This window comes from Clostridium sediminicola, from assembly GCF_050402865.1.
GTDB lineage: Bacteria > Bacillota > Clostridia > Clostridiales > Clostridiaceae > Clostridium_AF > Clostridium_AF sediminicola.
Map to the genome: position 1 here is coordinate 115,343 of NZ_BAABMF010000007.1, position 57,671 is coordinate 173,013.

General features: G+C 31.0%; 59 protein-coding genes (2 of these 59 running past the window's edge). 9 read left to right on the top strand and 50 right to left on the bottom strand.

The window, feature by feature from the left end:
• From ACQ3F0_RS13360 to ACQ3F0_RS13375, 4 genes are all read right to left on the bottom strand, one after another.
• Positions 1-35 carry the beginning of a NifB/NifX family molybdenum-iron cluster-binding protein gene (locus tag ACQ3F0_RS13360; RefSeq protein ID WP_428865790.1) on the bottom strand. 322 nt of this gene lie to the left of the window's left edge, so 35 of the gene's 357 nt are visible here — the first part of the coding sequence; its start codon is at positions 33-35; its stop codon lies beyond the left edge, outside the window.
• A 184-nt stretch (positions 36-219) separates the two neighbouring features.
• Positions 220-975, bottom strand: coding sequence for an energy-coupling factor ABC transporter ATP-binding protein (locus ACQ3F0_RS13365; RefSeq protein ID WP_428865791.1), 756 nt, complete (start codon positions 973-975; stop codon positions 220-222).
• A complete protein-coding gene (cbiQ, locus tag ACQ3F0_RS13370) occupies positions 975-1,784 on the bottom strand; it encodes a cobalt ECF transporter T component CbiQ (RefSeq protein ID WP_428865792.1) in 810 nt (269 codons plus the stop codon). The genes ACQ3F0_RS13365 and cbiQ overlap by 1 nt, the downstream gene beginning before the upstream one ends.
• 26 nt (positions 1,785-1,810) lie before the next feature.
• The gene (locus ACQ3F0_RS13375; protein WP_428865793.1) at positions 1,811-2,863 is read right to left on the bottom strand and encodes an energy-coupling factor ABC transporter permease; all 1,053 of its coding nucleotides are present in this window, start codon (positions 2,861-2,863) and stop codon (positions 1,811-1,813) included.
• A gap of 338 nt (positions 2,864-3,201) precedes the next feature.
• Between ACQ3F0_RS13375 and ACQ3F0_RS13380 the strand changes: the two genes are divergently transcribed.
• From ACQ3F0_RS13380 to ACQ3F0_RS13390, 3 genes are read left to right on the top strand one after another with little or no spacing between them, the layout of a single operon-like run.
• On the top strand, positions 3,202-4,119 hold the full coding sequence (locus ACQ3F0_RS13380) for an AAA family ATPase (protein ID WP_428865894.1): 918 nt from the start codon (positions 3,202-3,204) through the stop codon (positions 4,117-4,119).
• A gap of 12 nt (positions 4,120-4,131) precedes the next feature.
• Complete coding sequence (locus tag ACQ3F0_RS13385; protein WP_428865794.1) at positions 4,132-5,283, top strand: DUF58 domain-containing protein; 1,152 nt, start codon at positions 4,132-4,134, stop codon at positions 5,281-5,283.
• Between the two features lie 9 nt (positions 5,284-5,292).
• Positions 5,293-6,651 (top strand): hypothetical protein, encoded by a 1,359-nt coding sequence (locus ACQ3F0_RS13390; protein ID WP_428865795.1) that lies wholly within the window; start codon positions 5,293-5,295, stop codon positions 6,649-6,651.
• A 60-nt stretch (positions 6,652-6,711) separates the two neighbouring features.
• Here the strand turns inward: ACQ3F0_RS13390 and eutC (ACQ3F0_RS13395) are convergent, their stop codons facing one another.
• The 42 genes from eutC (ACQ3F0_RS13395) to ACQ3F0_RS13600 form a co-directional block, all read right to left on the bottom strand.
• Positions 6,712-7,593: an ethanolamine ammonia-lyase subunit EutC gene (gene eutC / locus ACQ3F0_RS13395; protein WP_428865895.1), complete on the bottom strand. Its 882-nt coding sequence runs from the start codon at positions 7,591-7,593 to the stop codon at positions 6,712-6,714.
• 15 nt (positions 7,594-7,608) lie between these two features.
• The gene (locus ACQ3F0_RS13400; RefSeq protein ID WP_428865796.1) at positions 7,609-8,982 is read right to left on the bottom strand and encodes an ethanolamine ammonia-lyase subunit EutB; all 1,374 of its coding nucleotides are present in this window, start codon (positions 8,980-8,982) and stop codon (positions 7,609-7,611) included.
• A gap of 111 nt (positions 8,983-9,093) precedes the next feature.
• Positions 9,094-9,540, bottom strand: coding sequence for a cupin domain-containing protein (locus ACQ3F0_RS13405; protein WP_428865797.1), 447 nt, complete (start codon positions 9,538-9,540; stop codon positions 9,094-9,096).
• 30 nt (positions 9,541-9,570) lie between these two features.
• Positions 9,571-10,680: an ethanolamine utilization protein EutH gene (eutH, locus tag ACQ3F0_RS13410; RefSeq protein ID WP_428865798.1), complete on the bottom strand. Its 1,110-nt coding sequence runs from the start codon at positions 10,678-10,680 to the stop codon at positions 9,571-9,573.
• A gap of 62 nt (positions 10,681-10,742) precedes the next feature.
• Positions 10,743-11,288 carry a BMC domain-containing protein gene (locus tag ACQ3F0_RS13415; RefSeq protein WP_428865799.1) on the bottom strand — a complete coding sequence of 182 codons (546 nt, stop codon included), beginning with the start codon at positions 11,286-11,288 and terminating at the stop codon, positions 10,743-10,745.
• Between the two features lie 20 nt (positions 11,289-11,308).
• Entirely contained in the window at positions 11,309-11,596 is a 288-nt protein-coding gene (locus tag ACQ3F0_RS13420) for a EutN/CcmL family microcompartment protein (RefSeq protein ID WP_428865800.1), read from the bottom strand.
• 22 nt (positions 11,597-11,618) lie between these two features.
• On the bottom strand, positions 11,619-12,353 hold the full coding sequence (locus ACQ3F0_RS13425) for a hypothetical protein (RefSeq protein ID WP_428865801.1): 735 nt from the start codon (positions 12,351-12,353) through the stop codon (positions 11,619-11,621).
• Positions 12,354-12,370: 17 nt separating this feature from the next.
• Positions 12,371-13,195 (bottom strand): ethanolamine utilization protein EutJ, encoded by an 825-nt coding sequence (eutJ, locus tag ACQ3F0_RS13430; RefSeq protein ID WP_428865802.1) that lies wholly within the window; start codon positions 13,193-13,195, stop codon positions 12,371-12,373.
• On the bottom strand, positions 13,179-13,865 hold the full coding sequence (pduL, locus tag ACQ3F0_RS13435) for a phosphate propanoyltransferase (RefSeq protein ID WP_428865803.1): 687 nt from the start codon (positions 13,863-13,865) through the stop codon (positions 13,179-13,181). Before pduL ends, eutJ begins: the two co-directional genes overlap by 17 nt.
• A gap of 10 nt (positions 13,866-13,875) precedes the next feature.
• On the bottom strand, positions 13,876-14,634 hold the full coding sequence (locus ACQ3F0_RS13440) for a cobalamin adenosyltransferase (RefSeq protein ID WP_428865804.1): 759 nt from the start codon (positions 14,632-14,634) through the stop codon (positions 13,876-13,878).
• An 85-nt stretch (positions 14,635-14,719) separates the two neighbouring features.
• On the bottom strand, positions 14,720-15,004 hold the full coding sequence (locus ACQ3F0_RS13445) for a BMC domain-containing protein (protein ID WP_428865805.1): 285 nt from the start codon (positions 15,002-15,004) through the stop codon (positions 14,720-14,722).
• A 47-nt stretch (positions 15,005-15,051) separates the two neighbouring features.
• Positions 15,052-16,509 carry an acetaldehyde dehydrogenase (acetylating) gene (locus tag ACQ3F0_RS13450; RefSeq protein WP_428865806.1) on the bottom strand — a complete coding sequence of 486 codons (1,458 nt, stop codon included), beginning with the start codon at positions 16,507-16,509 and terminating at the stop codon, positions 15,052-15,054.
• Complete coding sequence (locus ACQ3F0_RS13455; RefSeq protein WP_428865807.1) at positions 16,510-17,100, bottom strand: BMC domain-containing protein; 591 nt, start codon at positions 17,098-17,100, stop codon at positions 16,510-16,512.
• 15 nt (positions 17,101-17,115) lie between these two features.
• Positions 17,116-17,772, bottom strand: coding sequence for an ethanolamine utilization microcompartment protein EutL (gene eutL, locus ACQ3F0_RS13460; RefSeq protein WP_428865808.1), 657 nt, complete (start codon positions 17,770-17,772; stop codon positions 17,116-17,118).
• 18 nt (positions 17,773-17,790) lie between these two features.
• Positions 17,791-18,672, bottom strand: coding sequence for an ethanolamine ammonia-lyase subunit EutC (eutC, locus tag ACQ3F0_RS13465; RefSeq protein ID WP_428865809.1), 882 nt, complete (start codon positions 18,670-18,672; stop codon positions 17,791-17,793).
• Positions 18,673-18,688: 16 nt separating this feature from the next.
• A complete protein-coding gene (locus tag ACQ3F0_RS13470) occupies positions 18,689-20,053 on the bottom strand; it encodes an ethanolamine ammonia-lyase subunit EutB (protein WP_428865810.1) in 1,365 nt (454 codons plus the stop codon).
• Positions 20,054-20,118: 65 nt separating this feature from the next.
• Positions 20,119-21,552: an ethanolamine ammonia-lyase reactivating factor EutA gene (gene eutA, locus ACQ3F0_RS13475; protein WP_428865811.1), complete on the bottom strand. Its 1,434-nt coding sequence runs from the start codon at positions 21,550-21,552 to the stop codon at positions 20,119-20,121.
• A 157-nt stretch (positions 21,553-21,709) separates the two neighbouring features.
• Positions 21,710-23,110, bottom strand: coding sequence for a sensor histidine kinase (locus ACQ3F0_RS13480; RefSeq protein ID WP_428865812.1), 1,401 nt, complete (start codon positions 23,108-23,110; stop codon positions 21,710-21,712).
• 11 nt (positions 23,111-23,121) lie between these two features.
• Positions 23,122-23,703 (bottom strand): ANTAR domain-containing response regulator, encoded by a 582-nt coding sequence (locus ACQ3F0_RS13485; protein ID WP_428865813.1) that lies wholly within the window; start codon positions 23,701-23,703, stop codon positions 23,122-23,124.
• A 132-nt stretch (positions 23,704-23,835) separates the two neighbouring features.
• Positions 23,836-24,267: a EutP/PduV family microcompartment system protein gene (locus ACQ3F0_RS13490; RefSeq protein WP_428865814.1), complete on the bottom strand. Its 432-nt coding sequence runs from the start codon at positions 24,265-24,267 to the stop codon at positions 23,836-23,838.
• An 11-nt stretch (positions 24,268-24,278) separates the two neighbouring features.
• A complete protein-coding gene (gene eutS / locus ACQ3F0_RS13495; RefSeq protein ID WP_428865815.1) occupies positions 24,279-24,623 on the bottom strand; it encodes an ethanolamine utilization microcompartment protein EutS in 345 nt (114 codons plus the stop codon).
• 293 nt (positions 24,624-24,916) lie between these two features.
• Entirely contained in the window at positions 24,917-25,462 is a 546-nt protein-coding gene (locus tag ACQ3F0_RS13500) for a BMC domain-containing protein (protein ID WP_428865816.1), read from the bottom strand.
• On the bottom strand, positions 25,459-26,805 hold the full coding sequence (locus tag ACQ3F0_RS13505) for a 4Fe-4S dicluster domain-containing protein (protein ID WP_428865818.1): 1,347 nt from the start codon (positions 26,803-26,805) through the stop codon (positions 25,459-25,461). The genes ACQ3F0_RS13500 and ACQ3F0_RS13505 overlap by 4 nt, the downstream gene beginning before the upstream one ends.
• A gap of 256 nt (positions 26,806-27,061) precedes the next feature.
• The gene (locus ACQ3F0_RS13510; RefSeq protein WP_428865819.1) at positions 27,062-28,171 is read right to left on the bottom strand and encodes a DEAD/DEAH box helicase; all 1,110 of its coding nucleotides are present in this window, start codon (positions 28,169-28,171) and stop codon (positions 27,062-27,064) included.
• 153 nt (positions 28,172-28,324) lie between these two features.
• Positions 28,325-29,332, bottom strand: coding sequence for a spore photoproduct lyase (gene splB / locus ACQ3F0_RS13515; protein ID WP_428865820.1), 1,008 nt, complete (start codon positions 29,330-29,332; stop codon positions 28,325-28,327).
• Between the two features lie 84 nt (positions 29,333-29,416).
• A complete protein-coding gene (locus ACQ3F0_RS13520) occupies positions 29,417-30,478 on the bottom strand; it encodes a uroporphyrinogen decarboxylase family protein (RefSeq protein WP_428865821.1) in 1,062 nt (353 codons plus the stop codon).
• 35 nt (positions 30,479-30,513) lie between these two features.
• Complete coding sequence (locus ACQ3F0_RS13525; RefSeq protein ID WP_428865823.1) at positions 30,514-31,674, bottom strand: uroporphyrinogen decarboxylase family protein; 1,161 nt, start codon at positions 31,672-31,674, stop codon at positions 30,514-30,516.
• Positions 31,675-31,719: 45 nt separating this feature from the next.
• Complete coding sequence (locus tag ACQ3F0_RS13530) at positions 31,720-32,172, bottom strand: NanQ anomerase/TabA/YiaL family protein (protein ID WP_428865824.1); 453 nt, start codon at positions 32,170-32,172, stop codon at positions 31,720-31,722.
• Positions 32,173-32,195: 23 nt separating this feature from the next.
• Positions 32,196-33,209, bottom strand: a complete 1,014-nt coding sequence (locus ACQ3F0_RS13535) for an SGNH/GDSL hydrolase family protein (RefSeq protein ID WP_428865825.1) — start codon at positions 33,207-33,209, stop codon at positions 32,196-32,198.
• Positions 33,210-33,293: 84 nt separating this feature from the next.
• The gene (locus ACQ3F0_RS13540; RefSeq protein ID WP_428865826.1) at positions 33,294-34,316 is read right to left on the bottom strand and encodes an SGNH/GDSL hydrolase family protein; all 1,023 of its coding nucleotides are present in this window, start codon (positions 34,314-34,316) and stop codon (positions 33,294-33,296) included.
• A 21-nt stretch (positions 34,317-34,337) separates the two neighbouring features.
• Positions 34,338-35,270 (bottom strand): ROK family protein, encoded by a 933-nt coding sequence (locus ACQ3F0_RS13545; protein ID WP_428865827.1) that lies wholly within the window; start codon positions 35,268-35,270, stop codon positions 34,338-34,340.
• Between the two features lie 17 nt (positions 35,271-35,287).
• A complete protein-coding gene (locus ACQ3F0_RS13550; RefSeq protein ID WP_428865828.1) occupies positions 35,288-35,995 on the bottom strand; it encodes an N-acetylmannosamine-6-phosphate 2-epimerase in 708 nt (235 codons plus the stop codon).
• Between the two features lie 58 nt (positions 35,996-36,053).
• Complete coding sequence (locus tag ACQ3F0_RS13555; RefSeq protein WP_428865829.1) at positions 36,054-37,517, bottom strand: sulfatase-like hydrolase/transferase; 1,464 nt, start codon at positions 37,515-37,517, stop codon at positions 36,054-36,056.
• A gap of 56 nt (positions 37,518-37,573) precedes the next feature.
• Positions 37,574-39,265 carry a sulfatase family protein gene (locus ACQ3F0_RS13560; RefSeq protein WP_428865830.1) on the bottom strand — a complete coding sequence of 564 codons (1,692 nt, stop codon included), beginning with the start codon at positions 39,263-39,265 and terminating at the stop codon, positions 37,574-37,576.
• A 33-nt stretch (positions 39,266-39,298) separates the two neighbouring features.
• Positions 39,299-40,963: an FAD-binding protein gene (locus ACQ3F0_RS13565; protein ID WP_428865831.1), complete on the bottom strand. Its 1,665-nt coding sequence runs from the start codon at positions 40,961-40,963 to the stop codon at positions 39,299-39,301.
• A 4-nt stretch (positions 40,964-40,967) separates the two neighbouring features.
• Positions 40,968-41,894: a dihydrodipicolinate synthase family protein gene (locus ACQ3F0_RS13570; RefSeq protein ID WP_428865832.1), complete on the bottom strand. Its 927-nt coding sequence runs from the start codon at positions 41,892-41,894 to the stop codon at positions 40,968-40,970.
• Between the two features lie 53 nt (positions 41,895-41,947).
• Entirely contained in the window at positions 41,948-42,949 is a 1,002-nt protein-coding gene (locus ACQ3F0_RS13575; protein ID WP_428865833.1) for an ABC transporter ATP-binding protein, read from the bottom strand.
• Complete coding sequence (locus ACQ3F0_RS13580; RefSeq protein WP_428865834.1) at positions 42,942-43,946, bottom strand: ABC transporter ATP-binding protein; 1,005 nt, start codon at positions 43,944-43,946, stop codon at positions 42,942-42,944. Before ACQ3F0_RS13580 ends, ACQ3F0_RS13575 begins: the two co-directional genes overlap by 8 nt.
• A 39-nt stretch (positions 43,947-43,985) precedes the next feature.
• Positions 43,986-44,909: an ABC transporter permease gene (locus ACQ3F0_RS13585; RefSeq protein ID WP_428865835.1), complete on the bottom strand. Its 924-nt coding sequence runs from the start codon at positions 44,907-44,909 to the stop codon at positions 43,986-43,988.
• Positions 44,910-44,918: 9 nt separating this feature from the next.
• Positions 44,919-45,878, bottom strand: a complete 960-nt coding sequence (locus tag ACQ3F0_RS13590; RefSeq protein ID WP_428865837.1) for an ABC transporter permease — start codon at positions 45,876-45,878, stop codon at positions 44,919-44,921.
• 88 nt (positions 45,879-45,966) lie between these two features.
• A complete protein-coding gene (locus tag ACQ3F0_RS13595; protein ID WP_428865838.1) occupies positions 45,967-47,649 on the bottom strand; it encodes an ABC transporter substrate-binding protein in 1,683 nt (560 codons plus the stop codon).
• Positions 47,650-47,909: 260 nt separating this feature from the next.
• Positions 47,910-48,593 (bottom strand): FadR/GntR family transcriptional regulator, encoded by a 684-nt coding sequence (locus ACQ3F0_RS13600; RefSeq protein ID WP_428865839.1) that lies wholly within the window; start codon positions 48,591-48,593, stop codon positions 47,910-47,912.
• 449 nt (positions 48,594-49,042) lie between these two features.
• On the opposite strand from ACQ3F0_RS13600, the gene ACQ3F0_RS13605 reads away from it, so the two are divergent.
• The 5 genes from ACQ3F0_RS13605 (at position 49,043) to ACQ3F0_RS13625 (ending at position 54,079) form a co-directional block, all read left to right on the top strand.
• On the top strand, positions 49,043-50,305 hold the full coding sequence (locus ACQ3F0_RS13605) for a DEAD/DEAH box helicase (RefSeq protein WP_428865840.1): 1,263 nt from the start codon (positions 49,043-49,045) through the stop codon (positions 50,303-50,305).
• Positions 50,306-50,369: 64 nt separating this feature from the next.
• Positions 50,370-51,044 carry a uracil-DNA glycosylase gene (locus tag ACQ3F0_RS13610; RefSeq protein WP_428865841.1) on the top strand — a complete coding sequence of 225 codons (675 nt, stop codon included), beginning with the start codon at positions 50,370-50,372 and terminating at the stop codon, positions 51,042-51,044.
• A 58-nt stretch (positions 51,045-51,102) separates the two neighbouring features.
• Positions 51,103-51,729, top strand: a complete 627-nt coding sequence (locus ACQ3F0_RS13615) for a hypothetical protein (RefSeq protein WP_428865842.1) — start codon at positions 51,103-51,105, stop codon at positions 51,727-51,729.
• Between the two features lie 201 nt (positions 51,730-51,930).
• Positions 51,931-52,734, top strand: a complete 804-nt coding sequence (locus tag ACQ3F0_RS13620) for a TrmB family transcriptional regulator (protein ID WP_428865843.1) — start codon at positions 51,931-51,933, stop codon at positions 52,732-52,734.
• The gene (locus tag ACQ3F0_RS13625) at positions 52,718-54,079 is read left to right on the top strand and encodes an MATE family efflux transporter (protein ID WP_428865845.1); all 1,362 of its coding nucleotides are present in this window, start codon (positions 52,718-52,720) and stop codon (positions 54,077-54,079) included. Before ACQ3F0_RS13620 ends, ACQ3F0_RS13625 begins: the two co-directional genes overlap by 17 nt.
• A 14-nt stretch (positions 54,080-54,093) precedes the next feature.
• On the opposite strand, the gene ACQ3F0_RS13630 is transcribed toward ACQ3F0_RS13625, so the two are convergent.
• From ACQ3F0_RS13630 to yedE, 3 genes are read right to left on the bottom strand one after another with little or no spacing between them, the layout of a single operon-like run.
• On the bottom strand, positions 54,094-54,330 hold the full coding sequence (locus ACQ3F0_RS13630) for a putative Se/S carrier protein (protein ID WP_428865846.1): 237 nt from the start codon (positions 54,328-54,330) through the stop codon (positions 54,094-54,096).
• A gap of 2 nt (positions 54,331-54,332) precedes the next feature.
• The gene (locus tag ACQ3F0_RS13635) at positions 54,333-54,539 is read right to left on the bottom strand and encodes a sulfurtransferase TusA family protein (RefSeq protein ID WP_428865847.1); all 207 of its coding nucleotides are present in this window, start codon (positions 54,537-54,539) and stop codon (positions 54,333-54,335) included.
• A gap of 20 nt (positions 54,540-54,559) precedes the next feature.
• Positions 54,560-55,615, bottom strand: coding sequence for a YedE family putative selenium transporter (gene yedE, locus ACQ3F0_RS13640; RefSeq protein WP_428865848.1), 1,056 nt, complete (start codon positions 55,613-55,615; stop codon positions 54,560-54,562).
• A 273-nt stretch (positions 55,616-55,888) separates the two neighbouring features.
• Between yedE and ACQ3F0_RS13645 the strand changes: the two genes are divergently transcribed.
• Positions 55,889-57,049, top strand: a complete 1,161-nt coding sequence (locus ACQ3F0_RS13645; protein ID WP_428865850.1) for an aminotransferase class V-fold PLP-dependent enzyme — start codon at positions 55,889-55,891, stop codon at positions 57,047-57,049.
• A 67-nt stretch (positions 57,050-57,116) separates the two neighbouring features.
• On the opposite strand, the gene ACQ3F0_RS13650 is transcribed toward ACQ3F0_RS13645, so the two are convergent.
• A protein-coding gene (locus tag ACQ3F0_RS13650) for a ribokinase (RefSeq protein WP_428865851.1) crosses the window boundary here: on the bottom strand, positions 57,117-57,671 show its 3' portion. The gene runs 321 nt beyond the window's last position; only the last 555 of its 876 coding nucleotides appear in the window; its start codon lies beyond the right edge, outside the window — the gene reads right to left on this strand; its stop codon occupies positions 57,117-57,119.

Sequence of the window (57,671 nt, forward strand, 5' to 3'; positions counted from 1 at the left end):
ACATATTTCCCATCACTCGCAACTGCTATTTTCATAAAAAATCCTCCCTATCCTGTTTTTATTCTTTTTCACAAAATCAATTCGTATTTTCATTAAATATCTATGTTTATATTTACCATTTTAATATACTCTTGTTTTTAATTATTGTCAAATGCCAATTATCTAGATACAAAAAAATCCCCTTAAAAAGGAGATTTAAATATCACAATAGATTTACTTTTATTTTTTACTACCACAAACTGGACAGTTTTGTATGCAAAACGGAAGTTCAAGAGAACTATCATACATTAGCTTCTCATTACTTAAAATTTCTCTAGTAGCTCCATCAGCAACAATAATTCCATCTTTAATTATAATAGTTCTTTCACAAGTCTCCCAAACCATATCCATATCATGGGTTGCGACTATCTTTGTATGACTAAATTCTTTTAATAGATTGATAAGTCTCCTTCTAGACTTTGGATCTAACGCTGTAGATGGTTCATCCATTATAAGAATATCAGGTTCCATTGATAACACAGTTGCTATAGCTGCTGAACGTTTTTCTCCACCAGACAACTTATAGGGCGGTCTGTCTTTAAGATGAGTTATTCCAACAGTTTCTAAAGCATTTAAAACTCTCTTCTCCACTTCTTTTTCTTCAAGTTTAAAATTACGTGGTCCAAAAGCTACATCATCATAAACAGTTGGCATAAACAACTGATCGTCGGAGTCTTGAAAAACTAACCCTACCCTTTGGCGTATTAAAGGTAATGTTTTTTTTGATATAATAGTATCTCCAATATTCACTTCACCCTTTTGAGAAAAAACAATACCTAAAAGCAAATTTAACAATGTTGACTTACCAGCTCCGTTAGCTCCTACGATTCCTACAGATTCTCCATGCTCAATCCTGAATGTTATTCCGTTTATTGCCTTTTTTCCATCAGGGTATGAATAATACACCTGTCTACAATCTATGAAATGATGGCTCATCATAGCACCCCCATTATGATATTTCCAAACGCTTCTGGAATGTTATTAAATCGTGCAAAAACTAAAAATAAAACCCAAATAAATAAATATATTATAGAGCCAATGGACATACTAATTTCTCTGCCAAAAACATATTCTCCATTAAAACCTCTTAATGTCATTGCACTATACACCCTATTTGCTCTATCAAAAGACCTTAATAACATTTGTCCCAAAAGTGAACCTGAAGCCTTAAAAGAAACTCCTTTTTCCAGAGGCGATCTTAAATGATAAGCTTTTAAAACTCTTGAAGTTTCTTCTAGAAGTACAGAAATATATCTATATGTTAAAAGTATTTGAGTTACAAATATTTTAGGAAAGAATAGTTTTCTTAGCGAATATGCAATTTTTTCTATACCTGTTGTACAAATTAATAAAAATCCTGCTAAAACCATTAAGGTACACTTTATTAATAATGATACAAATGAAATCCAACCACCTGAAATTCCAATCCCCAAAATCACACCATATGTTTGAGTATCAAATATTGGGTTGAAGATACCTATTCCAATCACTAAAGGGAAAACGATAAATGTTCTTTTTAGAATTTGTAAAAAAGGTATTTCTGATAAAGTAAAAATAATAATCGGATAAAAAATATATGGTATCAATGGTACAATATCATATTTTCCAAAAGATAATATAACGACTAAATATATTAACGTAACAAGTAATTTTATAACTGGATTTATATTATGAATAACGCTCTTTTTGCTAGCCAATTCATCTAAGTAACGAATATTAAAAATTGAATAAATTATATTTGACATATTATAAATCAACCCTTTTTGAATTTTTATGCCGGTTGTTTTCTCCTACGTTTAAAGAAAACTATAACTCCTCCAGTTACCATAGCAAGTAATAATGTTATAGTTCCACCTAAAATACCAGATATACTTGTCCCAGCACTAACCTTAGGCCACGCATCCGTTTGTTCTTTATTCTCTATTTGAGTTTCTTCACTTCCAAAGAATTTAAAACCGTAGTCAGGTAAAAAAGCTGTTTTCTCTTGTATATTAGAAGCTTTTGAATAAATTTCTCCTTCTCCTTGAAGTTCATCTATTTCTACATGTTTTGCTACAGACCATTCAAGTCCATCCGGATTACTTGAAGCAAACCAAGATAACCCACCGCCTATTATTAAAGTACATATTAATAATGCTAGAGAAATTCTTCTAATTGAAACTTCTTCTAAAGATTGTCCCAAAGCCGATTTTTCTAAAATTTCTGGACGTGCCTTCCAAACAAATGATACAACTGAAGCTGTGACAACTCCTTCAATAATTCCAATAGCAAGATGTATTGGTTGCATTAAAATAAGAAAGCTTACAAAAGGTAATTCAGTCTTCCCAGAAAATAAAGTTTGAAGAACTACACTTAAAGCACCAAGTTGTAATGCTATTACGGATGATATAATTGCTCCACTGAAAATTCGTTTGTTTGAATAACCTTTTTCAATGAACTTTTTATAAATTAATGGATATACAATGAAACATGCATAAAATCCAAGATTGAATACATTCGCTCCATATGCTAATAATCCTCCATCTGCAAAAAAAAGAGCCTGAATTAGAAGAACTGAAGCCATAGTTATGAATCCTGCATAAGGGCCTAATAGAATAGCAAGTAACAACCCCCCAGCTATATGACCACTGGACCCAGTCCCTGGAATTGTAAAATTTATCATTTGAGAAGCAAAAATAAATGCTCCCATAACTCCCATTAAAGGTATTTTTTTATCATCAAGTTCACTTTGTACTTTTTTAACTGAATATGTTGTAATTCCTGCTGTCGCTACAAACATCGTTCCACTAACTACCGGTGAAACTAAAGCATCTACCATATGCATATTAATTCATCTCCTTAAAAACAAAAACCCATGAAGGCAACTTTGTAGTAGTCCCTTCATGGGTTTAATTCGTATCAGTTTAATCAACTCTATTAGAAGTCTTCGTGACTTCAATCATTTTATTATAACATTTGTATTAAGTAATTGTCAATATATTCATTTTTAAAATTCAGTTAATCATCAATTATCAATAAAAAACCATAATTCTTAAATTTTAATAAAGAAAAAGGATTTAACCTAGTTAGTATTATATAAATAAAGTATAATATAAATGTAAAAATTGGATTTAATATCTTATTTTATATAGGAAAGGAGCATTAATATTGGATTTTTCATTGATGCATGAAATTAAACAAAACGTAAATAAGGTAGTTGTTGGAAAAGAAGACGTTATAGAACTTTTACTTTCTGCAATACTTGCAGAAGGACATGTCTTATTAGAAGATCTTCCTGGTACAGGTAAGACATTACTTGCAAAATCTATTGCCAAAAGTATGGGAGGTTCATTTAATAGAATACAGTTTACACCTGATCTTCTACCTAGCGATATAACAGGATTTAAATTTTATGATATGAAAACAGGCGAATTTAATTATCAACAAGGACCAGTAATGACAAATATACTTTTGGCTGATGAAATAAATAGAACTATACCTAGAACTCAATCAAGCCTTTTAGAAAGTATGGGAGAATATCAAGTAACAGTTGATAATACTACATACCATTTACCAAAGCCTTTTTTTGTTATTGCAACACAAAATCCTATTGACCTAGAAGGAACCTATCCATTACCAGAAGCACAACTAGATAGATTTTTATTTAAATTAAGTCTTGGCTTTCCAACGGCTGAAGAAGAGATGGACATACTAAATCGTTTCCAAAACGAAAACCCTTTAGATACTTTAGAGAGTATTACTAAACCTGAAGAAATTGCTCAAATGATAAATGATGTCAAAAATATAATTATAGCAGAAAACATTAAAAAATATATTATTGAAATTATTAATAGCACAAGAACTTCAGAATTGTTTAGTGTAGGAGCAAGTACTAGAGGAACCATGTGCCTTATGAGAGGATCCCAGGCTTTAGCTGCTCTAAAAGGAAGAGATTATGTGATTCCTGATGACGTTAAATATATTGTTCCATTTGTCCTCTGTCATAGATTGAAACTAAATGATAAGGAAAGAATGAAAGGAACTTTGGTACGAAATGTTTTAGAAGATTTACTTCAAAAAATACCAGTACCCTTAGCTTAGAGGAAATAAATTATGAAAAAGTATGAAATAAATGATGAATATTCAACGGTTATTGTATTAGGATTAAGTAAGTTTATTACTATAAGTGTTCTAGCTATATCCCTAATAAATGGTGCTATCTTAATGTCTATACTTTGTATATGTATTTTAGCACTAGTTTATAGTACGAAATTATGGGCAAAATTAAGCTTAGAAAAAATTGAAACAAAGGTAGACTTAAATACTCAAAGATTGTTTCCAAAAGATATTGCACGTTTGAAAATAATGGTTAGAAACAAGAAGATTTTACCTGTGTGGCTGAAAATTGAAATCACAACAACCTCCCAAATAAGTTTTATAAAAGAAACTGGGCTTCTAAGCTATAGTAACCTTCAACATGAATGGTCTTTGGATTATGACAAAAGAGGAGTGTATACTATAGGTCCCTTTAACATCTCAGCTGGAGATCTATTAGGTTTTTATTCTATAAAAAAAGAATTTAGGGACACACATGAAGTAATTGTATATCCTAAATTGATTTCTTTGAGGGATTATTCTCCAGTTAGTAAAGAGTATTTTGGTAATAATAAAACCAGAGAATTTGTAGAGGATCCTGTTCTTATAACAGGAACAAGAGAGTATTCTTTTGGACGACCTGCAAAACATATTCATTGGAAAGCAACAGCGAAAACATCAAAGCTTCAAGAAAAAATATTTGATCCTTCTGCCCATATTAAAGTTATTATTATAATTGATGTAAAGGATTTTAAAGAATCAGAAGCTTATGATGAGTTTGAAACAATGTTAAGTACAGCCGCTTCACTGGCTGTTAAATTATCTAAAAGAGGTATTTCTCCTGGATTAATGGTGAATGGTTTTATGACTGGGGATGAAGTTCCTTATATTTTACCTATGGAAGGTAAAGATTACTTACAAAAATTTCTTGAAAAGTTAGCAAGATTGAAAATGGATGTAAATGATGGGTATGACAAATATATAAAACATCCAGACCTACATATAAAAGCATCTTATGTGTATTTCGGTTATTCAATTAATGAAAATATAAATAATATGAGAAGCAGTGGTAAATCAATTGATATTATATTAAGTAAAACAGAAAAAAAGAGTTTTACTGAAAAAGTATATAGCATTGATGAACTAATAAATTTTAATATTGAGAGGTAATATATTAAAATGAATAAAATACAAAAGTTTTTTTCCGTTTTTTCAACTGGAAATATGGAGTTTTATTGGATTTATAGCATTATAGCATTCATTAGCTTTTTATTTAACGATAAAGCCTTTCCTCTAGCTATGTCTTTTTTAGTGTTTTGGCTAGCTTCAGGAATTTCTATTCTTATTAAAAATAGTAGAATGTATGTTTTTGTTATGATACTTTTCTATGGTATAGGATATTTATTATCTCTTTCTTGGATAGTAAATACTCTTTATAACAATCCTAACAAATTTTCGGATATTGGTTTAATTATATCACTTTTTACAACCTCTAAAAGCTCACAAGAAACAACTATTTTTATTGGTATTTTACTAGGAGTAACAATTATTTGGGTAAGAGGAGCATTATTAGGAAGAAAAAAAATTGATTATAAATATGTTATCAGTAGATTTGAAATTGGTGTAGTTGCATTCTTTTTTATTGGTTTTTTAGAAGCTGTATCTAAAATAACTCCTCCGAATATGAGTCTTTACATAATTATATTTTTCCTATGGAGTATTGTTGCTATTGCTCTTGGGAAAAATATTAGTTGGAGTAATGAAAGTAATAATGGCCGTAGTAGTAAAAAAACTCTACTTTTCTTTGTTCTAGCAGTTTTTATTCTTATTATGAGTACAATTACTTTTTTCATGGATCCACTAACATGGATAGCCGAAACTGGATTTTCTGCGACAAAAACAATTTTAAACCCATTAAAGCCATTCTTCATTGCATTAATAAGATTTTTATTCAGTGGATATACAAGTAGTGGAAAAGGTCAAACGGCTAGTGGAACTGGTGGAGAAGGCATAGGAAATGTGAATGGTACGATAGAAGAAAGCTGGTTTTCACACATCCTGGGAAATGCCTTTATGATTTGCATGTATGTCCTTGTAACAATAGTTATTCTAATTATATTGGCATCTATAATTAAGGTACTTTTCAAGAAAAAAGGTGAAGATACAGAAAATAAAAGTCTAATAGAATTGTTATACGAGCTAGTGAAATATATATTAACTGCATTGAAAAAAATTATATATATTATCAAAACAACATTAACTATGAGCCTGAAAAATGAAAGTGAAGTTGTAAAAATATATAAAAAGCTCATTAAGTGGGGTACTATACGAGGTATTTATTACCAATGTACTGAAACACCTTTTGAATATATTAATAGATTATCTATTAAATATCCTCATTATAATGCAGAATTTAATCTTATAGCAAAAGAATTTTGTAGAGAAGTATATGGAAATAGCACATTAAGCTACGAAGAAATTACTAACCTAAAAAAATCATTGAGAAAAGTAATTAGTAAATTCTCTATTAAGAATTAATCATAAATTTAAAAATATCCTTCAATGATATATTTAGCATTGAAGGATATAGTGAAAAAACTAAAGTTTTAAATCAAGACCACTTGCTTTTTCCTTAAGCATTTGTATAATAATATCAGCGATATGAGCACCTGCCTCAACAGGTGGTGTTCCACCTTTATGAATATTAGAAACTACTGTTCTTCTAGCCTCAGGCATTCCAACAGTTCCTTTGTAAGTAATGTAAGCACTCATACTTTCAGCTGTAACCAATCCTGGTCTTTCACCAATCAAAACACATGTGACTTCAGCATCTAATGTTTCAGTTATAGCATCCATTGCTGGAACTCTACCATACTTAAGAAAAAAAGGTTTTCCAATATCAACTCTATTTACTTCAAGACCTTGAAGAATTGCTGGCAAAACATCTTTCACATTAGATTCTATAGCCGTAGAACTCAATCCATCAGAAATATAAATTTGAACTTTAGGTGCTTTCTTGCATTCTTTATTTAAAATATCTAATTGTTCTTTTGGAATTATTCTTCCAAAATCAGGTCTAGTTAAATATTCATCTTTATCTTTACATTTAGTGGTTATTGAAAATAAATCTAATTCTTCTAAAAACTTTTCAGAAACATCTCTAAAAACAGCATCCTGAGCGGCTGCATGATCAGCTCTAAATCTTAAAAGGGTGCTAGTTTTATATCTTGGACCGCATCTTCCTATTCCTATTCTAGCAGGAGTACAATCTTTCATTTTCATATATTCTTTTTTGTTAACTACATTTGATACTAATATTTCTTTTGTTATATCTACTTTTGTTATATCTTCTATTGGTTCCTCATTATTTCCAGAATCATTACAATTATTATTACAGAAATTTGTATCTGTTTCTCCTTTTTCAGAAGCCATTTCAATCAAAACTCTTTTTACTAATTCCTTTAATTCTTTTTCACGAATCATATTCAACCCTCCTTATTCCTTCTCAAAGAATAATGATGCATCTCCTGCTTTTTCTGTTAGAACTCCATTTTCGTCCATAATCCCCATTTTCATTAACCACTGATGAAATTCAGGTGCAGGTTTTAAATCTAATACTTCTCTTAAAGTAGCATCATCATGATAACTAGTATCTTGATAGCTTAGCATTACATCATCACCATGAGGAACTCCCATATAATAATTGGAACCAGCCATTGCTAAAAGTAATGTTCCCATTTCCTGATCATTCTGATCCATATTTGTATGATTTGTATAACATGGAGCCATTCCCATTGGCAATCCCATAAGCTTGCCCATAAAATGATCTTCTAGATTTGCTCTAATCATTTGTTTTCCATCATATAAAGTCTCTGGTCCAATAAATCCTGATACGTTATTTACCATGAATGGATTAAAAACTCTTCCAAATCCATAAGTTCTAGCTTCAAGGGTCATTTCATCTGCACCATGATCCGTATTAATTGACATTTCAGACCCTTGACCAGTTTCAAAATACATTAAGTTAGGACCCTCAGCAACACTATGTTTTTTGATTACTTCATGAGCTTCATCCAATAAAGCTTTATCTATACCAAAAGCTTTGTTTGCATCTTCAGTACCTGCCACACTTTGGAAAAATACAGATGTAGGAGCCCCTTGTCTCACTGCTTCCATTTGAGTACTTATATGAGATAAAACACAGGTTTGTGTTGGAATATCATATTTTTTCACTAACCCATAAATTGCATTCATAATCTTTTTTGTATTATCTACAGTATCTATTGCAGGATTTATTCCTATAACAGCATCTCCACATCCATAACTTAATCCCTCATAGCATGAAGCCAATATACCCTTTATACTATCAGTAGGATGATTTCCTTGCAATCTAAAAGATAGAGTACCTTTCTTTCCAATTTCAGTATTAGCTTTACCTGTAATCTGAATTTTTTTTGCCCCATATACTAAATCCATAGTTGACATAAGTTTAGCTACACCTGCAACCATTTCTCCCGTTAGAGCTTTACTAATTCTTCTTATATCTATGTTTGTAGTTTTATGATCTAAGATATATTCCCTTAAATATCCTACAGTCCAATCTTTAATTTCTGAATATATTCTTTCATTAAGCGAATCATCAATAACTCTTGTGACCTCGTCTTCTTCATATGGTACAACAGGGTTGTTTCTCAAATCTTCCAAAGTAAGCTGACTTAAAACAACTTTTGCAGCCATCCTCTCTTTACTTGATTTCGCAGCTATCCCAAGTAAAACATCACCAGATTTTTCCTCATTTGCTTTTGATAACACTTCTTTTACATCTTTGAACTTATAGGTTTTTTCAAACAATACCGCACTAAGTTTCACTTGTATCCTCCTTCTTATATGAGAAATCGCTACACAGTTAACTATGTATAGCGATTTCATTAGGGATTTAGAGATAAATCATGTCATCTATTAATTTATAATTTATCACTATTATTGTTCTGCCCAATTAGCTGGATATACTACATATACAAATCTAGAATAATCAGGAGAAGAAAATTGTATAGTAGAATCTCTAGGGATAAATATCAAATCTCCTTTATTACCAACTACTTTTCTACCATCAATCAGTATCTCTAATGTTCCATCAATAATATAATCAATTTCATCATATTTTAATGTCCACTCAAAAGTTGATTCTTCCATTTCCATGACTCCACATCCCAGTCTTGGACTTTCTTCAACAGTTAATACATCTTTAAGAAATACCTTATCCCCTTCTTTACCTGTATCAAACTTTTCAGGTTTCACTGTTGATGTTTTTATTGACATTATGCCGCTAGGATCCACATTTCTTTGGATTGCATCTTTTTGCCCAAGCTTTTCAGTAAGTATTTTTTTTACCATCTCTGCAATTAATTTTTCATCAATACCATCCATTTTTTATTCACCTCATATTCTTAGGCATCGTTAAGCTGATTTGCTTATTTTACCTTTTTTAGAAACTGATACTTTTGGAGCTATAAGACATGCTACTGCAACTGCTGTAATACCACCTATAAGTTTACCTACTATCATAGCTGATATCATTTCTTTATTAACACCAGCTGTAAAACCTAAGTGATCTCCAAATACAAATGCTGCACTTACTGCAAAAGCAACATTGATAATTTTTCCTCTTTCATCCATATCTTTCATCATACCAAACATTGGGATATTATTAGCTAAAGTTGCTACCATACCTGCTGCTGCTATATCATTCATTCCTAATAATCCACCAAGCTTCATTAAAGGTTTTTTGAAAACTTTTGTTATAACAAATACCATTGGGAAAGCTCCAGCAAGAACTATAGCAATTGCTCCTATGATTTCTATACCATCAGATATTGGTGCCATACCTGGTATTACAACAAATCCAGTTAAAGTTTCAATTATAATTGCAACAAGACCTATTGTAATCATAATTACAACACCCTTACCGAATATATTGAATCCACCTATCATTTTTTCCGGAATCTTCCAAAGACCTAATGCAATAAGTAATGCAAAAATAACTATAGGTACAAGATTACTTAAAATCATTGAAACACTAAATCCTGCTACTAATCCACCAAAGAAACTTCCTATAGGAATTGTAATCATACCAGCAAGAATACCTTTAGCTAGATATTTATGATCTTCTTTTTTAATGATTCCAAGGGCTACTGGTATAGTAAATACTATAGTAGGCCCCATCATAGAACCAAGAATTAATCCTGCAAAGACACCCGCTTCTGGAGATTGAGCCATTTCTAAGGCTAAAGGATATCCACCCATATCATTAGCTAAAAGTGTAGTGGCAAACATAGCTGGGTCAGCACCAAGTGCCGTATATACAGGCACAATTACAGGTTTTAAAATCTTTGCAAGAACTGGAGCTAATGATACAACCCCTACCATTGCAAGAGCTAAAGAACCCATTGCCATAAAACCTTCTTCAAATTGTTCTCCTAAACCATATTTATTTCCAAGAATTTTATCAACAGCACCAAGAATCATAAATATAACCATAATATACAAAATAATTTCATTAATTCCCATGAGAAACCTCCTTATTTTTTTATAGATAAATCTACGATGTAGTTTATCTACATAATACATACCTAAAGTATTTGTTCTATCAATTCTTTTTCTGGGGATGGAATTACAATTTTACTAAGAATTTTTGCGCTATTAATCCCGGCTTCCCCAGCATTTAAAGCTTCACTCACTGAGCTTATATCTCCAGTAATCAAGAAATAACATTTTCCACCGATACTGTTGGCTATAACAAGTTTTATTAATTTCACAAAACCTGATTTTAAAACAGTATCTAAACACATTATCCCTGATGATACTGAAGAAAGTTCCATGGTTCCTAAAGCACTTACATTACCATAGTGATACCTTTTTCTTAGTCCAAATAAAATATCTTCATGAATATTAGGTATAATAAAACTATCAACAACCTTGCTATTTCCATTTTCTATACCTATTGCCATGGATTCATTTACTGACCCGATGTCACCTGATATTAAAATAAGAAACTTTCCTATACAAACGTGTTTTGCAAACATAATTTCAATAGATGAAGCCTTAATCATAATATCAGCTGTTTCAATGCCTTTACCAATGCTACTTAGTTCCAACATTCCAAGAGCGACAGCCATCAAAATCCCTCCAAAATAAACTACTCTAGTAAGCTTTTATCAATGTCTACTGTATCAATTATTCCAACAATTGTAGCATCTACTGGTACAGATTTACTATCAGTAGAAAAAGACACTCTAGCTGCACTCCCATTAACAACAAGCACTGTTTCACCAATACCTGCACCTACACTGTCTACAGCAACAAAAACATCTGCGTCTTTTCCTTCAGTGTATTTTATTGGTTGTACAACGAGAAGCTTAAAGCTATTTAATTTTTCATCTTTTCTTGTAGCCCATACATTACCAACAACATTTCCAATAATCATAACAAAATCCTTTCTCTAAGGGTTATACTGACTTTGTGACAGTTATTTTGTTATTTCTAATAAAATCTTTAACTAGTGGAGTCAAAAGTGTTTTATTTGAAATTTTTATTTTCCTTATGCCGTTTCTATAAACTCTTTTTAAATCTGCTTCTGAAAGAACTCTCTTTTCACTAAAATCATAACTCTCCACTTCTTTAACACTTTGAGCACTTATAACGGGTTCAACTTTTATTACATTATCTTGAACTGAATCACAATTTTTTTGCTTATTAGATTTTAATACTTTCATGAAGTCATTTTTACTAACTATCTCCATGCCATAACTAACAAGCTTATTTTCATAGTTTTGATAGAGTGAATATAATGCTTTATTAGAAGTACTTTTATATTTTTGATATTTCAATCCATCTTCCAACAAAATAATCTTTTTACCCAATAAAGCTGCTTCTATTGCTATAACCTCTTTTGGTAAACATTGAACCCCTAAAGAAATATTTGCAAGGGATCTATTATCCATTTCTCCAAAAACTATGCTTTCATATACATCTAAATCATTCTCCATACTTTCTAAAGAATCATAACAATAATTAGCCTTTTCTAAGCTATTGGCTAACTCTTCATAAATACCACTTCTACTTGATTCTGCAATTAAAATCTTCACAGTTTTTTGAGGTGATAACTCTTCTGGAGTTTCTATCTGTTTAACTCTATTCATCACTTCTTTTGTAATCATTTGGACTAATTGTTCTACATCCATCTAACTATCCCTCCTTTCTACTTACAACAATTCATTGCAATTCCTAAAGGAGTCACTAAAAACGGATTCTCTGGTTTAATAGTTTTTATACCTGTTTCCTTTTCAATGACTTTTTCAAAACCCTTAAGGCAACACGTTCCTCCTACAAGGTAAATCTCATTAACATTAAACCCTTTGATATGATTTCTTATTATACTTGCAATTTTTTGAATGACAGGTGTGACCATTGGAAATACTTGTCTTTCATTAGATTTTTGCTTTTTCATATATTCAGCTTCTTCGAAACTTATTCTAAGCCCTCCCGCAATAACAAGTGACAGCTGTGTCCCTCCTGTTGGTTCATCTGCAGTATATATTACTTTTCCGTCTTGAAAAATTGAAAGTCCAGTTGTTCCCCCTCCTACATCAACTACTACTCCGTTATCCACTTTCAATACAGCATTTGCAGCAGTAGGTTCGTCTAATATAGAGACCACTTCCATACCAGCACCTTCAACTACATAAACATGAGTTTGTGTATCTCTTTCACCCGTTCCAGGAGGCACTGCAATAGCAGCTTTAGTAAGTTCTATATTCAGTCTTTCTTCTACCTTTTGCTTCAATCTTTTTACAATATTCAAGGCCCCAATATAGTCTACTACTAATCCATCTTTTATAACTTGAGCAAACTCCATTTCACAGGCTATAGGATTTTTATTGCCATCTAAAACCACAAGAACTGTATATGCAGTACCTAAGTCCACACCTACATATAGTGGTCCATTAGTACTATTTAATATTGGTTCATCTATGCTTTTTTCTACAGCCTTTATAAGTTCATCTGCTTTAGTTAATTTTTTCATCCTCGACTATCCTTTCCCATTTTATGATTCTTGCTTCAATGTTCTTCATAAAAGAACATGAATTAGCCTCATCATAATCAATATGAGCACTAGTTTTAAAATTCTTACTTACTCTAACCACTACATCCCCAAAGATGGTACTTCTATCACTTAAAATTTGGAGTCCTACCAGCTCTCTATCCATAACATTAAATCTTTCAGCATCTTCAGGTGTTATATGAATATGTCTTTTTGCAATAATTGCTCCTTCTTTTAAACTTAAAGTAACATTATCAGATACTATAATTATTGGAGAGCTATTAGAAATATCTCCTGATTCTCTAACTGGCGCATTAATTCCTAAAATTCTAGCATCAGTTTTAGATATTTCCACTTGTGTATTATTTCTAACAGGACCTAATATAGCCACATTATTAATTTTGCCTTTAGCTCCTCTAAGTGTTACCTTTTCCTTGCACAAATATTGACCTGGTTGAGATAATTCTCTTTCAAATTTAAGTTCATAATCTTTACCAAAAAGTAAATCTACGTGTTGTCTGCTTAAATGAATGTGACGACCAGATGCTTCTACTGGAATTGTGTTTTTATTTTTGGAATTGTTTATTTTCTCTTTAATAGCCTTTACTACTTCTTGGACTACTAAATCAATGTTAGAACTATTAATCTCCATTAGAATCACCTCATTTATAATATCCTGCATCACATTTACACATCATCACATAAAAGAGACTGCTGAGTCTATTTAAACTCCTTATAATATCCAGTCTAGAAATTTCACCATCAATATTTTTGAAGGCTTTGATAGCGCATATCTCAACCTCCCTGATAGCACTTCTAAGAGAATTTAGTTTTATGACATACTCGCCCATTTTATAAGATGGGAAAATATGACCTCTATTAAAATATTTCTGAGGATTGTGAGACACTTCTCTAATTTCTTCATCACTCATTCCAAGAAGACTAAATGATTCTAAATCTTCTGATAAAACTTCTGCTCTCATGATATTTCTAACATATCCAAGACATTCTTCTAAATCCTTAACTAAGGTATCTTTTCCATTCTTGTTACATAATACTTGAACTTCTAATATTTTTGCCTGCATGCTATCTAATTTGCCTCTTAAAATGACTATTGGATGATCTTTACAAACTAATTTATTACCTTTAATCTGAGTCATATATTCAGGTTTCTTTTCAAAATATCCACCTTGAATATTTTCAAATCTAGGTATCATTCCTTTATTTTCTGTAATAACTTTGTTATCAACAGCTTTTAAATTATCTCTTTCATTCTGGTTCAAAACTACAAGTTTAATGTTGTTATCCTTTAAAAAAGTTCTAGCAGCAGGTGTTATTATATCTTGGCTATTTACTTTGTATTCTTTTATCTTTTTATTTCTAAGTGCTGCTCTTATCTTAGATTCTGTTAATACACTCACTAAATCACACCCTTTTGACTGCAATTCCAAATATTCAGAGGGAAATCAATATCCCTCCGAAATTATTAATTTAGATACTTTATTATTAAGCTTCTAATTTAGGAAGAATAAGTTCAACTTCTCCATGAGGTCTTGGAATTACATGAACAGAAAGTAACTCTCCAACTCTTTCAGCAGCTGCTGCGCCAGCATCAGTAGCGGCCTTAACTGCACCTACATCTCCTCTTACCATTACAGTAACTAATCCTCCACCTACTTGAACTTTTCCTATCAAAGTAACATTCGCAGCCTTAACCATCGCATCTGCAGCCTCTACTGCACCTACTAACCCTTTTGTTTCTATCATTCCTAAAGCATTTGCATTTGCCATTTAAATTTCCTCCTCTTTTTTATTTAAATAATTATTATTTGATATTTTTATGAATTCAATTTCTCCATAACTTTTTTTAGAATCAAATCAATGTATTCGTCCTCAATATTAAATTTATTATCATCCTTATTTACTACTTTACAATCTTCAAGTTCTTTAACACCATAAGCAAGTCTTCTAATATTTAAAAGATTCATAGGTCCTACATTATCCGATGTCGCACTTCCTCCTACTGCTCCACAGCCTAAAGTAAGGGATGGAACTAGATTTGTAGTGGCCCCTATTCCTCCAAGAGATCCTGGAGTATTTACCAATACTCTTGAAACAGGCTTTTTAAGTGCAAATTCTCTAATTATTTCTTCATTATTTGAATGAATTATCATTGTATGACCTTTACCTTCATTATTGAGAAGTTCAATACTTTTTTCACATGCTTTCTCCCAATTCTCTTCACAGTAAAATGCCAATATAGGTGTAAGTTTTTCTCTTGAATAAGGATTTTGCTTACTTACACTTGTTTGTTCAGATAATAAAATTCTTATATCCTCAGGTATTGACAATCCAACCATTTTAGCTAACATCTGAACATCTTTCCCTACTATCCTAGGATTCATTGTACCGTTTGCTCTCAAAATAAACTTCGATAACTTATCTGATTCCTCTTTTGATAAGAAATAACCACCTTGTCTTACCAATTCTTTCTTAACTTTATCTTTTATACACTCTTCAATAACTATAGATTGCTCAGATGCGCAGATAATGCCATTATCAAAGGTTTTACTATCAATAATCCGCTTAACTGATTTCTCTATATCAGCAGTCCTTTCAATAAATGCAGGACCATTTCCTGGCCCAACTCCTATGGCTGGTGTTCCTGAACTATATGCTGCTTTTACCATTGCCTCTCCACCTGTTGCTAATATTAATGAAACATCTTTATGCTTCATTAATTCATTAGTTCCTTCTAAAGTAGGCACTGTCATACAACTTATAGTTCCTTTTGGTGCTCCTGCACTTTCAGCAGCATCCCTCAATACCTTTGCAGTTTCCAATATACATTCTTTTGCATTTGGATGAGGTGAGAAAACTATTGCATTTCCTGCTTTTATCGCTACAATGGCTTTAAAAATTGTAGTTGAAGTAGGATTTGTTGAAGGAATAAGCCCTGCAATAATTCCTACCGGTGTGGCTACATCAACAATTTTATTAACTTTATCTTCATTTATAATACCTATTGTCTTCATATCCTTGATATAGTCATATACATTTTTGCTTGCGAATATATTCTTTATTATCTTGTCTTTCCATTTTCCAAATCCAGTTTCATCTGCTGCAAGCTTGGCAAGTTTATCTGCATTTGCTTCAGCAGCCTCAGCCATATTTTTAGTGATTTTATCGATTTCCTCTTGACTCATTTGGCTTAATTGTTCGTGTGCTTCTTTCGCCTTAGAAACTAAATTTCTAACTTCTTGAATAGATTTCAAATCTCTATCGACAATATCCATTTACTCATCCCTCCTTTTATAGAAGTCTACTATTGCTTTAATAAGTTCTTCTTTTTTTCCAAATTTAATTTCTTTTTTCGTCATAGCAGTAATATTCAATTTTCTTGCTAAAGTTCTTAATTCCGGAACTTTCATTAATCCAAGTTCTTCTTTAGTAAAAATTGTCTCTTCTTGTTCTAAGTCTTCTTCTACATCTTGAAATATATCCTCTTGTACATCTTGAACTATATCATCTTCTATATCTTCATTAATAATCTGTACTATATTACTATCATCATTATGATTCACTCTATCCTCTTTTGGATTTAGTTGCTCTTCTTCTTTAATCAACATTCCCCATATCTGCTCTGAAGGTCTAGCAATAATATGAGAAGTTATAAGGCTACTTAATTTTTTCACAGCTACTGTTGATGCCTCTACTGAAGCTCTAACAGCTCCTACATCTCCTGTTATTTCAATTGTAACTATACCGCCTTTAACAAATTCACAGCCAACTAAATTTACATTAGCAGATTTTAATGCTATATCCAAAGCTTCAACTGCACCTACAAAACCATAGGTTTCAATTAGACCTAATGCAGATTTTTTCATAAATTAATCCTAAAACTAATACTCAGAAGGATTATCTGCGATATACTTAACTGCTGATGCGAAAGCATCACAAGCCGCTTTACAAGCTGACTGACTGCCTGTTAATAGACCTCCACCAAAGTTAGTTTCAGACGGTGGTCCAAAGAATGCTTTCATTTCTACAGCTGCTGCCTTCATTGCTGCGTCTAAGGCATAAATAGCTTCTAATGGAGGTGCTATTAAGTATGCTAATGCTTCTCCTTCTCTAATTCCTGCTGTTTCTGAAAGATGAGAACCTGTTCTTGAAACACATTGAGCATAATAAGGAATACTATCATCTTCATTTGCACTATAGAATGTTGCTGTTCCACTTTCAATAAAATCTACAGCAGCATTTAATCCACTTCTAACTTCTGCAGGTGTAGGTCCTGCAAGAATTCCAATAAATTCGCCAGCTAATTTTGTACTAGCATTTCCGGCTCCTGCGTACATAGATTTTGCATATACTACCTTTACATCAGCTTTTTTAGTAGCTTCATCAATAGCAGTATACCCAACATCATCGCAATCAGTAGTAATAAGCCCTATACTCCTTTGATCTTGATCTAATTTCAGTTCTTTTGCCATGTCAGGATTTACATTTGAAATGATTTTTACACTAAGTACATTCGTTAACAAAGCATCATTTTTCATCTATTATTCCTCCTAAAATTATAATTTCAAATCAGTTCCACTTGCTTTTTTCTCTAGCATGGTCTTTATAATGTCAGCGATATGAGCTCCTGCTTCAACTGGTGGTGTACCACCCTTATGAATATTTGAAACAACTGTTCTTCTTGCTTCAGGCATCCCAACAGTAGCTTTGTAAGCTAAATAAGCACTCATACTCTCAGCTGTAACAAGTCCTGGTCTTTCCCCTATAAGAACACAAGTAATATCTGCTCCAAGAGTTTCTGATACTACATCCATTGCACCAACTCTACCATATTTTACAAAGAAAGGTTCTCCAACTGAAATACCATAACCTTCCAATCCTTGAATCATTGCTGGTAGTACATCTTTCACATTACTTTCAATAGCTGTAGAACTTAATCCATCTGATACGTAAATTTGTACTTTCATTCCTTTTTTACACTTTTCTTTTATAATAGATAACTGATCATCATCAAACTTTCTACCTAAATCAGGTCTAGTTAAATACTCATCTTTATCTATACACTTTGTCTTAACCGAAAATAATTTAATTTCATCTAAAAAATCTTGTGACACATCAGTAAAAACTGCGTCTTGAGCAGCTGCATGGTCTGCTCTGAATCTAAGCATTGTTTCAGTCAAATATCTTGGCCCACATCTTCCAACACCAACTCTTGCAGGAGTGCGTTGTTTCATTTTTAAATACCCTGCTTTATCTTCAGGATCTTTTACTAATAATTGTGTTTTTAAATCTGTATCAAGCAAATCAGGAAGTATACCTTCTTCAACTTCACAACAATCATCCTTTATTAATTTTTGATCGTTCTTAACTATCTCTTTTGAAGTCATTTCTTCAAGAACTTGTTCTACTAATTTTTTTAAATCATTCTCAGAAAACATTCCTTACCCCCCTTTTTTATTTAAGAAATATTGATGCATCTCCAGCTTTTGAAGTTAATTTTCCGTCCTTAGTTATTCCCATTTTTTCCATCCAAGCTCCAAATTCTTTTGTAGGAGTTAATCCTAGCAATTCTCTTAAAGTTGGACTTTCGTGATATCCAGTACATTGATAATTAAGCATTACATCATCACCATGAGGTACTCCCATGAAATAATTACATCCTGCACTTACCAATAATACTGCTAAGTTTTCTATATCATTTTGGTCAGCTTTCATATGATTTGTATAGCAAGCATCACAACCCATTGATATTCCAGTTAACTTACCCATAAAATGATCTTCAAGACCTGCTCTAATTACCTGTTTGCTATCATACAAGTATTCTGGTCCTATAAAACCTACAACAGTATTAACTAAGAAAGGTTTATACCGTTTTGCAAATCCATAGCATCTAGCTTCCATAGTGACTTGGTCTGAATCATGATGGGCTTCTGAGGATAATTCTGCTCCTTGACCTGTTTCAAAATACATTACATTAGGCCCAGTTGAAGTTCCTTCTTTTAATACCAATGCCCTTGCTTCATCTAACATAGCAGCAGTTACTCCAAATGCTTCATTCCCTTTTTCAGAACCAGCAACGCTTTGGAAAATCAAATCTGATGGAGCACCCTGTTTAATTGCTTCCATTTGAGTAGTAACATGAGCAAGTACACATTGTTGAGTAGGAATTTCAAATTTATTCTTAATTTCATCGAATTTTTTAAGAATTTTAGCTACATTCCCAACAGTATCATCAACAGGATTTAAGCCTATTACTGCATCTCCTACCCCATAAGACAAACCTTCAAAAATTTCTGCAACTACACCATCTATATCATCTGTAGGATGATTAGGTTGAAGTCTTGCTGATAATGTTCCGTCTAATCCAATAGTAGTATTACAATGGGCACTTACTCTTATTTTCTTACCTCCATAAATAAGATCTAAGTTTGACATAAGCTTTGCAACTCCGGCAACCATTTCACTAGTTAATCCTCTACTTGCTCTTCTAATATCCACACCAGTTGTATTTTCATCTAATATCCACTGTCTTAGTTCTGAAACAGTCCAGTTTTTCATTTCACCATAGATTTTTTCATTTACTGCATCTTGAATAATTCTAGTAACCTCATCGATTTCATATGGAACTACAGGATTATTCCTCAAATCTGCTAAAGTAAGATTTCCTAAAACAGCCTTTGCAGCAATTCTTTCTTCTGCACTTTTTGCAGCTACGCCAGCTAATTTATCACCCGATTTTTCTTCATTTGCTTTTGCTAATACTTCTTTAACTGATGCAAATTGATAAACCTTACCGAATAACTTTGTTTTTAATATCACTTCTCTTCCCCCTTTATTTTTTTATTTAAACCATGTTATAGTTATAAATGAATGTTTTTTTGCATTCATGAATTAAAAACTAATGTTTTAATAACCACTGGAACAACCTTACCATTAACAAGAGGCTTCCCTATATCGATATAATCTCCATTTTCAACTTTGATGTTATCTATACATATTACTTTCTTGTTGAAGTCTAACTTTTTGAAAATTGTCTGACCAAGTACTTTTGCTATATCATTTTCGACAATTACAATTAGTGGAAATCCCCTTTCTATATGTTCACTCATACCCTTAATTATTGAATCTGCTAATTGCTGTACTTCTAAGAAACTAGGATTCTTAGGACCTTTTATTGCTATAGCTACTCTTTGAATTTCATTTTCCAAACTAAACCATTTCAATTTCTTTTTAGTGGCTTTCTCTATTCCGTCATACCCTTTAAGTTCATCATCTTGTGAAAGTTTTAAAATCGGCAAATTTTTTATCGGAAAAATATCTTCAGTATAAGTAATAGTACTTCCGCTAATATCTGTTGTATGTGAACCTGCTCCAACAACTGTTGCTCTTATTGTTTCACAAGATTCCCTCAATTTAGATTTATCACATAATGTAGATTGTTTAATTATATGGCCAAGTAAAACACCTATATCACCAAACTTAAAATCTTCTTCATCCTTACCTTCATAAACATAATCAGCAACTCCACCAGAAAAAGTTATATAATCAATGTCATAATCAGCTTTTATCCCTTTATTTGTTATTATTTTTTCATAATCTTTTGTTCTTGATTTTATTCCTATAGCCTCTTCTAGTAATCTGCACATAGCTTTAACTACTTTTTCAATATCCCCCTTATTAGGAATCTGGTTTATATGGATTTTTGCGCCTTCCCTTTCTGCTAATTCTTTAATTTTTGGCGCAATATAAGTTATCTTTTTAGAAATTTTATCTATTTTTATTAATCTACCACCAATGTCCAAACACCCTGTATCTATTACTTCTCCATCTTTAAAAACTGCAATATTTGTTGTACCTCCACCAATATCAAGGTTAACTACTACGCAATCCTCTTCTCTTGAAATTTTGTCTGCCCCTGCTCCTTTTCCAGCAATAATTGACTCTAAATCTGGTCCAGCTGTAGCTACAACAAAATCTCCAGCAAAGCCACTTAGAATTTCTACAACTTGACTAGCATTCTCTTTTCTAGCTGTTTCTCCCGTAATAATAACTGCACCAGTTTTGACATCAGCTGGCTTAATTTTTGCGTTAAAATATTCTCTTTCAATAATACTTCTTGCCTTTTTTGCATCAATTTCCTTTTGAGATTTTAGAGGTGTAAAATAAATATTACTCCTATAAATAATATCTTTGTCTACAATTTTTATCCTTGGAATAGAAAAACTAGAGGCAGTGTTTTCAATAGTTATTCTGCTGAAAACAAGCTGCGTTGTTGATGTCCCGATATCAATTCCAGCACTTAGAATTTCCTCTCTCACTCTATTACACACCTTCTTTACTAAAATAAAATAATAAAAAGCCCAAAGTTAATTAAACTCTGGGCTTCATCGCCTTTTATAAGATTTCTTTTTAAGTGAAATTTAATTTAATCTTCACTTGGAAACCATATATATACACATCGTTGTGTATATTTTATTATTCATTTTTAAAATCAAATAAAATCTTTGTTCCATTGCTATTAGAAAATATATTGAAATTTCCATGCAATTTATCTTTAACTAAACTTTTTACAATGTTTAGCCCTAAACTCTTATTACTAATAGAAGTAGTATCAAATCCAACACCATCATCAATAACTGAAATACTAGAATAAACTTTTCCTCTTTGAATAGTGATATGTACACTTCCTCTTTCCCTATTCTCAAACGCATATTGAAGTGAATTTTGCAAAAGTTCATTAACAATAAGCGCAATAGAAGTTGATTTATCAGATTCAATTCTGAAACTATCTCCATCTACTTTAACTTCAATATTACTTGTTTTAATACTGAAAACTCTAATTATATTACTCTTAATTTTAGTTATAACTTCTTTTATATCTACCTCGTCAATTCCTTCTTGAGCTAATATTTCATGGGTTGTAGCAATACTCAATATTCTATTCATACTCTCATCTAAAGCAGTTTTTAACTGATCATTATCCATCCTTCTAGATTGAAGTCTAAGTAAACTAGCTATTGTCTGAAGGTTATTTTTTACTCTATGATGAATTTCTTTAATTGCCACAGACTTTAATATTAACTCTTTTTCTTTTTGCTTCATATCAGTTATATCTTTAATAAACATTATCATATTTAAACCATTATTACTTTGAGTTATGTACTTAACTTGCAAAGATAATTTACCAATATTAACCTCTGATGCATCTGGTTGATTATTAGAATTTATTTCTCTAAATGATTTATTATCCAAAGATACATTATCAAAAGGCATATTTATTAAATTATCTTGATATCCTAATTTTTTGTAAAGCTTTTCAGCCACTGGATTAATATATCTTATAATTCCATTTTCATCAAATATTAATATTGCATCATCAATATGATATGTAATATTTCCTTCATTATTATTAATATTGTTTCCAAGCAACTCATTATTTTCTGCTAATATTTCTATACGTCTATTAGTATTTATTGTTTCTGTAATATCTTTTTCTATAATTAAAACTCCAATTGTCCTATCGTTATCATTTTTTATAGGTTCAACTGTTTGTCTTACATTCATACATTCTTGAGTAACTGCCTTTAAATCTCTTGTAGGCATTCCAAGCTCAAGTGTTCTAAGGGCTGCCGGCTCATTTTCTCTCAACGCAAGCTCCCCTACAACAGTATTCTTATACATAGAATAATGATTATTTGGCTTTGCTTCAGCCACGACTATTGCTTCATTTGGATCAGTTGTGGGACAATCTATAAAAACATCTGCTTCAACCAAATTTGAAATTACAGGAAGAACTGATGCAATATGTTCAATAATGTATATATCCTGATCAATCAAATCAGTATACATATAGCAAAGTTCACGTATTTTTTTCATATCATTCACCTTTAATTCTTCATATTGCTGCTCATAATAATTATTTCAGCAATCTTTTTCATCGAAACTCTTTTATTCATACTAAGTTTTCTTATATTTCTGTAAGCTTCTTCTTCCGACATGCAATTTTTCCTCATTAATATTCCTTTTGCTCTTTCAATTTTTTTTCTAGCTTCAAGACTTTCATTTGCTTCTATTATATCCTTCTTCATTTTTCTTATTTCTTTTCCCTTTGATAATGCTATTTCTATTGCAGGCAATAACGATTTATCATCAATTGGCTTTACTAAGTATCCCATAACTCCTGCTTCCTTTGCTTTTTGAATAAACTCTTTTCCACTATAAGCTGTTAAAAGGATTATTGAATTCGCTAATTCTTCTTCCATGATAATTTTTGATGCATTTATTCCATCTAGCAAAGGCATTTTTATGTCCATTAAAACCAAATCTGGCATATGATTCTTACAGAGTTCAACTGCATCGAACCCATCAGAAGCTTCCCCTACTACCTCGTAGTCTGCTTCTTCTAGAATCTCTCTTAAGTCAATCCTTGTAATAGGCTCATCGTCGGCTATTACTATTTTCTTTTTCACTAATTCCACCTCACTTAAGGTTGGCTAAAAAATTATTTCCCACTTTTGTCAGTAAAGTATAGTAGAATTTATTTTTTAACGATCCCATAATTGAATAAATACTTAAATATAAATAATTATTTATTTTATACTTTATTCATTTAAATATTCTTTTATTCTATCTATTCCTTCATTATTATAGGAACTCGTTTTAAATATTCTTTGAGCACCTGCACTTAGAAGAAATTCTTCTGCTCTTTTATATTTTTCTTCTCCATTGCATAAATCCGATTTAGTAATTATCCCTATAACTGGTTTAGCAAATATTGAAGAAAAATTTGGTGGAAAAATACTATCATCTTTTGAACAATCTTGAAGCAATCCAATAACATCACAATCAACTGATGATACTATTAATGCTTTATAAAACCTTCTATTTTCTATGTATTCTCCAGGGGTATCAATAATATTTTCATAATACTCCATGGATTGAGTCTTCTTATAATCTATTTTTTTTTGATATAAAACTTGTGTCAAAGTTGTTTTACCACAACCGCTTTTTCCAATTAAAATAAGTTTTTTCAACACTTTTCCTCCTAAGACCTAGTTATTTTAAATGAAGAAAAAGAAAGTGTATTAGATAACATTTCCAAAACTCCTTTTAAAGCGGCTTCTACACTTGAAACGTCTCCAACAATAACTAGCGATCCGCTAAATCTATCCACAAAACCAATTTCAACTGCTGCAGTTTTTGTAGCTACATCTGCTGCTATTATCGTTGCTTCACTTGGTGTAATAGTTAAGATACCAATGGCTTCATTGTATTCATCTGCTAGTCCTAGTTTTTTATATACAGTCTTATTAGGATGTGCAATCAAGTGTGCTAAGGTAACCTGTTTACCAGGTACATATTCTTGAATTATTCTTTGTTTTTCTCCCATTTTGCACCCCACTTTTAAAATGTTGTAAGTTGTTAGGTTTAAATTGTCAGTTTCCTTAACTTACAACTACTTTATTTTTGTTATGCACAAATCCAACATTCCTTTAAAACACAACCAAAATTAAATATAAAAAGCTTATAAAAACATTACAAAAATATTTTTATAAGCTACTTTGCTCTTTTTAAAATTGCACTCCTTTGTGCAAATTTCAAAATCGATAATTATATTACTATATTTACATTATATACCATAATAAACATTTGTCAATATATTCATATGATTTTTTTATAATTTTATAATAATTTATAGAATACTTCTTTTCTAGGAGAAGGTATAACAACTTTAGTTACTAACATTCCTTTCTCTTTACCAACTCTTGCCCCAGCTTCTACTGCTTCATTTACAGCACTTACATCACCACTAAGAGTAACAAAAGCTTTTCCTCCTATTCCTATTCCAAGTCTCACCTCTATAAGTTTTACTCTAGCAGCTTTAGCTGCTGCATCTGCTCCCAATATAGCTGTAGCTATTGAAAAATATTCTATAACCCCAACAGAGTTTACTTCTCCAACATCAGTTGATTGGTTAATAGCACTTATTAAATCTGGATGAACTCTTGATATAACAAGGCTATCTACAATAAATTGACCACCACTGGCCAATCCCGCATCTACAGAAGAATTAACTGCTCCTACATCTCCTGCAATCAAAATCAAATACTTTCCAGGACAAATTGTTTTAGAAACTATCAAGTCTACTGCAGCAGCTTTTATCATAAAATCTGCTGTTTCTACGCCTTTAGCAATACTATTCAATTCAATCATACCTATTGTATTCATTCCTCAATCACCTCAAAACTTTCACTTTTTATAGTAATCTTATTTGAAACTTCTATCACTTTTCCGTCAATAGAGGCATGAACATTTGCTCCTAGTTCTCCTTCTTTCATAGCTCCAATTAACTGCCCTTTCTCTACAGTATCTCCCACAGAAACTACAGGACTTGCAGGGGCACCTATATGCTGTTTTAATGAGATATTTACTTCGCTAACATTTATCTCTTTTAAATCATGAACATTCTGATGTACAAATTCATTCAATTCCAATCTAGATATGAGTCTATTGACAGGGACTTTTCTAAAATCTCGCTCTTCTAAAGCCGATGTTTCTTTTGACTCATTTGCATATTTAATTCCTTTTTCCCTCATCATTTCTTTTAAATATATATTTACAGTCTTTGGTGATAATCCCATAGGACATACGTAAAGTTCGCAAACTCCACATTCACAGCATAACTGCGCAGTTTTTACACTATCATTAAAATCAGAAAAAGCTACTGCTCTCATAATTTTATGTGGTTTAAGAGGATGTCCAATTAAGTGCCTTGGACAAAAATCTGTACAATAAGAACACTGAATACACGCTGAAGTTGCCCTATTTAATATATGTTCTATGGAAGTTTTACTTCTATTAATAATATAGTGATCTTTAGGTAAAATTATTATTGCTCCAGTAGTTTTTGTTATAGTCATCTCATCTAATTCATCTTTATCAAAAATTTTTCCCATCATAGGGCCACCCAAAATAATACTATAATCATCTATCAAAGCACCACCTGCTTCATAAATGCACTTAGAAATCAATGTTCCAATAGGTACTTTTAAAATCATAGGTTGTTTTACCATACCAACCATAGAAACATGCCTATGAATCACAGGTTTATCATTCATAGCTCTGTAAATGTTTGCAACTGTCTCAATATTTGATACTACCACTCCAACATTTAAAGGAATTCCACTTGGTGGTATGACTCTTTTAGTGATTTCATAAACTAAAATTTGCTCATCCCCTGCAGGATAAAAATTATCCATTAGATGTAATTCAACTGAAGAATTCAAATCCCTTATTGCTTTTTTTAAACTCTCAATTTGAATTTTGTATTTCTTTTTTAATCCTATTATTGCTTTTTTTGCTCCTACAACTTTTGCAATCTCTTCAATTGATTCAACTATATTCTCAGCTTTAGTTTTCATCAGATATTGGTCTGTTTTAAGAAGTGGCTCACATTCAGATCCATTAATTATTAAATAATCTACCTTACAATTCAATTTAACATGAGTAGGAAATCCAGCTCCACCTGCTCCAACAACTCCAGCTTCAAATATTTTTTCCAGCAAATCCATATATACACCCCGCTTTTTAATTATTATTTACCATTTTGAATTACTCCTATTAGGTATTTATTTCAATGCACCAAACTTTATCTAGAGACAAAAAAATAATAAAAGCTCATAAAGAAATCTCTCGATTACCTTATAAGCTTCATTGCATATTTTCTGCACTACGTCGTGCTAACTATACATCATTTTGTTTAATTATACCATATTTAAAACATATTATCAATTTTATTTCTATAAAATTGTTACACTTTTTCAATCTCTATTCTAATATCTTCTTTGGAATTTTATATTGGATTTGTCGCTCTATCACATCCAAAGTTTTCTTATCCTTTGGAGCTACAAATAAATAAGCATGCCCTTTTTCTCCAACTCTTCCTGTCCGCCCTATTCTATGAATATAGCTCTCAGTAGTTTCAGGAATATCATAATTGTATATATGTGAAACTCCTGTTATGTCTAATCCTCTAGCAGCAACATCCGTAGCTATCAAGTACTGAATATCACAATTTTTAAAAGACTTCATTATTCTTTCTCTTTTAGACTGAATTATATCAGAATGAAGTTTTTTACAATTATATCCCTTCTGATGAAGAGCAGTTTCTAGAACATCAACTCTTCTCTTAGTTCTACAGAATATGATTGCCATAAATGGATTGTCTTCATCTAAAACTTTACATAAATCTTCTTGCTTTCTTCTATCAGTAGTCTCAATTAAAACTTGTTCTATATTCTTAAGAGTTACTTCCTCTTTTTCAACAGTTACTACTTTTGGATCATTCATATATCTATAAGCTAATTTTTTTACTTGCGGACTCATAGTCGCAGAAAAACAAAGCATTTGTCTTTTCTTTGATGTCTCTTTAATTACAGTTTCAACTTCATTTTTAAATCCCATAAGAAGCATTTGATCTGCTTCATCTAAAACTAGTGTTTTTAATTTATCTAATTTTATAGTCCCTCTACTTAAGTGATCCAGCAATCTACCAGGGGTTGCTATTACAAGTTGAATATTTCCTCTTAATTTCTTTAATTGCGACCCTATATCCTTTCCACCATAAGCAGCTAGAATATTTAAATTTTTTCCTTCTTTTAATTTCATAGCTTCTTCCGTTATCTGTATTGCAAGTTCTCTTGTCGGTGTGAGAATTAACCCTTGAATTTCATCTGCATCAGAAGACATATTTTCAAACATTGGTAATAGAAATGCAAGAGTCTTTCCAGTTCCAGTTTGAGCTTCAGCTATAATATCGTAACCATCATTTATTAATGAAATACTTTGCTCTTGAATTGGCATAGGTTTAGTTATACCTTGTTTTTTTAAAGTGCTTAATATTTGTTCACTAAGCCCTAAATTTTCAAAATTTATCATAATAATTAACCTCTCAATTTAAATATATATTTTTAACGAACCATTTTTATTAACTTCTTATTTTACCAAATATATATGTTTTTGTATAGTAGCAAAGTATTTATTTTAATAATATTTTATACCTTAATTACTTTCTCAATTATCAATACTAACTTAAATTATATAATTTATGCTTTCTTCTCCAAATAAATTTATTAGGTTGTTATTAAAGAATTCTTTGATAGACTTTAGCTTTTCTTTATTATAAACATATTTACCATAACCAAATTGACCATATTTAAACTGCCTTTCTTCTTCACTAAACACTAATTTAGTATTAGGAAAAACATTCAAAATATTTTCTTTTGCTCTTGATGTATATCTATGAGAAATAACTTCGAATTTTATGTAAGCATTATTTAGATGAGCCTTTATATAATGCATTAAATAACTATATTCTTTTTCCCATCCATCATAAATAAAAACAGGTGCAATAATAAATCCTATAGGGTATCCACTATTAGAGACCATTCTTGCTGCTTCAATTCTTTCTTCTAGTGTGGTAGTTTTGTGCTCATATCTTCCAATAACTCTATTTGTGTTAATACTGAATCTAATAGTTGTTTTTCTGTTATGATTTATACCTATAAAACTTTCTACATCATTGTATTTAGATACAAATCTGAACTTAGAGTTTTCTTTATTTGCAAAAAATTCTATAGATGTTTTTAAAATGCCTGTATATGGTTCAATAGGTATAGGATCTGAAGTCGCAGCTCCTTCAAAAATCATTATTTCATCAGGACTCTCATCCAAATACCCTGCAGCTTGTTTTAATGTATCTTCTATATTGGCATATACTTTAACATATGGTCTTTTACCAAATTGAGTTTGGAGGTAACAATATTCACACATACCCATGCATCCACTTACCAAAGGTAATTGATAATTAGCAGATGGTTTACAGCTTTGGAACTTTGATTCTTTTCTAATACCTACAACTAATATCTTTTTTCCAAATTTATATGCATCAAAAGGAGCCATCTTACCCAGTTCAGTAACACGACCACCTTTTCTTATGATTATTTCAGTTTTAGTGTTCTTAAATTCTTTAAAAACCTTTTTTCCCATTTCATAATCCATTGCTTTTTCATCAATTATAATTTTATCTGGTATAAACATTAAATCACCTCTTTATTAAAAAATATTCCCTATTACTATTGGGAATATTCTTTAATAAATGAAAGTTATTATTTTCAAACAATTCTATTTCTTATACTCCATTGCTGCTTTAACCATAGCATCCACGTTTTTCGGTGGTGTATCTCTAGCTAATAAACATCCTGTACTTAATACAAATGGCTCTCCAGCATTTAATATAATCTCTTGACATTCTTTATAGATTTCATCAGCACTTTTTTGAAGTAAATTAACAGGATTTAGATTTCCTTTAAAGCATATATGCTTAGGAACTTTTTTACGAGCTACTTCTAAATCAACAGGGAAATCGATATCTAAACCATCTACTCCACTCCTTGAAATCACATCAATAGAAGGGTTTATATCTCCACAAACATGCATAATACTAGTTATTCCATGTGATTTTAAGACATCTACTAATTGTGTTACATATGGCAATACAAATTCTTCATACATCTCAGGTGAAATTATACTTGAAGAAGCTGATCCATCTCCTATCCATACGCACTCTACTCCTAATTTTGCATATTCATTTGCCCACTTAATAGCTAAGTTCGTTCTATGCTGTAAAGCTTTCTTCAATTTTTCTGGTTCATCATACATAGCCAATAGCAAAGGGGTCATTCCCAATATAAAATCTAGTTGACAATATGGACTTGTGATACCAGGAATAATTAAATACTTCTTTTTAGTTTCCTCTGGGATAAGCTTATATGTTTCCAATATCCCTACTATAAATGGATCTTCCGTAATTAATCTCTCATCATCTAAATCAACAATATCATGTTCCGTAACTGCTCCAACATCATTGTTCGGTATACGCCAAGTCATTCCTGCTGAATCTTTTATATATCTTATTTCTTCTTTAGTTAATCCATCTAATTCAGTTCTATCTTCTACTGCTATCTTTGGTGATACACACAAATTCACATATAGTCCATCAACATCTGGATGCAGCTCTAAACTATTAACCAATGCTTTTGCATGTGTTTCTGGATATATAAAGCACTCACCGACCGAAACATTAAATTGAGGTGCTGCATAAACTAAATCAATCTCAGGATGTACAGATATTCTATCTACTTTTTCTCCTCTTAAACTCTTTAAACATCTATCATGACCTAACATATTAATCCTCCATTAATTTAATATATAATCAATATTTACTTGTACTTTCCATATTTATCTAACATTTTCATAACATAGCAATAATTTTGGAAGCTAACTGAATAAGGAATACTGTGGTCTGAGTGATAAATATATCCGCCACCCTTCATAGCAATTGGAATCTTACCACCTATTTCATTCTCAATATCTTCAAAAGATCCTCCAAGTATTTCTGCTCCTATATTTCCAAAGAAAGTTAATTCATCACCGTATTGTTTTTTCAACTCTCTAACATCCATACCTGTATTTACTTGAATAGCTTGTAATACATCTAGTCCTGCTTCTATTAAATCTGGTATTAAACTTTCAACTTTTCCACAGCTATGCATCATGAATTTTATACCATTGGCATGCAAAAAATCTCCTATCTTTTTATGGTAAGGCCAAATCATTTCTTTATAAGTAGCTGGAGAGAATAGTGTTGTATGAGTTCCTCCCATATCTTCTGCAATCCATAATCCATCAGGTTTAATTCCCTTTTCTATAGCATATTTCAATGTATCAATTGTCAAATCAGTTATTTTTCCAAGCATTTCATGCATATACTCGGGTTCAACTAGTAGATCCATTAGAGTTTCTTCATATCCATGATGTCTCCAAGTTCCTTCAAGTGGTCCATAAGTATTAATAGTAATAAATTTATTTCTTTTTCTATATTCATCAAAAATTACTTTAGCACCTTCCCAAGAAGGAAATTCATTAATATGCATAAAATATGATTCATTATCTATTCTACTAGTATCATTAGGATCAAAGTTAAATTTATGTTTATTTTTATCCCAATCTTCTAATTCTTTATTCTCATGTTTCATAAAATGCATAGAACATGATTTTCCTGTAAACCTCTTAACAGTATAACCAGCTCTATCTTGTACTATTGTAAATTCCTCATCTTGTGATATTATTTTTGATTCAAATCTCATTGAATTATCCATGAATAATGTATCTATATCAAAATCAAAATAATCATTTATTGGACTTCCAATAGTTTTTTCTCGGCCATCAACAATTATTTTTTTCGCCTTATTCTCAATATTTTTAGGTAACCCTTGCTCATAAAAGTCATGAATTGCATCTTCCCAAAAAGCATCAAACTTAGGAACTCTATCCGCTTCTTTGTGTTCTATAGCCATTAACACTCTATCTCTACTATTCACTTCTATCACTCCTCTAATAAAAGAATTCATATAAATACTTACCCTTTAATTAACTTTTATTTTTATAATAATTTTTTTAACATCTTCACACACGCCGTTATACGCCCTTTTAGGTGTATGCGCATCCTCTGGAAAGAAAATAGCAAAATCACCTTCTTGTAACTTTAGAATAGTTTGGATTTCACCTGTGTGTAAAGCAAAATCATTGTCTCGATCATACTCTTTAGTAGTCTCTAATTTTGATTTTTCCGCCCAGTTTATAGCTTCTTTTCCCTTAAAAATAAATTGACCATCTAAATATTGTTCATGGGTCTCAAAATCACAATTACCTAATTCTGTTTTGTAGCTAGTTACAATAGCATATACATTTTCATTGATTTCATATTTGCCATCCGGTTTTGCGCATTCTACAAAGTCCTTAACAAATTGAAATGCATTTCGAAATTCGCTATGTATATCCTCATATAACTTATAGTTTTTGATATTATCTACTACCATTTTCGCATCTCCAATCTATTTACTTACAATTTCCAAGTATTATTTATGTGATAGACTAATTTTTCAACAATACTAATCATTCCATAATCCCCTGGATGCAATAAGTCTGAAGTTAACCCTCCATAGCTACTTAATAACTCCATACCATCTAGATATAATAAGTTACTATTTTTCATATCCGTTACGATACATTTTAAGACATCTCTATATTCTTTCCCTTTTGAAACTATATTAAGTTCATCTAATGTAATGTTGGCATCTTCATGATATCTAAAAGGACTTATACACACTATCTTTTTATTTGGATGGTTTTCTACAATAGTCTTAATCATATAACTAGCTCGGTCATAAAATTCTTCTAAAGTAAAACCTTGATTTAGCATATTAACAGAAATACAAAGTGTTAATAGATCCCAATCATTTCTCTTTGCTATATGATCTGCAATACTTCTTTCACAATATGCTGACCCTGAAAACCCTAAATTAATGTGATCCATATTCAATTTTCTAGCTGTCAATTTTGCATATGATAAAGATGGTAACGAAGCACTATATCCATGAGTAATAGATGTACCGTATGATAGCATTGTTTTACATGGCATCTCATCCTTAAATGGTGGTCGTCTTTTTCCGGTTACATCAATCAAATGTATACTTCCATGACTTAACATTATTCTAATTAGTTTTGGATGATAAACATATTCACCATTAATTTTTACATACTTATTAATTGTTTCAGGAATAGTTATTTTCAGTTCAACGGGATCTGTTCCAATATGATATATCCTATCTTGAAAATCTCCATAGTAAACACACGCTATGGCATCTTCTTCATAACTTACTAATTTTATTGTAACCGTATCCTCTAAAGGTACAAATCTAATTTCATTACCCGCAGGCATTTGCGACTTTATCTGTGCTCTTTCTCTTAATCCATCTTTTACATCACTAGGAATTCTTTGTAGGCAGTAACCTTCTCTTCCATCTACTTTTACTAATTCAGAAAACCCATACAAAAGCAAATTATCATGAATCATTTTATTAACCTCCGAGTAAATAGAGAATCCGTTGTGAAACTTCATGTTTACATAAATAGTTAAACTTGAATCTCTAAAGTTAATTTATAAATACTCTTTAATCTTCTTATATAAACTATTAGAAATATCAATCATACCGTAATCACCTGGGTGTAATATTCCAGTAGTCATTCCGTTATAATTATCTAATAAATTCATTCCATCTATATATATAACGTTTTTACTATTAATTTTTTCTACAATATCTTGCAACGCATTTCTATATTTATTTGGGGTTGATACAGTCTTAACTTCTTCTTTAATAATACCCGCATCATGATAGCTTTTTATAATACTTATGCAAAATATTTTTTTGTCAGGATTTTTTTCTGCAATAGTATTTACCATATAATATGCTCTACTGTAAAACTCTTCTGCTGTATACGCCAAATTAAGCATATTAACAGACAGACATAAAGTTAATATATCCCAATCGTTTCTATCAGCTATATAATCAGCCATTTCATTTTCACAAACAGCAGTTCCAGCTACACCTAAATTAATACTATCCATTTTCAGTCTCCATGCAGTTAATTTTGCATAAGCTAGTGATGGTAAAGTTGCAGTGGAACCATGTGTAATTGATGTCCCATAAGATAACATAGTATTTTTAGGTATTTCCCCTTTTCTAGGTACTCTAGTTTTACCTTTAATATCTACTAAATGAACATTACCATGTCTTAGCATGATTCTTACAACTTTAGGATTATATATAAAAGGAAGCCCTGATTCATAATACTTAGTTATCATTTCAGGTAAATTTATTTCAATTTCCACAGGTTCTTGTCCTATAGAATACACTCTATCTTGAAAATCTCCATAGTAAACGCATGCAACAGTTCCTTCTTCATCATATTCATCTAGATAACTTGCCAGGGATATTTTTATCTTTTTTTCTAATGGTACAAAACGAATTTCATTACCTGCTGGTTTCTTTAACATGTTACTAGTATTTTCTTTAAATGTTTTCCTAATGTCTCGAGGAACCCTTTGTAATAGTACACCTTCTTTGCCATCTATTTTTTTCACTTCTTCAAATCCTTGTAATAGCAAATCTTTGTATATCATTTCTGAACTCCCTCCAAGAATTTATTCATCTTTAAAATTCATATAATTTTTCACTGCACCTATCATTCCTGCATCATTAGACAATTTGGCTGTCTTTATGACTACATTTTCATAAAAGGCCGGCATTGCTTTTTCTTTTACCTTTTTAATTAAGGGTTGGATAATAACCTCACCTTGTTTTGAAACACCTCCGCCAATAATAACAGCTTCAGGATTAAATATGTGTAGTAAAGTTACAATTCCCGTAGCATTGTAATCTAAAAAGTGATCAATACATTTGGCTATTTCTTTATTTCCTTCTTTCGCTTTTTCAAAAATTATTTTTCCATTAATTTCATTTAATTGGTTTCCTACTATCTTTTTTACATTTTTAATCAAAGCAGTCATTGATCCATATTGTTCAAAGCATCCTTTATTACCACATGTACATGGCTCACCATCTTTTTCTAAAACAATATGTCCAATCTCACCTGCAATACCATTACTTCCTGAAAATATTTTATTATCAAGTATTATTCCACCGCCAATACCTGTTCCAATTGTATAAGCAATCATATTCGTATATTCTTTACCATTTCCTATCCAATGCTCAGCTAAAGCAGCACAATTTGCATCATTTTCTACTATTACATCTAAATGAAGAATTTTCTCCATTTCTGATTTTATATGTGTTCCTTTCCACCCTGGAATATTGCCACAAGTACCGATAACTACACCATTCTTATTGTCTATCTGTCCAGCTGCGGATACACCTACCCCTTCAATACATATATCATTATTCATAGTGTAAACATTGATTTCATTTGTAATATTCTTAATAACATCTATTAACGGAATTTTATAATTATTAATGTTTGAGGGTCTAGTAATTTTATATAACAGTTTACCTTCTTCATTTACTATTCCTGCTTTAATTTCAGTACCTCCAATATCAATTCCGATATACTTTTTCATATTTCTTCCTCTTTCTTCTATGAATTAATGCCTTTAATTTCATTTACAAACCTTTCAGTAATTTCTTTCGGTCTTGTTATTGCTCCTCCTACTACAACTGCAAATGCACCTAATTCTAGTACTCGTTTTGCTTGTTCTGGGTAATGTACTTTTCCTTCTGCAATGATATGAGCATCACAATTTTTTGCTAATTTCTCAATCAATTCGAAATCTGGTCCTTTAACTTGTGGTGAATAACTTGTATACCCACTTAAAGTAGTTCCTATAAAATCCACACCTGCTTTTGCAGCATTTCTACCTTCTTCATAGGTAGAAATATCAGCCATTAGCAATTGTTCTGGGTATTTTTCTTTAATTTTAGTAATGAATTCATTTATAGTAAGACCATCAGGTCTTTCTCGTAAAGTGCAATCAAATGCTATGATATCCGTATTAATAGAGATCAATTCATCAATTTCTTTCATTGTTACTGTTATATGTTGATCATAGCCTTCATATTGTCTTTTGATAATTCCTATAATAGGCAAGTCTACTTCTTCTTTAATTTCTTTTATATCCCTTACACTGTTTGCTCTGATACCTACCGCATTTGCCTGCTTTGCAGCTAAAGCCATAAGAGGCATTATCCCACCATTTTCACAATATAAAGGCTCATCTTCTAATGCTTGACAGGAAACTATTAGTCCACCTTTGAGTTTTTTAAATATATTATCCTTCAAATTCATATTTAACCACCTTCGCTTTATCTTATATTTTCATTTCTTCTCTAAAGTATTTACAGAATTATATCTTTTGCGCAGTCGTATCAACTTGACCAGAAGGATTTGACCATTCACCTAGTATTTTATAAACATAGTCTTGAAGTGGATCTTCGTATTTCACTGCATTTTCCTTTAATTGTTCCACTAAACCATCTTTAATTTTCGTATATTCATCATCATTAATAAGATTATTTAATTCTCCTGGATCTTTATTCAAATCATATAATTCATCAAAATCTCCTGGGGTCCATATATACTTATAATTATTTTCATTTACTACAGCTCGTTGCGAGTACAAAAATCTAATACCATGAAATTCCAAATAAGCATTTCTTCTATTCCATTCATAATTGTTTTCAAGTAAAGGTAATAAACTTCTACCATCTAGATTAGATATGTTTTCACCTATTACATCTAGAATAGTAGGCATAATATCCATATTATAAATAAACTCATTTCTATTTTTAAGACCACTATACTCAGGATGGTACATAATAAATGGAATATGCATTGCTTCTTCATATAAAAATCCTTTATCAATAAGGCCACCATGTACACTTTTCATATCTCCATGGTCAGAAGTTAAGAATATAATTGTATTATCCTTTTCACCAATGTCATCTAAGTAATCTAAAATTCTTCCAATTTGTTTGTCTATAAAACTCATAAAATCATAGTAAAATCCTATAACTTCTCTCCATTCATCCCAATTTTTAGGTGGATTCCTATAAAAATCTCTTAGATGTCTTTTAACAAAGCCAGGTTTACCTTCTAAATCATCTTCAAAGTTAATCCATGGTTTTATTTTTGATCTATCACTTTTCCCTACGAATGATTTAGGCGGAAAATGTGGGCCATGTGGACCCCAAAATTGGCACGTCAAAAAGAATGAATCATTATTCTTTGTGAATTTATCTATAAGATCTATAGTTTTGTTGGCTAGAAAATATTCTGTAGTTGATTCTTCGCTTCCATTCCAAATTCCTGCAGACAATGTTTTATTGTTTGGATTATAATGAATAGGTTTTTCAATAGAGTAACTATATTGATTTGAATCTAAATAATCCAAAAAATCCTTTTCAAATCTACAATTTCCATATCCCGGAACATTCATTCCTTCAAAGCCATAATCACATGGACCTAATTTTGTTCCTACATGCCATTTCCCTACATAACCACATTTATAGTCTTTATCTAAAAGTTTATTATGCAAAAGCATTTCTGGTTCATTCAGTTCTGTAGATAATGAATGATACATATCACAATTAGTACCCATCCCATGTTTAAAAGCATACTTTCCTGTAAACATAGAAGCTCTAGCGGGTGAACATAGAGGACACGTTGAGTAAGCTCTTGAGAAGTTGTATCCTTCATTAGCCAGTTTATCAATATTCGGTGTATCACAAATGTCATTTCCATTTACACCTAATGTATCAAATCTTAATTGATCTACTCCAATAAATAAAAAATTCATTTTTTTACTCATAATTTTCTATCTCCTTAATAGAGAGCCCTTGTTTGAGCAAGACTCTCTATACTCTACTAGAAATTTTTATTTTTATATCTTTTATTAAATAAACGTTCTAAATCTTCTTCTGAAAAATTCCCGTTCTTTTGCCATGCTTTATAATCAAGATCTTCGAATTTCACTAAATCTTCACCTTCGACAGCTCGTATTACTTCGTCAATAAAATCATTTAAGTTTTCTTTATCTGATTTATTTTTAATGTTTTTTCCGAATACAGGGAATGCTTTATTTCTTGTAGCAACTGCTTTATAATCATCTAAAACAATAAAATCATCATTAACAATGTATTCTGCCTTCCATTGTTCTTTTTCATATTGAACTAACTTTCTTCTCAAACTATTTTTTATTTCTAAAATTTCTTTGCTCTCAATGGAATATAATAAATTTGTTGTTTCACTAGGATCATCTACTAAATCGAATAATTCTTCTTTACCTCCACCATAATAATAATTATACTTATACTCTTTATTTCTAACACTAGCCCATCTTCTATTACCTTCTGAATAAGCTACATATTGGTGAGTACGATCTTTCCTCTTATTTTTACTTATAAGAGATTCCCCTACCAAAGGATAGTTTCCTTTGTAGTCTAATTCTGAGATATCTAATACAGTAGGAAAAATATCCGTTAAGTCAACAAACTCTTCTTTAACTGTACCTTTATCAAAGCTTTTTGGGTATCTTACCAACAAAGGTATTCTTGCACAACTATCATATGGTAAGAATTTTTGATAAAGTCCATAATCACCTATAAAATCACCATGATCACTTGTAAATATAATAAGTGTATTATCTAATTCCCCATTATCTTCTATTGACTTAATAATCCTTCCAATATTGTAATCAATTTGAGTAATCAGACCATAATATGATTCTCTCATTCTTCTAATATATTTTTCATTTGGTAAATCACCAAACATCTTATTTTCTTTAGATAATTCACATAATGGAGTCTGTGACTCTGCAGGTTTTGGAATATCTTTTTCTTTATATAAATCTGAATATTTGTTATAACAATTAAATGGAGGATGCGGCGATATATAACTTAAATAAAGTAAAAATGGCCTTTTCCCTGCATTTGAATCAATAAATTCTAAACCTCTATCTGTAACCCAAGTTGTCCCATGATGTTCTTCAGGAATAACGGGTGTTTGAGGTGCATAAAAAAGTAGATTTCTTACTCCATGTATATTTTGAACATTGCCATAACCCATCTCTTTCAAATATAATAGATAATCATCGTCTTCTCTATGTTCCGGTACTTCTTCCATTAACTTAAGTCTTTGGAAACCATGGTGCTCTCTACAAGGTTGAAAATGCATTTTTCCAATAGCTTCAGTAACATAATCTCCTTGTGAAAGTATTCTTGGAAATGTTACTATATCTGGTGCCAGTCTTGCATTGAAGTCATTATCTGCAATTCCATGGTTTCCCGTAGAAATTCCTGTTAGAAAGGAATGTCTTGCTGGACAACATATTGGGTTAGGGGTATATGCGTTAGTATAACTACATCCTTCTCTAGCTAACCTATCTAGATTTGGAGTTATCATATGATCATTACCTAAATGTGCAATTGTATCATGTCTTTGTTGGTCAGTCATAATAATTAGTACATTAGGCCTCTCATCCTTTTTACCAATCTTTTCATAATGTCTTTGCAAAGCATTTGCTATTGACAAATCACTTCCATTTTTAATCTCTTTCATAACTATGCCCCCATATAAAACTACGTTTTGTATCTATGAAAATTTATATTTCATCTCGTCATTTTGACCTTTTGATATTATAATAACTTTATTTAACTCATTATCCTCATTAGGATAATCTTCTCTGTAATGTGACCCTCGACTTTCTTTTCGTAACAACATAGCGTTTAGTAAAACTAGAGAGAGTCTAAGAAAATGATGTGCTTTAATAGCATTCTTTATGTTTTCATTTTTACTAATATAATATGTGCTATCAAAATCTCTCTCTAATTTCTTTATTTCTGTTATAGCGTTTTTAAGATTTTCTTCTCGTCGTACAATGCAACCATTTGTCCACATTATTTCCTTTATTTTTTCTATTACATAATCCGGTTCCAGACTAAATGCTTTTCCATTGCTAAACAATTTATTCATTTCATTTTCAATAAATTTTTCTCCTAATTCCATACTTTGTTCTTTTGCATAAAGGGCTGCATTCCTACCTGCAATTTTCCCAAATACTAATGCATTTGCAGTAGAAAGACCGCCAATCCTATCTGCACCATGCATGCCCCCTGTTACTTCCCCAGCAGCATAAATGCCTTTAACACCTGTTTCAGCTTTTTCATTAATTCTTATTCCACCATTGGCTGCATGTTCAAAAGGTGCCATAATTATTTCATCATTATAATCTATTCCTTTTGTACTCTTCAGCCATTTAAAATACTCATTAATCATTAAACTATTACTATTTTTAATTTTTTCGGAATACCTTACTTTTATGCCACCCTGTTTCTTGTTAGCTAAGTATTCTTTAAACATGGCTATATCAACATATTTTGTATTTAGTCTGCAACTAAAAGGACCATGTCCTGACCGTTCTTCCGTAATAACTTTTTTATCTAAGCCATTTGGAAGATATTTATCTAGAATCTCATTGCCCTTATTATCAGTTAATATAGTATATTTAAAGGTTCTCTCATTAAATATAGTTTTATAGCTAGGTTGTAGATACCCAGGTATAAATTGAATAAACTCAACATTAACCAATTCACATCCTGCCTCTAACGCTAATGTTTGACCAAACCCATTAATATCAGATGTATTTAAGCTGTGTTTATAAAGGCCTCCAAATCCACCCGTTGCCAATACTATAGCCTTTGTATATATGCAAATAAATTTATTATTCTCATCTATACCTATTGCTGCTACTAATTTATCCTCATGCTTAATCAACTTAACAATCTCAACATTCTCTAATACATTTACATTAAGTCGTTTTATTTCTCTATTAAAAACTTCTCTTGCACTCTTAAAGAGATATCCATACCATTTTCTATGCTTCCTATCAAAACAAGGAATTAAGCTGTTATCTTCTTCTAGATTATCTGACTTTTTAAACTTAACTCCCATCTGTTCTAATTCATCAATTCTATCTCCTATATGATCAATTAAAGTTCTACTTAGCCCATAATTCGCTATGCCACAACCTACTTCATTTATACTATCAACAAAATCTTCTTTATCCATTTCATCCATAGGAGCAACCATTCCTAGCCCCCATGTCCCTGGATAAAAACTAGATCCTGAACAAAACTTTGATGCAACAGCTAAAACAACATCTGTATCTTGTCTAGCTGCCTCTATAGAAGCACTTATACCTGCTAACCCCGCCCCTACAACTAATACATCTGCTTTATATTCACTTGAAATAATCATAGCTTTATAATTCCTCTAAAAAATCCACTCCAGTAATTTTATATTTTTCTTTCAATTCCTTAAATCCTATTTTAAGTTTTTCTTCTTCTGCACCACTAATATTATTGAATGGTCGTCTAGAATATCCTGCATCAATACCCATCCATTTAAGAGCTAATCTCATTACTGAAAAATAATCATATCCTAGTGAATAATCAATTATTTGAATTGCTGTTTTTTGTTTAGCTTTAGCAGTTGCAAGATCATTACTTTGGATAGCGTTATTTATTTCAATAAATAATTCTGGCATCAAATTATAAAAGGATCCAATAATTCCGTCTGCACCATTCATCAAACCTGAAGCTGCCATTTCATCACAACCAGAGTATACTATAAAGTCTTCACCAATTTGGTCTTTGATCATGCCAATTTGATGATGAGTTGTTGCTGTGTATTTTATACCTTTTACTCCCTCTATTGATGCCAATCTTTTAATACTTTCAAATCCAAGAATACCCGCAAGTGGAACATTATAAACAATCATTGGAAGTGATGTAGCTTCTGCAATATCTTTATAGTAATTATAAATATGTTCTTCTTTAAAATTCCAATAAAATGGTGGTACAGAAGATATCGCATCAGCCCCCGCTTCATAAGCATGCTTAGCTAATTCTATTGAATTTTTAGTTCCAATTGCACCAATATGAACCATAATCGGAATACGACCTGAAACTTCATCAATTATAATTTCAACTACTTTTTTTCTCTCTTCTAGCGACATTAAAAATCCTTCACCTGTACTACCTGTTAAATATAGCCCATCTATTCCTTTTTCTATCAAATGGTTAATGAAACCTCTAGTTCTTTTTTCATCTATATTCTCATTTTCATCAAAAACCGTTAATAATGCCGGAATAACACCTGTAAATTCTTCAATCTTAAACTTTCCCATTTTTTTCTCCCCCAATAATTGTTATTTTATTTCAATTCATAGTTTTTATAATTCTAGCCCTTTATTAAGTGACAAGCAGCAAAATGTTCTTTCCCATTAACAATGTATTTTTTGAGTTTTGGAACTTCTTTCTTACATATTTCTTGGCACTCATTACATCTTGGATGAAAAGGACAGCCACTTGGAGGGTTTACTGGACTAGGTACATCTCCCTCTAAAATTATACGTTTTGATTTATTATCAAGATCAGCTACAGGAATAGCTGATAATAGTGCTCTTGTATAAGGATGTAAAGTATTTGCATACAATTCATCAGAATCTGCAAGTTCTACAATTCGTCCAAGATACATAACTGCGATTCTATCACTTATATATTCAACAACACTTAGATCATGTGTAATGAATATATAAGTTAAATTTCGTTCATCTTTTAATTTTTTTAAAAGTTTTAAAACTTGAGCTTGAATTGATACGTCTAACGCACTAACTGCTTCATCACAAACAATTAATTCAGGCTCAACACTTAATGCTCTAGCTATGCCAATACGTTGTCTCTGTCCACCACTAAATTCATGTGGGTAACGATTCATATATTCTCTTCTCAAATTTACAGCTTCGAGTAAATCACCAATTATTTTTTTTCTTTCTTCTTTAGATTTAACCCCAAACTTTTTTAACGGATCTTGAAGTGAACCAAAAATAGTAAAAGCAGGATTTAGTGATGAATGTGGATCTTGAAAAACAATCTGTAATTTTTTCCTAGCATTCATCATATCTTCTTTAGACATTTTTCTCAAATCTATTTTGTTATCTCCAAAATCGTAAATCATTTCACCCTCTGTAGCTTTTATCAATTGTAAGATTGATTTTCCTAATGTAGTTTTTCCACAACCACTTTCTCCAACTAATCCTAATGTTTCACCTTTATATATATCTAAATCTATTCCATCAACAGCTTTAACATGTCCAACAGTTTTTTTGAACACTCCTTTCTGAATCGGAAAATGTGTTTTTACCCCTCGCAATTTCAATAAAACTTGTTTCTTATCATTCATTCTTCAGCACCTCCCTATAATTCCAACATTTGATAGAGTGTGTGCCAGTAACATTAAAATCATCCGGCATCTGTAAACATTTATCAGTAAAATAATCGCATCGTGGATTAAACTGACAACCTTTAGGACGATCAAAAGGATCTGGAGTTGTTCCTCTAATAGGTTCAATCTCTTGATTTTTACCACGACCTAAAACAGGAATTGAACTAAGTAAAGCTTTCGTATAGGGATGACCAGGTGTTTTTAAAACTTCTTCTATCGTTCCACTTTCAACGATATTACCCATATACATTACAACAACATCATCAGCAAGTTCTGCTACAACTCCCATATCATGAGTAATCATCATAATAGCTGTATCGTTTTCAACTTTCAATTTATCCATAAGTTCAAAAATTTGTGCTTGAATTGTTACATCTAATGCTGTAGTCGGTTCATCTGCAATTAATACCTTTGGACTGCATGACATTGCCATTGCAATCATTGCACGTTGCCGCATTCCACCTGAATATTGATGTGGATATTCATCTACTCGTTGTTCTGGTAATGGAATTCCCATGTCTTTCAATAATTCAATTGCTTTCTTTCTAGTCTCTTTTTTTGTCATCTTAGTATGACATCGTAAATTTTCAATAATTTGAAATCCAACTGTATATACAGGATTCAGGGCTGTCATAGGATCTTGAAAAATCATAGCAATATCTGAACCTCTAAGAGAACGCATTTTTTTACCATTTTTCTCTAGTTTATCAATTCGAATATCACCTTCTTCACTATGATAAATTATCTTGCCTTCTTCAATTCTCGATAATTTAGGTAAAAGTCTCATAATAGATGATGCAGTTACACTTTTACCACATCCACTTTCACCTACAACGCACAATGTTCTTCCTTTCTTAACTTTAAAAGACACACCATTAACGGCTTTATTACATCTTTGATTTGTATAAAAAAATGTTTTAAGATTATCAACTGTAATAACTGTTTTCTCACTCATATCATTGCCACCTTCCTTCATTATTTCTATATTATTTTTTTATCCCTGTTGAGTAGGATCAGTTGAGTCTCTAAGTCCATCCCCAATAAAGTTTACGCTTAGTACAAAAGCAGATATTACAATACCAACAGGTAACCAAATCCACCAATTTTCTTTTAATATAGAAATATCTTGAGCAACATTTAAGATATTGCCCCAAGTAGGTATATTTAATGGCACTCCAAGTCCGAGAAAACTAAGTGCTGTTTCTTGCAAAATAAACATTGCTGTACTTAGTGTGATATTAACCATAACTGGACCAAGTGCATTAGGTAACATATGCTTATAACATACGTTCAAATCATTTAATCCAAAGGCACGCAATGCTTGAACATACTCTTCTTCACGTATTGATAACATCTGAGCTCTTGTCATTCTATAAATAGCTCCCCAACCCGTTAATACGAATATCCCCAATAGATTCCATAAACTTTGTCCCATGATAGAAACAAGTAATAATACCAATATAATCTGAGGGAATGACATGAAAATTTCTGATATTCTCATTATACTTTTATCTATCCATCCACCTTTATATCCTGCATAACAACCTAGAAGTACACCAATGATAGCAGCTCCTAAAGCACTACCGAGTCCTACTAATATAGATATTCTTCCTCCGTATACAATACGCGCAAATATATCACGGCCAACTTTATCAGTTCCTAGTATATGTTCAGAGGATGGTGGCTGCATAGAATTCATAACATCAATTTTTTGTGGATCATAACGACAAATGACTGGAGCAAAAATAGTTGCAAGTAAAATTATTACAAAAACAACAAATCCCACTATTGCTAATCTATTATTTAAAAATTTTCGTAAAACACGATTATATGATTTATCTTTTAAGAGTCCAGCCTCTTCTTTTTGTTTAATCTTATCCATTTTTTTGTCTAACTTTGTTCTTTTTATTTTATTCATTTTATCACCTTAATCCAATTTTATTCGTGGGTCTAGTAATGCTGTGAATAAATCCACAAGAAAGCTGGCAATTAATACTGCTGACACAGTAAATAAAGCAATCATCATAACCAAAGGTAAATTTTGTCCTCTTACAGCAGTAATAAATTCCTTACCTATCCCAGGCCACTGAAATATCTGTTCAATAACAACAGACCCTCCAAGTAACATTGGTAATCTAAATCCTATTAGTACAACAACTGGAGTTAGAGCTACTCTAAATCCATGGACAAAATTAACTCTCCATTCAGAAATTCCTTTACTACGTGCCGTTTTAATATATTCTTTATTTAGTGCATCTAACATACTGGCTCTTGCATATCTCATAACTCCTGCAGTCATTGTAATACCCAAAACTAATGCAGGTAATATTAAATGAGGTAACCTATCTAAAAAAGAATCGTATCCTGGCATAATTCTCCCACCAGACGGCAACCATTTAAGCTTTAATGCGAATACCAAAATACAAACTAATCCAAAGAAAAATTGTGGAATAGAAACTCCAAGCATACCAGCAATTGTCAAAGTATTATCAGCAATTGATCCTTTTTTCAAAGCACTTAATGTTCCTAATATGCTACCAAATAAAGTAGAAATCATTAATGCTGCAATAGATAATTCAAGAGTAGCTGGTAAACGATCTAGAACAATTTTAGAAATCGGAACACCACTAGATAAACTAAATCCAAAATCACCTTTTAAAACTCCACCAAACCATTTAAAATATCTAACTATAAATGGATCATTCAAGCCCAAAGAGTCTCTTAGCTCAACTAATTTATCAGGAGATATATTAGCAAGAATATCAGGGCTAACCATATAAGATACTGCATCCCCAGGTGTTAACTCTAATCCTGCAAAAATGAGAAAACTAATAATTACTATCATAGGAATCAGTATTAGTATTCTTCTAATTGTATAAGAAAACAATTAAAGTCGCTCCTTCCTTAACTTTTATTGTGAAAATCGAGCTATGGCTGTTACCACAGCTCGATTTACATTTGGTTTTGTTTATCTTTTATTTTTTTTCAAATTTATTTACATAGAATAAACGTGTATATCTGATATCAACTGAATGTACATTCATATTTTCCATCTTTTCAATAGCAGTAACATCAGCAACATTTTTATTAAAAGCGTAATCCACTTTTCCTGACTCAGCATTTATAACAAGATTTGGGTCACTATCTGCACTTGGATATAGTTGAATTTTTTCTATATTTCCAGTTCCTTCATCCCAATATCCATCATACTTTACAAAAGTCGCATAGTCATTCATATTAACTTCATCAATTTTAAATGGTCCAGTTCCTACTGGTGATTGCCAATATTGGGCTTGTTGAGATTGAATTGGATCAGTATCTTCCAATAAATGTTTAGGTAGTGGTGGCCATTGAGATAAAGTTAATAATGCATTTGGATCTAATTTTTCAAAGTTTAATGTTACTTTGTTTCCATCAATAACAATACCGCTAATTCCATCAGCTTTTCCATCTATATAGTCTTGATATCCTTTTAAAGAACTATAAGTATTTGCTGCTACACCATTAAGTTGTGGAACTTTTGAAGAGTATTCAATTGTAAACTTAACATCTTCTGCTGTAAATGGCTTTCCATCATGCCATTTAACTCCATCACGCAATACTAATTCAATATTTAACCCATCTTCACTAACAGTATATTCAGAAGCTAATTGACCTTTTTTTGGAGTCAAACTTGCATCTGCTACTATTAAACGATCAAATAAGAATTTTTGTGGCATAAAAAATCCTGGATTTACAAATGTTGTTTGGAAGAATTCTGTTGGTCCTGTATTTGAGTGTAATGTTCTTTCACCACTTTCATCTGCTTCAACATCCCAATCTATAATTCTCCAATCATATGCAAATTGTTCATTTCCATATGGAATTCCCTTACGATCTACTCTATTACTTTCATAAACAAATACTTGTTGATAATAAAGTGGAATTGAAAATAATTGTTCATTTTCATATTTTTGAAGTTCCTTGAAAGCTACTTTTTGCTTATCAATATCTGCTGTTTTATTAGTTGCCTCAATTAACTTATCTAATTCTTTGTCTGAAGGTGTATGTGAATTACTTGCTACTCCAGTTTGGTAACGGTTATAATATTCATGCATTGCAAGTGCAGCATTTCCTGCATAAGCCAAATCCCAATCTACAGCAGATGGACCATTAACAGGATCTTCGGGATTTGTCCATAATTGTACAGCTAAATCTCCCTCTAATCTTCTGAATTCCATTTTCATATCTACTTCTGCAAGATATGCTTGTACTGCAGTCATTAAATCTACAGTTAACTGATCACCATAGTAATAAACAACATCAAGGACATAATCAAAATCCCATCCTGCTTCTTTTAATAATTCTTTTGCCTTTTCAGGGTTGTAATCATAATCATTTAACCCATCTGCTTTCCAATCACCATTTGGTGTAAGACTATTAGCCGGAACAGCTTTTCCTTCTAATAAACTTGCAGCCAGCGCATCCATATCAATTGCATATGCAATTGCCTGACGAACACGTAAATCACTTAACGGATTTCCATTTGTTGCTAGGTCTTCTGTCTCACTAGAAGCACCTTGATTTGGTTCATTAGTAGTTGAATTTCCTTTTGCACCGCATGCAGCTAATGGAATCATAAGTGCGATTACCATTATTAGAGCAATAAGTTTTTTCATTTTAATTCCCCCTTAATTAATATATAAACATTCATTTTTACAAAAAAACATTTTAAACGTTTACTTGTTTCTTTCGCTAAAATGAATATTTTTAACTTTTTTAGAATTTCACTATTTTCGATAACGTTTCCATTTAAAATAAAATACAATATTATTCTTTCCTTATTCTTTTTTAATATTTCATATAATCTATTCGTTATATATCTATTGCATCATTATTTATCATTTGTACTTTGTACTACAAACATCTCTAAAAAAATTTAGTCTTCCATAAATGATCCTGATGAAAAGTGCTTTTCCATTTCTGTTTTGAACATTTCAAAATCTCTATCTTCTAATGCCTGGAATATTCTTATGTGATTTGTCAAAAATCCACCCTTATATGTTTTATATACTACTTCTTTTTCAAAATCAAACCCCAAATCAACATTCCATGCTGCTTCAAATATAGAAGTCAATGTTTTACTACCAACATTTTTAAAAATAGTCATATGAAAATCCATATCTTCTTCAAAATACAATTCGTTCTTTGAATCTTTTTCTTCCATTTTTTTAATCAAAATTTCGAGTTCTTTTATTTCTACTTCAGTAATTAAATCAAAAGCTTGTTTTACAAAGCCCAATTCAAGAACTTTTCTAATTTCTAATATTTCTTTAATTAATTCAGCACTATCAGAAACAAGGTAAAGAAACATATTCTGAAACAAAAAATCCATGTTAAACTCTTGAACCACAATACCTATTCCAGGTCTAGATTTTATTACGCCTATAATTTCTAAAGCTTTAATTGCCTCTCTTAAAGCATTTCTACTTACACCCAGCATATCACACATTTCGTGTTCAGTAGGAAGCTTTTCCCCAGGCAATATTTTGTTTCTTACAATATATTTTCTTATTTCATCAAACACTTGAATGTAAAGTTTTTCTTTCTTGAGATTTTTCATATAACCAACCTCTCCTATGTCAACAATCCAAGTCTAATTAATACTTAATAGATTAATTTTATTCTACAATACTAAATCAAACTTTATACTTTATACTACAAAGTATAAAACAAAATTCTGTTGCTGTCAATCTCTTTCTAAATTTTTTATATGTAAAATCTATTAAACTATTTAATTAAATATTAGCTTCTGGTAATATGTCTAATATTTTTTAATAAAACCCAGTGAAAATATACAATTTGCTATAGTATGGTTAAACCACAAAAAGTAAGTTGAACTAAAATCAACCACAATATTTACCGCAAATTGACGCGTTCTGACGCTATATATTGTGGTTGAAGTTCAACTAAATTAATTTTTGTGGAATAACCATAGTATGCTATAATAGAGTTTATGCATAAAACAACAATAAAAAGTAGTTAAATTAAATGCATTACAAGGGAGAAAAAATGTTATTCGAGAATTTAAAAATAAACAAATCTATACTTAAAGCCTTAAAAATAAAAGGATATTTAAACCCAACCCCTATTCAAGAAAAATCAATTCCAATAATATTGGAAGGTAAAGATTTTTTAGGATGTGCTCAAACAGGTACTGGAAAAACAGCAGCCTTTGCTATACCTATACTACAGAATCTTCACAGTAAAAAAAAAGAAGAGAATAAATCAAGAAAAATTAAAGCTTTGATTTTAGCACCTACTAGGGAACTTGCTATTCAAATTGGAGATAGTTTTACAGAATACGGTAAATATTTAAATTTAAAAAATACAGTTATATTTGGCGGCGTAAGTAAAATGCACCAGATAAGAGCATTAAGATCAGGTGTAGACATTTTAGTTGCAACCCCTGGTAGACTCCTAGATTTAATGAACCAAAAGCACATTAATTTAAATACCATAAACTATTTCGTACTTGATGAAGCAGATAGAATGCTTGATATGGGTTTCATCGATGATGTAAAAAAAATCATATCAAAACTACCTAATAGCAGGCAAACATTATTATTTTCAGCAACTATGCCAAAAGAAATCTCAGATTTAGTAGACTCATTACTCGTAAATCCCGAAAAAGTAGCTGTGAACCCTGTTTCATCAACAATTGATACCGTGGCTCAAGAAGTATATTTTGTAGATAAAAAAAATAAGAAATTTTTACTAAATCATTTACTAAAAAATGATGCCATAACCTCTGCACTAGTCTTTTCACGAACAAAGCGCGGTGCAAACAAAATAACATTAGATCTTGGGAAAGTGGGAATTCCATCACAAGCTATTCATGGTAATAAATCACAATCTGCACGTCAAAAAGCTTTAACCGATTTTAAGTCTGGAAAAATTAAGGTTCTTGTAGCCACAGATATAGCAGCAAGAGGTATTGATGTTGAAGAACTATCTCATGTAATTAATTTTGACTTACCTAATATCCCTGAAACTTACGTTCATAGAATTGGACGAACAGGAAGAGCTGGATTAGATGGAATCGCACTTTCTTTTTGTGATCATGAAGAAAAAGAATATCTTATGGATATCGAAAAACTTATATCTAAATCAATACCTGTAATTGAAGATCATCCTTATCCAATAAGTGAATTGCCACAAATTATAAATGATGATATGAAAAAGAAAAAAGGTAGAAAAAAATCTAGTTCAAATCCTTACTATAAAATGAAAAGAAAAAATAAGTCTAAAAAACAGAAAATTAGAAAACAATAATAAAAAATTAAGATTTAATGACTGCTTTTAAGTTTTTATGATATAATCTAGTCGGGTGATTTATATGCAAATACTAAAAAATGATTGGCAAAACTTATTAGAAAATGAATTTAATAAAGATTATTATTTGACACTTAAAAAATTTTTGATAACCGAATACAGAACCAAAACTATATATCCAGCTATGGATCACATATTTAATGCTTTACATTATACAGAATATAAAAATGTAAAAGTGGTTATACTAGGTCAAGATCCATATCATGGTCCTAACCAATCCCATGGTTTAAGTTTTTCTGTAAAACCAGGTATACCTGTTCCACCTTCACTTAAGAATATATATAAAGAACTTCAAAATGATTTAGGTTGTTACATCCCTAATAATGGGTATTTAAAAAAATGGGCTGATCAAGGAGTTATGCTTCTTAATACTGTTCTAACTGTTAGAGCTGGTTCAGCAAACTCTCATAAAAATATTGGATGGGAACAATTCACAGACAAAATAATTAGTTTATTAAATGGTAGAGAAGAACCTATTGTTTTTATATTATGGGGAAAAAATGCTCAATCTAAACAAAATATTATAAAAGATTTAAGGCATTATATAATAAAGTCTGTCCATCCAAGTCCATTATCTGCTTATAGAGGTTTTTTTGAAAGTAAACCTTTTTCAGAGTCAAATAATTTTCTTACTTCAATAGGTAAAAAAACTATTGATTGGCAAATTGAAAATATTTAACCGATTTCCAATATGCCAGTTGTTGAATAAGATTATAATAATATAAAGGAGTCCTATGATGGATATTAACTGGTTAGAATGGTTAGGTTATTTAGCTTCACTTGTTGTACTAATATCTCTGCTAATGAATTCTATAATAAAGCTCAGATGGATAAACCTAGTAGGTTCAGCAATATTTTCAGTTTATGGATTTTTGATTGGAGCACTCCCAGTAGGATTTATGAATCTAGGTATTACTGCAATAAACGTCTATCATCTTATTAAGATATATAGTTCAAAAGAATACTTTAAACTTCTTCCTATTAAAGGTAACTCTCAATATCTTAATTATTTCTTCGATTTCTATAAAAGTGAAATCGACAAATACTTTGGTGAATTTAACATCAATAATTGCAATGTTAATTTTTATATTTTAAGAAATATGAAGCCAGCTGGTTTGTTTATGGGTTCACGTTATAATGAAGATACACTTAATGTAGAACTAGATTTTGTTATCCCTGAATACAGAGATTTTAAAATTGGAACATTTGTTTTCGAACATAATAAATCATATTTTCTTAATAAAGGTTATTGTAACTTCATAAGCTTTTCATCAAAAGATGACCATATTAAATACCTAAGGAAAATGGGATTTAGAGAAAGTGTTGATAATGGTCGTAAATGTTTTATAAAATCAGTAAAATGATTATTATAGATAGTTAAAACTAAAAAAAGCTAAAACCTATGACTCTCAATGGAGTTATATGTTTTGGCTTTTTTTAATACAAAAATTTATTTTTTCTAAAACAATTGACATAAAATTACACATGTAGTAGTATTATTTTAGTAGTACATATAGTACTACTATTGTAACAAGTACTGAAAATTATTGAAAAGAGGAAAACTTATGGATAGTTTAGTAACAAAACTAGAAAAAATGAATTTTACCAAAACAGAGAGCAGAGTTTACCTATCCTTGCTAAAACACGGAGATATTAATGGCTACCAGATAGGCAAAATATTAGAACTCTCAAGATCTTCCGTGTATTCTGCACTTGAAAGTCTCTACTCAAAAGGAGCAATAACACTACTTCCCGGCAATTCAAAAATCTATTCCCCACGTAATCCTAAAGATCTTATTGAAAATATCAAAAATGATTTCAATGATTCTGCAGATGAACTCATGGGGGATCTAAAGAACATTCAAATGAAAAAAACTAATGAAGGATATATGAATATAAAAGGTGAAAAAAATATTGTATCTAAAATGAACGAGATGATTAAGAACTCTACAAAAGAAATCTATATGAATACTGACTTTGATGTTGAATTGTTTAAAGATGCAATTCATGAGGCTACCAAACGTAATGTTAGAGTTGTAATGTTTTCTTTTTCAGCTCTTGATTTTAAAGGAATCCCTCTTGAATTTTATAGCCATGGAATAAGAGTAAGTGAATGTGGTTCTAATACAAGGTTAATGTTGGTTATTGATTATAATGAAGTTTTAATCGCCAGCAAAGGAATGGATGAAGATTATATAGGAACTTTTAGTTTCAACAAACTTTTAGTCCAAATCACCTCAGAGCACATACATAATGATATCTACCTATTAAAACTTAAAGAAAAATTTGGCGATGATTTGTTTGACCAAAATATTATTTTGAATACATTAATGGAAAAGGAGCATTCTTTTGATGACAAGCAAAAATAGTGACTTTAAGAAAAAATTAACTGCTATTGCTATACCAATAACAATACAAAGCATTATTCAAAGTTCTCTCAGTATGATAGATCAGCTTATGGTTGGTCAACTAGGAGAAACTGCGATTAATTCAGTCGGTTTTGGTAGTAAATTATCTTTTATATTTCTATTATCTCTAGCTGGGATAACTTCAGCAACTTCAATATATGCTTCCCAATTCTGGGGGGGTGGAGATAAGAAAAAAATTGGTAGTGTACTTGGCATAACTCTTGTAACTGCTAATATTTTGTCACTAATAACTATTATATTATCAATATTATTCCCACATTTTATAATGAGCCTTTTTATAAAAGATCCAACAGTTATAGCACTTGGTGCAAGCTACATGAAAATAATATCTTTAGGTTTAATTCCTGTTGTAATAGTTAATTCATTTGCAGCAATACTAAGAAGTTGCGGAGACGCAAAAACTCCTATGATTACTGGATTTATTTCTGTAATCATGAATACGATATTAAATTATATTTTGATTTTTGGAGTTGGTGGATTCACCCAAATGGGTGTAAAAGGTGCTGCCATAGCAACTTCTATCAGTCGATTAGTAGAATGTATCCTAATACTATTCTTCTTTTTTAGAAAGAAGTTGCTACAATTAAAGGTCCTAGATTATTTTAAATTTAACAGAAAACTTTTATCATTATTTACCCTTACTATGCTCCCTCTTCTTCTCAATGAATTTTTTTGGGCAATAGGTGATTCAGTGTTCTCAGCAATATATGGTAGAATCGGTGGGGTACAAGCTGCTGCAATGATATCTACATTTCCAATTCAGGGACTATCATTTGGGCTTATGTCTGGTATAGGAGCTGCATCTGGTATAATGATAGGCAATCTACTTGGAGAAGGGAAAAATGATGATGCTTATTTATATGGCAAAAAGTTTATAAAACTTGGAATTGTATGCTCAATTATAATTGGAGGCATAGTGGTGTTTTTAGGTCCATATTATATTAATCTTATGAAAATAAGTCCGGAATCTAAAAAATATGCTCTTAAAATTCTTAATATTTTTGCTCTAATTCTATGGATTAAAGTTTCTAACATGATAATAGGTGGTGGTATATTAAGAAGTGGGGGTAAAACTAAAATAGTATTAATACTAGAAATGCTAGGAATGTGGTGTATCGGTGTCCCTGTAGGTTTAACCATCTCTACTTTCACTAATCTTCCAATTCAATGGGTTTATTTCCTTATATCATTGGAAGAATTATTCAGAATGGTTGTTGGGCTAAAATTATTTTCAAAAAGAACTTGGATGAATAATATGAATTTATCTTTTCAAGAATCTATGTAAAGAAAAAAGCTTGTTTACTCACTCTCGTAAACAAGCTTTTCCTTTTCATTATCATATAAAAATATTTTCTCTATATCATCAGAAATTAATTCTATATAATCCCCGACGAAATTAACCTTAGCTCCTATACCACAATTAGAACTTAACCTTCTTGGTACTGGCATTAATTCACAAGATATATTTTCTTTTACCATCTTTCTATTGAATTTAATAGCACCTGAATGAGTAAAAAACACAATTGTATACATCATAACTATTTTTCTGCAATTAAAACAGTTAATTCGCCTTCTGCTTTAATTGTAACTTTATAATCTCTACTTTTTAAAAACCTTTGAACATTATTCTGAGCTGTATTATTGTCAACAATAACTTCAATATTTGCAACATTTCCGTCTATAGCTTTTTTAGTCATTAACACAGGTTGTGGACAAGACATCCCGCATGCATCTATTCTTTTCATACAATCACACTCCTCAATTTTTATGACTTTTTAATTAAATCTGAATTTACAAAAGAAATAATAAGAACTACAACCATACCTACAATAACAGCTACTTGTCCATTAAATGTAGGTCCTTTTGGACTGGCCGCTAAAGCAAAATTATGTGCAAAAGCTCCACCTACGAGTAATCCTAATACAGTTATTACTGAATCAGTATTACCTTCTCCAGAAAGAATTAATTGTCTTAGCGGACAACCACCTAATAAAACACTAGCCCATCCAACTAAAATCATACCAAGGAAATTCCATAATCCATCTGAATGTGCAACTGGCTGTTCAGCAAATCCTAATTTAAAAAATCCAAAAGCAATGTTAAATACTACTGCAGACACTATTATAGCAATAAATCCTAATAACAAATAGTTATCTTTAAACATGATTCTATCCCGGGTTCCACCAACCATACAAAGACGAGTCTTTTGAGAAAGAATACCTACAATTAACCCTACACCCAATGATAAATATATAGGTGCCGCCATAGCTCCAGGGCCTTTTTCACTGAAGAAAATAAAAGAAGGTGCTGCCACTAATAACAAAAATAACCCAACCATAACTATAGGAAAAATATACCCTTCTGAAGTATTTAATTTATAATTTCTCTTTAATGAGAAACCTTTATTCAAGAAATAAATACCTATTATTATACCAACTACAAAACCTACAAGTCCTACAATTCCGTTAAGGTCTCCCCCACCAATTCTAAGAACCATCCGCATTGGACAACCTAAAAACATTAGTGCACCTATCATTACAAAGAATCCTAAAATAAATCTTGTAAATGGCGCAGAGCCACCCTTTGATGCAAACTCTTTTGAAAACTTAGCTGAAATAAAAGCTCCTAGTACTAATCCTATAATTTCAGGTCTTATATATTGAACAACACCTGCTCTCTGAAGTCCAACTGCCCCAGCAATATCTCTTATGAAACATGCTATACAAAACCCCATATTCACAGGATTTCCAAATTTAACTAGCAGTACTGCTAAAAAACCAATTATAATACCTGTTATTATAATTCCTTTTTTTGAATCCATAATAATTACTCCTCCTATACTTAATATTTACAATCAAAGAAATAATAACAACAAAATAAATAAATGTACAATAGAAAAAAATTATACCAATTAATTTAGTATTAATATTTTTTATATTTCTTGTTTATAAAAAATATGCATTTATAATTAATAATGTAGTTTTATTATTAATAATTCACAATTGAAATAAATTACGAATTAGTTTACGAAATCCACACAATTAACAACTACATAAAAAGGTAAATTAATCAAAAAAAGTAAGGAGTTAATCATATGAATACTATATATTTAGATAATAGTGCAACATCCTTCCCAAAACCTAAAGAAGTAGCAGATATAATGTACCATTATATAACTGAAGTTGGTAGCAATGTTAATAGAGGTGCATACCAAACATCCTATACAGCTGAAAATGTTTTGTATGAAACTCGAGAACTTTTAGCAGATTTTTTTAACTATAATAAACCTGAAAATGTAATTTTCACTAAAAATATTACTGAAAGTTTAAATATTCTAATCAAAAGTCTTCTTAAAGAAAATGACCATGTTATTGTATCTTCAATGGAACATAATGCTGTAATGCGTCCTTTGAATAACCTTCGCTCAAAAAATATAACATATGATCGAGTTCCTTGCTTCAAAGATGGAAGTTTGGATATTAGCAAAATTCGTGATTTAATTCAAAGTAACACCAAAGCAATAATAATGACTCATGCCTCAAATGTATGTGGTACAATTCTTGACTTAGAGACAGTTGGTGAAATTTGCAAAGAAAATAATCTATTTTTTATTGTTGATACAGCTCAAACTGCAGGCAGTCATAAAGTTGATATGAAATCCTTAAATGCTAACGCTATTGCTTTTACTGGGCATAAAGGTTTATTGGGACCTCAAGGAATAGGAGGCTTTATAGTTGATGATAAAATAAATGAAGTTTTATGTCCTTTTATTGAAGGGGGTACAGGTAGTCTATCTGAATTAGAAGAGCAGCCTAATTACATGCCCGATAAATTTGAATCAGGAACATTAAATATACCTGGTATTTATGGCTTAAATGCAGCCATTAAATATATAAATGAACATGGTATATCCTCAATTAGAGAACATGAACTGTTTTTAACAAATAAATTAATTGAAGGCCTTAAAGAATTTAGTTTTATTAATATTATAGGTAAAAATGATATTTTTGATCGAACACCATGTGTATCTATTGATGTTAAAGATAAAGATTTAGGAATTTTTTCTCATAATCTATCAAAAGATTTTGGTATTATGACTAGATGTGGACTTCATTGTGCACCCTCAGCACACAAAACACTAGGAACCTTTCCAAGGGGTACTATAAGATTTAGTATTGGGTTGTTTAATACTATTGAAGACATTCAGACATGTATAGATGCATTAGAAAAAACTTATAATAAAAATAATAAGTAAATTAAACCCTATTTAAATAGTTTAACTTACTTATTATAAGCTACTTTTTAATTGTACTGCCAAACAACTATATTAACGCTTGTAAATATGGAATGGTTTCTGCTGCACCACTTTTTGAAACACATATATCGCAAGCCTTTGATGCAATTTTCATAGCATCTTTAACTGATTTGCCCGTTGTAATCATTGCCACGAAATATCCAATATAAGTATCACCCGCTGCCGTTGTATCAATAACTTTTACATTTTTGCCTACACTACAGGAAATTCTTTTGGTTTTATCTGCATAAATAGAACCATTTTCACCAAGTGTTAAAATCACAGCTGTTTTAGGTAAATCACTCAATAGTTTTTCAATAATTTTCTCTGGTTCTTTTTCACCAGAAAGTTCTTCTCCTTCTACCTCATTAACAATCAATATGTCAACTAATTCTAATGGGTATAAATGAACTTCCCTGCTCATAGGTGCTGGATTAAATACTACTATCATTTCCTTTTCTTTAGCCTTTTTTATTATTAAATCCATACAATTTATTTCATTTTGTAAGACAATATAATCACCTTTATTAAAACTTGAAAAAACCTTATTAATATATTCAGATGTTATTTTGTGATTAGCACC

What these genes read in the sequence shown, in the direction of transcription:
- ACQ3F0_RS13365 (WP_428865791.1), bottom strand. Translation starts at nt 975, where the DNA reads ATGAGCCATCATTTCATAGATTGTAGACAGGTGTATTATTCATACCCT.
- cbiQ (WP_428865792.1), bottom strand. Translation starts at nt 1,784, where the DNA reads ATGTCAAATATAATTTATTCAATTTTTAATATTCGTTACTTAGATGAA.
- ACQ3F0_RS13375 (WP_428865793.1), bottom strand. Translation starts at nt 2,863, where the DNA reads ATGCATATGGTAGATGCTTTAGTTTCACCGGTAGTTAGTGGAACGATG.
- ACQ3F0_RS13380 (WP_428865894.1), top strand. Translation starts at nt 3,202, where the DNA reads ATGCATGAAATTAAACAAAACGTAAATAAGGTAGTTGTTGGAAAAGAA.
- ACQ3F0_RS13385 (WP_428865794.1), top strand. Translation starts at nt 4,132, where the DNA reads ATGAAAAAGTATGAAATAAATGATGAATATTCAACGGTTATTGTATTA.
- ACQ3F0_RS13390 (WP_428865795.1), top strand. Translation starts at nt 5,293, where the DNA reads ATGAATAAAATACAAAAGTTTTTTTCCGTTTTTTCAACTGGAAATATG.
- ACQ3F0_RS13405 (WP_428865797.1), bottom strand. Translation starts at nt 9,540, where the DNA reads ATGGATGGTATTGATGAAAAATTAATTGCAGAGATGGTAAAAAAAATA.
- eutH (WP_428865798.1), bottom strand. Translation starts at nt 10,680, where the DNA reads ATGGGAATTAATGAAATTATTTTGTATATTATGGTTATATTTATGATT.
- ACQ3F0_RS13415 (WP_428865799.1), bottom strand. Translation starts at nt 11,288, where the DNA reads ATGGCTGTCGCTCTTGGAATGTTGGAACTAAGTAGCATTGGTAAAGGC.
- ACQ3F0_RS13420 (WP_428865800.1), bottom strand. Translation starts at nt 11,596, where the DNA reads ATGATTATTGGAAATGTTGTTGGTAATGTATGGGCTACAAGAAAAGAT.
- ACQ3F0_RS13425 (WP_428865801.1), bottom strand. Translation starts at nt 12,353, where the DNA reads ATGGATGTAGAACAATTAGTCCAAATGATTACAAAAGAAGTGATGAAT.
- eutJ (WP_428865802.1), bottom strand. Translation starts at nt 13,195, where the DNA reads ATGAAAAAATTAACTAAAGCAGATGAACTTATAAAGGCTGTAGAAAAA.
- pduL (WP_428865803.1), bottom strand. Translation starts at nt 13,865, where the DNA reads ATGGAGATTAATAGTTCTAACATTGATTTAGTAGTCCAAGAAGTAGTA.
- ACQ3F0_RS13445 (WP_428865805.1), bottom strand. Translation starts at nt 15,004, where the DNA reads ATGGCAAATGCAAATGCTTTAGGAATGATAGAAACAAAAGGGTTAGTA.
- ACQ3F0_RS13450 (WP_428865806.1), bottom strand. Translation starts at nt 16,509, where the DNA reads ATGGATATTGTCGATAGAGATTTGAAATCTATTCAAGAAGTTAGAAAT.
- ACQ3F0_RS13455 (WP_428865807.1), bottom strand. Translation starts at nt 17,100, where the DNA reads ATGAAAAAATCTGCATTAGGTCTAATTGAAACCTATGGTTTTGTAGGT.
- eutL (WP_428865808.1), bottom strand. Translation starts at nt 17,772, where the DNA reads ATGAAAAATGATGCTTTGTTAACGAATGTACTTAGTGTAAAAATCATT.
- eutC (WP_428865809.1), bottom strand. Translation starts at nt 18,672, where the DNA reads ATGTTTTCTGAGAATGATTTAAAAAAATTAGTAGAACAAGTTCTTGAA.
- ACQ3F0_RS13480 (WP_428865812.1), bottom strand. Translation starts at nt 23,110, where the DNA reads ATGAAAAAAATACGTGAACTTTGCTATATGTATACTGATTTGATTGAT.
- eutS (WP_428865815.1), bottom strand. Translation starts at nt 24,623, where the DNA reads ATGGGAGAAAAACAAAGAATAATTCAAGAATATGTACCTGGTAAACAG.
- ACQ3F0_RS13500 (WP_428865816.1), bottom strand. Translation starts at nt 25,462, where the DNA reads ATGAATACAATAGGTATGATTGAATTGAATAGTATTGCTAAAGGCGTA.
- ACQ3F0_RS13505 (WP_428865818.1), bottom strand. Translation starts at nt 26,805, where the DNA reads ATGGATTTGCTGGAAAAAATATTTGAAGCTGGAGTTGTTGGAGCAGGT.
- ACQ3F0_RS13510 (WP_428865819.1), bottom strand. Translation starts at nt 28,171, where the DNA reads ATGATAAATTTTGAAAATTTAGGGCTTAGTGAACAAATATTAAGCACT.
- splB (WP_428865820.1), bottom strand. Translation starts at nt 29,332, where the DNA reads ATGTTTATACCAGATAAAATTATAATTGATGAAAAAGCAATGGATTAT.
- ACQ3F0_RS13520 (WP_428865821.1), bottom strand. Translation starts at nt 30,478, where the DNA reads ATGTTAGGTCATGATAGATGTTTAAAGAGTTTAAGAGGAGAAAAAGTA.
- ACQ3F0_RS13530 (WP_428865824.1), bottom strand. Translation starts at nt 32,172, where the DNA reads ATGGTAGTAGATAATATCAAAAACTATAAGTTATATGAGGATATACAT.
- ACQ3F0_RS13535 (WP_428865825.1), bottom strand. Translation starts at nt 33,209, where the DNA reads ATGATTCATGATAATTTGCTTTTGTATGGGTTTTCTGAATTAGTAAAA.
- ACQ3F0_RS13540 (WP_428865826.1), bottom strand. Translation starts at nt 34,316, where the DNA reads ATGATATACAAAGATTTGCTATTACAAGGATTTGAAGAAGTGAAAAAA.
- ACQ3F0_RS13545 (WP_428865827.1), bottom strand. Translation starts at nt 35,270, where the DNA reads ATGAAAAAGTATATCGGAATTGATATTGGAGGTACTGAAATTAAAGCA.
- ACQ3F0_RS13550 (WP_428865828.1), bottom strand. Translation starts at nt 35,995, where the DNA reads ATGAATTTGAAGGATAATATATTTAAAAAACTCAAAGGTGGACTAATA.
- ACQ3F0_RS13555 (WP_428865829.1), bottom strand. Translation starts at nt 37,517, where the DNA reads ATGAGTAAAAAAATGAATTTTTTATTTATTGGAGTAGATCAATTAAGA.
- ACQ3F0_RS13560 (WP_428865830.1), bottom strand. Translation starts at nt 39,265, where the DNA reads ATGAAAGAGATTAAAAATGGAAGTGATTTGTCAATAGCAAATGCTTTG.
- ACQ3F0_RS13565 (WP_428865831.1), bottom strand. Translation starts at nt 40,963, where the DNA reads ATGATTATTTCAAGTGAATATAAAGCAGATGTATTAGTTGTAGGGGCG.
- ACQ3F0_RS13570 (WP_428865832.1), bottom strand. Translation starts at nt 41,894, where the DNA reads ATGGGAAAGTTTAAGATTGAAGAATTTACAGGTGTTATTCCGGCATTA.
- ACQ3F0_RS13575 (WP_428865833.1), bottom strand. Translation starts at nt 42,949, where the DNA reads ATGAATGATAAGAAACAAGTTTTATTGAAATTGCGAGGGGTAAAAACA.
- ACQ3F0_RS13580 (WP_428865834.1), bottom strand. Translation starts at nt 43,946, where the DNA reads ATGAGTGAGAAAACAGTTATTACAGTTGATAATCTTAAAACATTTTTT.
- ACQ3F0_RS13585 (WP_428865835.1), bottom strand. Translation starts at nt 44,909, where the DNA reads ATGAATAAAATAAAAAGAACAAAGTTAGACAAAAAAATGGATAAGATT.
- ACQ3F0_RS13595 (WP_428865838.1), bottom strand. Translation starts at nt 47,649, where the DNA reads ATGAAAAAACTTATTGCTCTAATAATGGTAATCGCACTTATGATTCCA.
- ACQ3F0_RS13600 (WP_428865839.1), bottom strand. Translation starts at nt 48,593, where the DNA reads ATGAAAAATCTCAAGAAAGAAAAACTTTACATTCAAGTGTTTGATGAA.
- ACQ3F0_RS13605 (WP_428865840.1), top strand. Translation starts at nt 49,043, where the DNA reads ATGTTATTCGAGAATTTAAAAATAAACAAATCTATACTTAAAGCCTTA.
- ACQ3F0_RS13610 (WP_428865841.1), top strand. Translation starts at nt 50,370, where the DNA reads ATGCAAATACTAAAAAATGATTGGCAAAACTTATTAGAAAATGAATTT.
- ACQ3F0_RS13615 (WP_428865842.1), top strand. Translation starts at nt 51,103, where the DNA reads ATGGATATTAACTGGTTAGAATGGTTAGGTTATTTAGCTTCACTTGTT.
- ACQ3F0_RS13620 (WP_428865843.1), top strand. Translation starts at nt 51,931, where the DNA reads ATGGATAGTTTAGTAACAAAACTAGAAAAAATGAATTTTACCAAAACA.
- ACQ3F0_RS13625 (WP_428865845.1), top strand. Translation starts at nt 52,718, where the DNA reads ATGACAAGCAAAAATAGTGACTTTAAGAAAAAATTAACTGCTATTGCT.
- ACQ3F0_RS13630 (WP_428865846.1), bottom strand. Translation starts at nt 54,330, where the DNA reads ATGATGTATACAATTGTGTTTTTTACTCATTCAGGTGCTATTAAATTC.
- ACQ3F0_RS13635 (WP_428865847.1), bottom strand. Translation starts at nt 54,539, where the DNA reads ATGAAAAGAATAGATGCATGCGGGATGTCTTGTCCACAACCTGTGTTA.
- yedE (WP_428865848.1), bottom strand. Translation starts at nt 55,615, where the DNA reads ATGGATTCAAAAAAAGGAATTATAATAACAGGTATTATAATTGGTTTT.
- ACQ3F0_RS13645 (WP_428865850.1), top strand. Translation starts at nt 55,889, where the DNA reads ATGAATACTATATATTTAGATAATAGTGCAACATCCTTCCCAAAACCT.